This is a genomic window from Methylomonas methanica (assembly GCF_001644035.1).
Lineage (GTDB): Bacteria > Pseudomonadota > Gammaproteobacteria > Methylococcales > Methylomonadaceae > Methylomonas > Methylomonas methanica_A.
This window is the reverse complement of sequence record NZ_LUUG01000100.1, coordinates 1-57535: the sequence shown is the minus strand read 5'-3', so window position 1 is coordinate 57535 and position 57535 is coordinate 1. Positions and strand designations below refer to the sequence as shown.

The 57535-nt window shown below is 51.1% G+C and carries 56 protein-coding genes and 1 tRNA gene (1 of these 57 cut by a window edge); 41 read left to right on the top strand and 16 right to left on the bottom strand.

The window, feature by feature from the left end:
- On the top strand, positions 1–1073 hold the 3' portion of the coding sequence (gene cysS, locus A1332_RS18805) for a cysteine--tRNA ligase (protein WP_064009957.1). 301 nt of this gene lie to the left of the window's left edge; the window shows 1073 of its 1374 coding nt (coding positions 302–1374); its start codon lies beyond the left edge, outside the window; its stop codon occupies positions 1071–1073.
- 10 nt (positions 1074–1083) lie between these two features.
- Positions 1084–1713 (top strand): methenyltetrahydrofolate cyclohydrolase, encoded by a 630-nt coding sequence (gene fchA / locus A1332_RS18800; protein WP_064009956.1) that lies wholly within the window; start codon positions 1084–1086, stop codon positions 1711–1713.
- A 172-nt stretch (positions 1714–1885) separates the two neighbouring features.
- On the opposite strand, the gene nifA is transcribed toward fchA, so the two are convergent.
- Together nifA and nifL are read right to left on the bottom strand one after the other, a co-directional pair.
- Positions 1886–3412 carry a nif-specific transcriptional activator NifA gene (gene nifA / locus A1332_RS18795; RefSeq protein WP_020485085.1) on the bottom strand — a complete coding sequence of 509 codons (1527 nt, stop codon included), beginning with the start codon at positions 3410–3412 and terminating at the stop codon, positions 1886–1888.
- The gene (gene nifL / locus A1332_RS18790; RefSeq protein WP_082879780.1) at positions 3405–5042 is read right to left on the bottom strand and encodes a nitrogen fixation negative regulator NifL; all 1638 of its coding nucleotides are present in this window, start codon (positions 5040–5042) and stop codon (positions 3405–3407) included. Before nifL ends, nifA begins: the two co-directional genes overlap by 8 nt.
- A 274-nt stretch (positions 5043–5316) precedes the next feature.
- Here nifL and rsxA point away from each other — a divergent pair, with 274 nt between their 5' ends.
- The 11 genes from rsxA to A1332_RS18730 all read left to right on the top strand — a co-directional run bounded on the left by rsxA (position 5317) and on the right by A1332_RS18730 (position 14579).
- The gene (gene rsxA / locus A1332_RS18785) at positions 5317–5898 is read left to right on the top strand and encodes an electron transport complex subunit RsxA (RefSeq protein ID WP_026147191.1); all 582 of its coding nucleotides are present in this window, start codon (positions 5317–5319) and stop codon (positions 5896–5898) included.
- A gap of 10 nt (positions 5899–5908) precedes the next feature.
- Positions 5909–6442, top strand: coding sequence for an electron transport complex subunit RsxB (rsxB, locus tag A1332_RS18780; protein WP_020485088.1), 534 nt, complete (start codon positions 5909–5911; stop codon positions 6440–6442).
- A 13-nt stretch (positions 6443–6455) separates the two neighbouring features.
- Complete coding sequence (rsxC, locus tag A1332_RS18775) at positions 6456–7958, top strand: electron transport complex subunit RsxC (RefSeq protein ID WP_064009955.1); 1503 nt, start codon at positions 6456–6458, stop codon at positions 7956–7958.
- Positions 7955–9016, top strand: a complete 1062-nt coding sequence (locus A1332_RS18770) for an RnfABCDGE type electron transport complex subunit D (protein WP_064009954.1) — start codon at positions 7955–7957, stop codon at positions 9014–9016. Before rsxC ends, A1332_RS18770 begins: the two co-directional genes overlap by 4 nt.
- 8 nt (positions 9017–9024) lie before the next feature.
- Complete coding sequence (rsxG, locus tag A1332_RS18765) at positions 9025–9762, top strand: electron transport complex subunit RsxG (RefSeq protein WP_082879779.1); 738 nt, start codon at positions 9025–9027, stop codon at positions 9760–9762.
- A 368-nt stretch (positions 9763–10130) separates the two neighbouring features.
- On the top strand, positions 10131–10841 hold the full coding sequence (locus tag A1332_RS18760; protein WP_064009953.1) for an electron transport complex subunit E: 711 nt from the start codon (positions 10131–10133) through the stop codon (positions 10839–10841).
- A gap of 3 nt (positions 10842–10844) precedes the next feature.
- On the top strand, positions 10845–11108 hold the full coding sequence (locus tag A1332_RS18755) for an RnfH family protein (protein ID WP_020485093.1): 264 nt from the start codon (positions 10845–10847) through the stop codon (positions 11106–11108).
- Between the two features lie 3 nt (positions 11109–11111).
- Entirely contained in the window at positions 11112–11333 is a 222-nt protein-coding gene (locus A1332_RS18750) for a (2Fe-2S)-binding protein (RefSeq protein WP_064009952.1), read from the top strand.
- Between the two features lies 1 nt (position 11334).
- Complete coding sequence (gene bfr / locus A1332_RS18745) at positions 11335–11799, top strand: bacterioferritin (protein ID WP_064009951.1); 465 nt, start codon at positions 11335–11337, stop codon at positions 11797–11799.
- A 534-nt stretch (positions 11800–12333) separates the two neighbouring features.
- Positions 12334–13638, top strand: a complete 1305-nt coding sequence (locus A1332_RS18735) for a sigma-54 interaction domain-containing protein (RefSeq protein WP_064009949.1) — start codon at positions 12334–12336, stop codon at positions 13636–13638.
- 11 nt (positions 13639–13649) lie between these two features.
- Positions 13650–14579 carry an HDOD domain-containing protein gene (locus A1332_RS18730; RefSeq protein WP_082879778.1) on the top strand — a complete coding sequence of 310 codons (930 nt, stop codon included), beginning with the start codon at positions 13650–13652 and terminating at the stop codon, positions 14577–14579.
- A 150-nt stretch (positions 14580–14729) separates the two neighbouring features.
- Here the strand turns inward: A1332_RS18730 and A1332_RS18725 are convergent, their stop codons facing one another.
- The 5 genes from A1332_RS18725 to A1332_RS25745 form a co-directional block, all read right to left on the bottom strand.
- Entirely contained in the window at positions 14730–15521 is a 792-nt protein-coding gene (locus A1332_RS18725) for a hypothetical protein (RefSeq protein ID WP_064009948.1), read from the bottom strand.
- Between the two features lie 91 nt (positions 15522–15612).
- The gene (locus A1332_RS18720) at positions 15613–16260 is read right to left on the bottom strand and encodes a c-type cytochrome (protein ID WP_064009947.1); all 648 of its coding nucleotides are present in this window, start codon (positions 16258–16260) and stop codon (positions 15613–15615) included.
- Between the two features lie 2 nt (positions 16261–16262).
- Positions 16263–17882: a b(o/a)3-type cytochrome-c oxidase subunit 1 gene (locus A1332_RS18715; protein WP_064009946.1), complete on the bottom strand. Its 1620-nt coding sequence runs from the start codon at positions 17880–17882 to the stop codon at positions 16263–16265.
- Complete coding sequence (locus tag A1332_RS18710) at positions 17875–18399, bottom strand: cytochrome C oxidase subunit II (RefSeq protein WP_064009945.1); 525 nt, start codon at positions 18397–18399, stop codon at positions 17875–17877. Before A1332_RS18710 ends, A1332_RS18715 begins: the two co-directional genes overlap by 8 nt.
- A 9-nt stretch (positions 18400–18408) precedes the next feature.
- Positions 18409–18561, bottom strand: a complete 153-nt coding sequence (locus A1332_RS25745; protein WP_051669688.1) for a hypothetical protein — start codon at positions 18559–18561, stop codon at positions 18409–18411.
- Positions 18562–19017: 456 nt separating this feature from the next.
- Here A1332_RS25745 and A1332_RS18700 point away from each other — a divergent pair, with 456 nt between their 5' ends.
- Positions 19018–19350 (top strand): hypothetical protein, encoded by a 333-nt coding sequence (locus A1332_RS18700; protein ID WP_064009943.1) that lies wholly within the window; start codon positions 19018–19020, stop codon positions 19348–19350.
- A 287-nt stretch (positions 19351–19637) separates the two neighbouring features.
- Complete coding sequence (locus A1332_RS18695; RefSeq protein WP_064009942.1) at positions 19638–20114, top strand: copper resistance protein NlpE; 477 nt, start codon at positions 19638–19640, stop codon at positions 20112–20114.
- Between the two features lie 57 nt (positions 20115–20171).
- On the opposite strand, the gene A1332_RS18690 is transcribed toward A1332_RS18695, so the two are convergent.
- Positions 20172–21110 (bottom strand): hypothetical protein, encoded by a 939-nt coding sequence (locus A1332_RS18690; protein ID WP_064009963.1) that lies wholly within the window; start codon positions 21108–21110, stop codon positions 20172–20174.
- 497 nt (positions 21111–21607) lie between these two features.
- Between A1332_RS18690 and A1332_RS18685 the strand changes: the two genes are divergently transcribed.
- Together A1332_RS18685 and A1332_RS18680 are read left to right on the top strand one after the other, a co-directional pair.
- Entirely contained in the window at positions 21608–22192 is a 585-nt protein-coding gene (locus A1332_RS18685) for a PAS domain-containing protein (RefSeq protein WP_064009941.1), read from the top strand.
- 80 nt (positions 22193–22272) lie between these two features.
- Positions 22273–25536, top strand: a complete 3264-nt coding sequence (locus tag A1332_RS18680; protein WP_064009940.1) for a chemotaxis protein CheB — start codon at positions 22273–22275, stop codon at positions 25534–25536.
- 19 nt (positions 25537–25555) lie between these two features.
- On the opposite strand, the gene mobA is transcribed toward A1332_RS18680, so the two are convergent.
- Positions 25556–26161: a molybdenum cofactor guanylyltransferase MobA gene (mobA, locus tag A1332_RS18675; RefSeq protein WP_064009939.1), complete on the bottom strand. Its 606-nt coding sequence runs from the start codon at positions 26159–26161 to the stop codon at positions 25556–25558.
- A gap of 17 nt (positions 26162–26178) precedes the next feature.
- On the opposite strand from mobA, the gene A1332_RS18670 reads away from it, so the two are divergent.
- From A1332_RS18670 to A1332_RS18655, 4 genes are all read left to right on the top strand, one after another.
- Positions 26179–26640, top strand: a complete 462-nt coding sequence (locus A1332_RS18670) for a DUF302 domain-containing protein (protein ID WP_064009938.1) — start codon at positions 26179–26181, stop codon at positions 26638–26640.
- Between the two features lie 30 nt (positions 26641–26670).
- Entirely contained in the window at positions 26671–27066 is a 396-nt protein-coding gene (locus A1332_RS18665; RefSeq protein WP_064009937.1) for a hypothetical protein, read from the top strand.
- Positions 27067–27154: 88 nt separating this feature from the next.
- Entirely contained in the window at positions 27155–27712 is a 558-nt protein-coding gene (locus A1332_RS18660; RefSeq protein ID WP_231890358.1) for a hypothetical protein, read from the top strand.
- Positions 27713–27743: 31 nt separating this feature from the next.
- Positions 27744–29501, top strand: coding sequence for an LTA synthase family protein (locus A1332_RS18655; RefSeq protein ID WP_064009935.1), 1758 nt, complete (start codon positions 27744–27746; stop codon positions 29499–29501).
- Here A1332_RS18655 and A1332_RS18650 read toward each other — a convergent pair.
- Both A1332_RS18650 and A1332_RS18645 read right to left on the bottom strand, forming a co-directional pair.
- Positions 29437–30072, bottom strand: coding sequence for an alpha-ketoglutarate-dependent dioxygenase AlkB family protein (locus A1332_RS18650; protein ID WP_064009934.1), 636 nt, complete (start codon positions 30070–30072; stop codon positions 29437–29439). The genes A1332_RS18655 and A1332_RS18650 overlap by 65 nt on opposite strands.
- 70 nt (positions 30073–30142) lie before the next feature.
- Positions 30143–31804, bottom strand: coding sequence for a putative transporter (locus A1332_RS18645; RefSeq protein WP_064009933.1), 1662 nt, complete (start codon positions 31802–31804; stop codon positions 30143–30145).
- A gap of 135 nt (positions 31805–31939) precedes the next feature.
- Here A1332_RS18645 and A1332_RS18640 point away from each other — a divergent pair, with 135 nt between their 5' ends.
- Positions 31940–32506: a c-type cytochrome gene (locus A1332_RS18640; RefSeq protein WP_082879776.1), complete on the top strand. Its 567-nt coding sequence runs from the start codon at positions 31940–31942 to the stop codon at positions 32504–32506.
- Between the two features lie 129 nt (positions 32507–32635).
- The gene (locus A1332_RS18635) at positions 32636–35404 is read left to right on the top strand and encodes an autotransporter outer membrane beta-barrel domain-containing protein (protein WP_082879775.1); all 2769 of its coding nucleotides are present in this window, start codon (positions 32636–32638) and stop codon (positions 35402–35404) included.
- Positions 35405–35426: 22 nt separating this feature from the next.
- Here the strand turns inward: A1332_RS18635 and A1332_RS18630 are convergent, their stop codons facing one another.
- Genes A1332_RS18630 through A1332_RS18615 form a run of 4 tightly spaced genes read right to left on the bottom strand, consistent with a single transcriptional unit; the run spans position 35427 to position 38513 of the window.
- Positions 35427–35942 carry a glycine zipper family protein gene (locus tag A1332_RS18630; protein ID WP_064009931.1) on the bottom strand — a complete coding sequence of 172 codons (516 nt, stop codon included), beginning with the start codon at positions 35940–35942 and terminating at the stop codon, positions 35427–35429.
- A gap of 15 nt (positions 35943–35957) precedes the next feature.
- Positions 35958–36353, bottom strand: a complete 396-nt coding sequence (locus tag A1332_RS18625) for a hypothetical protein (RefSeq protein WP_064009930.1) — start codon at positions 36351–36353, stop codon at positions 35958–35960.
- Positions 36354–36355: 2 nt separating this feature from the next.
- Positions 36356–37828, bottom strand: a complete 1473-nt coding sequence (locus A1332_RS18620) for a sensor histidine kinase (protein WP_064009929.1) — start codon at positions 37826–37828, stop codon at positions 36356–36358.
- A 1-nt stretch (position 37829) separates the two neighbouring features.
- Positions 37830–38513, bottom strand: a complete 684-nt coding sequence (locus A1332_RS18615; RefSeq protein WP_064009928.1) for a response regulator transcription factor — start codon at positions 38511–38513, stop codon at positions 37830–37832.
- Positions 38514–38692: 179 nt separating this feature from the next.
- Between A1332_RS18615 and A1332_RS18610 the strand changes: the two genes are divergently transcribed.
- The 4 genes from A1332_RS18610 to greA all read left to right on the top strand — a co-directional run bounded on the left by A1332_RS18610 (position 38693) and on the right by greA (position 44254).
- Positions 38693–39133 (top strand): Spy/CpxP family protein refolding chaperone, encoded by a 441-nt coding sequence (locus A1332_RS18610; protein WP_064009927.1) that lies wholly within the window; start codon positions 38693–38695, stop codon positions 39131–39133.
- Positions 39134–39377: 244 nt separating this feature from the next.
- On the top strand, positions 39378–40511 hold the full coding sequence (gene carA, locus A1332_RS18605; RefSeq protein WP_064009926.1) for a glutamine-hydrolyzing carbamoyl-phosphate synthase small subunit: 1134 nt from the start codon (positions 39378–39380) through the stop codon (positions 40509–40511).
- 17 nt (positions 40512–40528) lie between these two features.
- Entirely contained in the window at positions 40529–43744 is a 3216-nt protein-coding gene (carB, locus tag A1332_RS18600; protein WP_064009925.1) for a carbamoyl-phosphate synthase large subunit, read from the top strand.
- Between the two features lie 33 nt (positions 43745–43777).
- On the top strand, positions 43778–44254 hold the full coding sequence (gene greA, locus A1332_RS18595; protein ID WP_020485125.1) for a transcription elongation factor GreA: 477 nt from the start codon (positions 43778–43780) through the stop codon (positions 44252–44254).
- A gap of 40 nt (positions 44255–44294) precedes the next feature.
- Here greA and yhbY read toward each other — a convergent pair whose 3' ends face one another.
- Positions 44295–44561 carry a ribosome assembly RNA-binding protein YhbY gene (gene yhbY, locus A1332_RS18590; RefSeq protein WP_064009924.1) on the bottom strand — a complete coding sequence of 89 codons (267 nt, stop codon included), beginning with the start codon at positions 44559–44561 and terminating at the stop codon, positions 44295–44297.
- A 50-nt stretch (positions 44562–44611) separates the two neighbouring features.
- Between yhbY and rlmE the strand changes: the two genes are divergently transcribed.
- The 14 genes from rlmE to A1332_RS25730 form a co-directional block, all read left to right on the top strand.
- The gene (gene rlmE, locus A1332_RS18585; RefSeq protein WP_064009923.1) at positions 44612–45229 is read left to right on the top strand and encodes a 23S rRNA (uridine(2552)-2'-O)-methyltransferase RlmE; all 618 of its coding nucleotides are present in this window, start codon (positions 44612–44614) and stop codon (positions 45227–45229) included.
- Between the two features lie 120 nt (positions 45230–45349).
- Complete coding sequence (gene ftsH / locus A1332_RS18580) at positions 45350–47266, top strand: ATP-dependent zinc metalloprotease FtsH (protein ID WP_020485128.1); 1917 nt, start codon at positions 45350–45352, stop codon at positions 47264–47266.
- 72 nt (positions 47267–47338) lie between these two features.
- Positions 47339–48679, top strand: a complete 1341-nt coding sequence (gene glmM / locus A1332_RS18575) for a phosphoglucosamine mutase (protein WP_064009922.1) — start codon at positions 47339–47341, stop codon at positions 48677–48679.
- Positions 48680–48733: 54 nt separating this feature from the next.
- Entirely contained in the window at positions 48734–49480 is a 747-nt protein-coding gene (gene tpiA, locus A1332_RS18570; protein ID WP_026603840.1) for a triose-phosphate isomerase, read from the top strand.
- 21 nt (positions 49481–49501) lie between these two features.
- Positions 49502–49903: a preprotein translocase subunit SecG gene (secG, locus tag A1332_RS18565; protein ID WP_020485131.1), complete on the top strand. Its 402-nt coding sequence runs from the start codon at positions 49502–49504 to the stop codon at positions 49901–49903.
- Positions 49904–49919: 16 nt separating this feature from the next.
- A tRNA-Leu gene (locus A1332_RS18560) sits at positions 49920–50004 on the top strand.
- A gap of 267 nt (positions 50005–50271) precedes the next feature.
- Positions 50272–52491: a type I restriction-modification system subunit M gene (locus A1332_RS18555; protein ID WP_064009921.1), complete on the top strand. Its 2220-nt coding sequence runs from the start codon at positions 50272–50274 to the stop codon at positions 52489–52491.
- Entirely contained in the window at positions 52491–53423 is a 933-nt protein-coding gene (locus A1332_RS25740; protein WP_064009920.1) for a restriction endonuclease subunit S, read from the top strand. Before A1332_RS18555 ends, A1332_RS25740 begins: the two co-directional genes overlap by 1 nt.
- Positions 53416–53808, top strand: a complete 393-nt coding sequence (mntA, locus tag A1332_RS18545; protein WP_064009919.1) for a type VII toxin-antitoxin system MntA family adenylyltransferase antitoxin — start codon at positions 53416–53418, stop codon at positions 53806–53808. Before A1332_RS25740 ends, mntA begins: the two co-directional genes overlap by 8 nt.
- Entirely contained in the window at positions 53801–54235 is a 435-nt protein-coding gene (gene hepT, locus A1332_RS18540; protein WP_064009918.1) for a type VII toxin-antitoxin system HepT family RNase toxin, read from the top strand. The genes mntA and hepT overlap by 8 nt, the downstream gene beginning before the upstream one ends.
- An 8-nt stretch (positions 54236–54243) precedes the next feature.
- On the top strand, positions 54244–54372 hold the full coding sequence (locus A1332_RS26370; protein WP_269454669.1) for a hypothetical protein: 129 nt from the start codon (positions 54244–54246) through the stop codon (positions 54370–54372).
- The gene (locus tag A1332_RS18535) at positions 54365–55417 is read left to right on the top strand and encodes a PDDEXK nuclease domain-containing protein (protein WP_064009917.1); all 1053 of its coding nucleotides are present in this window, start codon (positions 54365–54367) and stop codon (positions 55415–55417) included. The genes A1332_RS26370 and A1332_RS18535 overlap by 8 nt, the downstream gene beginning before the upstream one ends.
- Positions 55418–55674: 257 nt before the next feature.
- On the top strand, positions 55675–56382 hold the full coding sequence (locus A1332_RS25735; RefSeq protein ID WP_064009916.1) for a type I restriction endonuclease: 708 nt from the start codon (positions 55675–55677) through the stop codon (positions 56380–56382).
- Between the two features lie 22 nt (positions 56383–56404).
- Positions 56405–57535, top strand: a 1131-nt coding sequence (locus A1332_RS25730; RefSeq protein WP_197491511.1) for a DEAD/DEAH box helicase family protein, incomplete at its 3' end; no start/stop codon positions are given.

The window sequence follows — 57535 nt, the reverse complement described above, 5'->3', positions numbered from 1 at the left end:
AAGCCTTGTCGGTGCTGCCGCCGGATATCGAACCCAAAGCCACGCAATCCATCGCCGACATCGTTAAAATGATTTCGACACTAATCGAGCGCGAGTTTGCTTATGTGGGCAGCAATGGCGACGTGTTTTATGCGGTAAACCGCTTTGACGGATACGGCAAATTGTCCGGTAAAAATATCGATGATTTGCAGGCCGGCGAGCGGGTTAATGTCGATACCGCCAAACGCGATCCGCTGGATTTTGTGCTGTGGAAAATGGCCAAGCCCGGCGAGCCGTATTGGGATTCGCCGTGGGGGCAGGGTAGGCCGGGTTGGCATATCGAATGCTCGGCAATGTCCACTTGTTGTCTGGGTAATCATTTCGATATTCACGGCGGTGGCATGGACTTGCAATTTCCGCATCACGAAAATGAGATCGCCCAGTCGGAAGGCGCCACCGGCGAACCCTTCGTCAATTACTGGATGCACAACGGTTTCGTGCGGGTCAATGAAGAAAAAATGTCCAAATCCCTGGGCAATTTTTTCACCGTGCGCGAGGTGTTAAAGCAATATAGGCCGGAAGTCATTCGCTTCTTCATCCTCTCCAGCCATTATCGCAGTCCGCTGAATTATTCCGATGAGCAACTCGACGACGCCGGCGTGGCGTTGACGCGTCTTTACACTGCCTTGAGAGGTGTCGAGATTGTCGAGGTGACCTTTGATGCCGACTACCGTTTGCGGTTCGAGCAGGCTATGGACGACGATTTCAACACGCCGGTGGCCTTGGCGGTGTTGTTCGATCTGGCGCGAGAATTAAATAAAGCCGAAGATAAAACTGTGCTGGCGGCGACTTTGAAGCAGTTGGCGGCTACTTTGGGCTTGTTGCAAGAAAGTCCCGACAGTTTTCTGCAAGGCGGCGCAGCGGCCGATGGCCTGAGCGAAACCGAAATTGAACAGCTAATCGGTGCCAGAAAAGCGGCCAAAGCCAGCAAAGACTGGGCGCAAGCCGACCAAATTCGCGATCAATTGAAGGCGCAGGGCATTGTTTTGGAGGATGTCGCGGGCGGTAATACCATTTGGCGCCGAGAGAATTAAGGGGCTGGCGATGAGCGAGATCAAAGATAAATCAGTAGAAACATTTCTGGACGAACTGGCCAGCAAGCAAGCTACGCCCGGCGGCGGTAGCGCGGCAGCGGTGATGGGCGCGCAGGCGGCGGCCTTGACAGGCATGGTTTGTAACCTGACCATCGGCAAACCCAAATACGCCGCAGTAGAAGCGCAGATGAAGGCCTTGCTCACAGAATCCGAAGCCTTGCGGCAAACCTTGATCGGCATGATCAAGGCGGATGTCGATGTGTTCGACAAATTGATGGCTTGCTATGGCTTACCGAAAAGCACTGACGAAGAGAAAATCCTGCGCACAGCACAAATCCAGGTGGTGTTGAAAGAGGCCACCTTGGTGCCTCTGGAATGCGCTAAAGCCTGCGCAAAAGCAATAGAGTTGAGTAGGGTGGCTGCCGAACACGGTAATCTGGGCGTGATCAGCGATGCTGGCGTCGCAGTGATGGCAGGCTATGCCGGATTAAAAAGCGCCGCGCTAAATGTGCAAATCAATGCCGCGAGTTTGAAGGACAGGGAGTTTGCCGAAGTCCAGCTCGCCGAGCTGGATACCTTGTTGAAAGCCGGCGAAAAGGCCGCCGAGCAAATTTATCGGATAGTCAGCGAAAAGCTTTAAGAAAACCTCTAAAATCCTTTGTGCCTCCGGGAGAGGAATAGAGGGAGGGATGTAAATAATTTATTTTAATTCCCTCATCCCAACCTTCTCCCAGAGGGAGAAGGAGGTTTTTAAATTTTATGCCGCCTCCTTTTTTGCGTAAGGGGCAATTTTTATCGATCGCACGGCCTAGCTAAATCTGCTTAACGTTGATATTCAAAGTCTGAATCCGATAAGCAATCTGCCTAGGCGTCATATCCAGCAGTCTGGCAGCCTTCGCTTGCACCCAGCCGCTTTGCTCCAGCGCGGCGATCACACGTTCCCGCTCATCCATATTCTCGTCGTGTAAATCGATATGTTTGATCGATTGCGGGGTGCGGCTGATGCCGATTTCATTTTCCAGACCGGTGCTGGCGATTACGTCGCGGTCGATAATGCCTTCCTGGCTCATGATCGCCGCGCGTTCCAAGCGGTTTTCCAACTCGCGGACATTGCCGGGCCAATCGTGCTTCATCAAAATCCGGATTGCGCTCTCCTTGATTTCAAGTGGCCGGCCGCCTTGTTGACGGGAAATCCTGTTCAACAGAAAGCTGGCCAGTTCGGGGATGTCCTCGATACGCTCACGAAGCGGCGGCATATTAATGGGCATCACGTTCAAGCGGTAATACAAATCCTCGCGGAAATTGCCTTCCGCTACTTCCTGTTCCAGATTGCGGTTGGTGGCGGCAATAATGCGGACGTTTACTTTCAGGGTGCGGACGCCGCCGACCCGCTCGAATTCGCCTTCTTGCAGCACACGCAATAACTTGGCTTGAAAAGACGCGGAAATCTCGCCGATTTCGTCGAGAAATAGTGTGCCGTTGTCCGCCAATTCGAAACGGCCCTTACGTTGGCCGATTGCGCCGCTGAAAGCGCCTTTCTCGTGGCCGAATAATTCGGATTCCAACAATGTGTCGGGCAACGCGGCGCAGTTCAATTTAAGAAACGGGCCGTTGGCACAGGCCGAATTAAAGTGTATCGAGCTGGCGACTACTTCCTTACCGGTGCCGGATTCGCCGCGAATCAACACCGTGGTATGCCATTTGGCAACCTGGCGGATGATGTCGAACACTTTCAGCATCGGTTCGGAATGACCTATGATGTTCTCGAAACGGTAATTTTTAACCAGCGTTTGTTTTAAATAATCACGTTCGCTGGCCAGTTCGTTTTGCTTGCGTTCCATCACGCGCAACATGTTCACACTTTGGGCGATCAGGTTGGCGACCATCTCCATGAAGCGCGCGCGTTCGCCCAAAAAAGTCGAGGTACAAGGCTGCGCGGCCAAAATGCCGACCACTTCACCTTGCTCGATAGCTAGTGGGGAGCCGATAAACGGCAAATCCGGGTTGTAGACGCCTAAACGGCTGAGGAAGCGTGGTTCGTCGGCAATACGTTCCACGACGATAGTACTGCCTTCGTCGAGGATCGCGCCGACCAGCCCTTCGCCCGGTTGGTAGCGCACCGAGCGGTCTATGCCGTCGCCATAAATCTCGCAAATGCTCATGCTGTCGTCATCGACGTCGCGTAGCGTAATCATGCCGAAATGCAAGCCGTTACGCTTATGCAAAATCTCCAGAATACCCTTTAGTTTGGTACGTAAATCATGCGTGCTATTCAGCAATTGACTGACGAGAAATAGGGTATCCAGTTCGGATTCAACCAGTAATAAACGATCACTCATGGATGTTCACCATGGCTAGGTTTTTTTGACAGGGAAAGCGGACTTTAAAGCTACAGCCGTTTTTATACTGCGGGTCGATTTCTATCATGCCGTTATGCTGATTGACGATTTCCTTACTCATGACCAGTCCCATGCCGGCCTGGACGCCGGCGGTGCTTTGATTTGTCGTAAAAAACGGTTCGAACACCTTGCTCCGTTGATTGGCGGGTATGCCGGGGCCGGAATCGGCTACCGACACGCACACCCAATCATGCTCGATGGTCGTACTGATTTTGATGATGCGTTCCTGGCTGCTGGCTCTGTTCATGGCGTTGACGGCATTGTCGATCAGCTGTTTGAACAACATGCGTAACTTGTTCTCTGCGCCCAGAATATGCGGCAATACCGGATTTGGCAGCCAATCCACCACGATGCCGTTCGCCAAAAACTTGGTGCTATACAGCAACATGACTTCGTGCAACAGCTGATTCAAGTTGACAGGCACCACCGCGGACTCCGGAATTTCCGGCACACAGCGTTGTAAGGTGGCGAGCGTTTCTTCTCCCATTTTTTGCACTTGGCCCAACAGGTCGCGGATCGGGCTGTTGTTGGCATCGTTGCGTTGCGTCATGATTTGAATCGCCGCGTTGATTTGGTTCAAGGGTTGGCGAATCTGATGCATTGCCCCCAACAGGGTTTCGCGGATGCTGCGGATATGCTCCTCTTCGGCCAGCATGGTGCGCAGAGTCTGAATTTGCAGCTTTTCCTGCTGGCGGCGCAAGGGACTGATGTCGTTAATGGTCAACAATAAGTAGTCTTTGGATTGTCTGGCGAAGAAGGTGTCGGCGCAGACGTCGTTCTCGATAAACCAGTTCCCTGAACAGGAAAACCAGCGGGTACCCTTGAGCCCGGAACTTTCAATCCGCACTTCGCGATTGGTGAAACCTAGTTGCCTGTCAATGTTTTCGCCCCATAAATCGCCCATGTCTTGTTCCAGAGCCTCCAGGAAAAATAAAGCGGGTTCCTTCTTGTCCAGTTCGCTGATCAGCATTTTGTACATCTGATTGTCGAGGACGACGCGTTTGTCGTTATCCAGAACCACCATTGCTACTGGGGAGGCGTTCAATACCGATTCGATCAGTTGTTTTTGATTGTTGACCTGCTGTTCCGCGTAATGCGCCTGGGTGACGTCGCGGTGCATACCTATGTAGTGGCTGATGGCGCCGCGGTCGTCGAACATGGGCGCGATGATCAGATCAGCTAAATAGCGTTGGCCCATTTTTTGCCGATTGACTAGTTGACCGTGCCAAACCTGTTTGCGGGAAATGGTGTGCCACAAATCGTAATAGATTTGTCTAGGGGTGGACTTGTCGGACAGCTCGGATTCGTTCTTACCAAGAATTTCGGCGGCGTTGTAGCCGGTTACATCGGTGAAGGCTTGGTTGATATACAGGATGTTGGCTTTTTTATCGGTAATCGAAATGGCCACCGGCGCCTGCTCCACAGCCTTAACGAATAAGGAAAACGGCAGAGTTTTAGAGGCTTTCCCGCCTTTGAGCGGTTGCCCGAGAGCATTTAAGGCTGGCGATAGCATATCGGCCGTTTCAATCTCAATCTGGCCTTGCAGGTAGTCAGGGGTGGATTTGGTCATGGCAAATGGTTCTCGCGTGTTTTTCTAGGCTTAAGTTGGAAAACTACATGCAATTTGAGAGCCAAATGCGTTTCGGCTTAGCTGCTGTTGGAAAATCCCGGCTATTTGTATGGTTTACGACAAATTTTAGCGGACTTGTTTCAGCTCTGTGTTTTTTAGGACAGAGATGTTGGCGCTAAATCCCCCGGCTTTGCACTAAATCGGGGAGTTGTGGGGTTTTCACAGCATTGGCATAAATGATGCTGTCTTGTTACAAAACACCGGGTCTAAAACGATGAGCGAATACTTACTACTGATATTGGGTACGGCCTTGGTCAACAATGTCGTGTTGGTCAAGTTCTTGGGATTATGTCCGTTCATGGGAGTTTCCAACAAGCTGGATACCGCATTGGGCATGGGTTTGGCAACCACGTTTGTCTTGACCCTGGCCTCCGCAGCCAGCTGGGTGTTGGAGCATCGCTTATTGATTCCGTTCGATATCGGATTTTTGCGAGTGCTGGGTTTTATTCTGGTGATCGCCGCAGTGGTGCAGTTTACCGAGATGGTGATACACAAAACCAGTCCGGTCATGTACCAGGTTTTAGGGATTTTTTTACCGCTGATTACGACTAATTGCGCGGTTTTGGGTGTGGCGCTTCTTAACATCCAAGAGAAATACAATTTCGTGCAAAGCCTGCTGTTCGGCTTTGGTTCGGCAATGGGTTTTACCCTGGTGATGGTGCTCTTCGCCGGTCTACGTGAACGCTTAGCGCTCATGGCAGTACCGGCGCTTTTTTCCGGCACCCCCATCGCATTTATCACCGCCGGCATACTGTCGCTGGCGTTTATGGGATTCGCGGGGCTTTACAGCAAATAAGAGGCACATCATGTACGTTTTATCTGCCATTGTTATTTTGACATCGCTAGGATTGTTGCTGGGCGTGGCTTTGGGGATTGCCGCCAAATATCTGAAGGTGGAATCGGACCCATTAATAGAAACCATCGAGGCCTTAATGCCCGGTTCGCAATGCGGGCAGTGCGGCTTTCCCGGCTGCCGGCCAGCCGCCGAAGCGCTGGTGTCGGGTGCGGCGCCTGTAACATTGTGTCCGCCAGGCGGTACGTCTCTGGTCGAACAACTCGCCAAATTACTGGGCGTTGATGTCGATTTAAGCCAAACGCAAGATCAAGAAGCAATGGTGGCTAGGGTTAGCGAAGAAACCTGCACCGGCTGTACCCGTTGCTTCAAGGTTTGTCCGACCGACGCCATCGTCGGTGCACCAAAACAGATCCACGCGGTGGTGGCGGATGCCTGCATCGGTTGCAAAAAATGCGTGGAAGTATGTCCTACCGAATGTCTGCAAATGCACCCTGTTGAAGTGACCTTGCGCAACTGGCGCTGGCCCAAACCGCTGGCCGCTTGAGACGGAGGCACCTATGTTCGCCTTGTTCGAGAATCCCCGTTTGCGCGGCGGCATCCATGCCGAAGAGCACAAATCCGAAACGTCTCCGCTCAGCATCGTTACCGATTTTCCATTACCCAAGAAATTGTATATTCCGGTGCAGCAGCATGTCGGCAAGCCTGCCGAGCCGGTGGTGAAAGTCGGAGAGAAAGTGCTGAAGGGACAATTGCTGGCCTATAGCCAAGGCACCATTTCGGCGCCTGTGCATGCACCAACATCGGGCGTTATTGCCGATGTGAAGGATTTTCCGGCCCCGCATCCGTCCGCGTTGCCGATTCGTACCGTGGTGATTGAAAGCGACGGTAAAGAACAATGGGTCGAACTGATTGTTCCGGAAGACCCGTTTCAACTCGAACCGGAAGAGATTTGCCAACGCGTCGGGGCTGCCGGTGTGGTGGGTTTGGGTGGCGCGGTATTCCCGTCGGCGGTCAAACTCAGTTTAGGCCGTAAAAACAAGATTCATACCTTGCTGATCAACGCCGGCGAATGCGAGCCATATCTGACTTGCGACGACCGCTTGATGCAGGAGCGCGCCGAACAAATCGTTGCCGGTATTAGGCTGATGTTACGCGGCATGGATGCGCCCAAGGCCTTGGTGGGTATCGAGGATAATAAGCCCGAAGCTTTCGCCGCCATGCAGGCGGCCAGCCTGAATTTTGCCAATATCGTCGTGGCACAAGTGCCGACTCGCTACCCGATGGGCTGGGACCGGCAAATGTTACGTTATCTGACCGGCCAGGAAATTCCCGCCGATGGCCGGGCTACCGACATCGGCGTGGTGGTGCACAACGTCGCCACCGCCTTCGCTGTCTATCAAGCGATATGTCTGGGTCAGCCCTTGATTAGTCGAGTGGTTACGGTCTCCGGCGCAGCCGTTGCCAAACCCAGAAATGTGGAAGTGCCCATCGGCACCTTGATGTCTGAAGTGTTGGCATTTTGCGGTTTGGAGAAATCGAAAATGGCCCGCTTGGTGATGGGTGGACCGATGATGGGCGACGCGCTGCCTATCGCCGAAGTGCCGGTTGTCAAAGCCTGTAATGGTATTTTGGCCTTGGCCGCTGCCGATATTGATGAACCTCCGGTTCAGCCTTGCATTCGTTGCTCCAGTTGTGTGACAGCTTGTCCGGTGGGTTTGTTGCCGTTGGAAATGGCCAGCCGCATCAAAGCCAACCAGCTAGACTCGGCGGTCGATTTGGGACTAAAAGACTGTATCAGTTGCGGTAGTTGTTCGTATGTCTGCCCCTCGAATATTCCCTTGGTGCATTACTTTAAATTTGCCTCCGGCGAGTTAGTGAAGCGGCAACAGGCAGAACACAAGTCCGAACAAACCAAGCGGCTAATCGAAGATCGCAATGAACGTATGGAGCGTGCCAGACTGGAAGCCGAAGCCGAAGCTTTGCGTGCCCAGGAAGCCCGGGCCGCTCGACTGGCTGCCGCACAACAGGCGCAACAAGCGCCAGCAGAGGAAACCGTATGAGTAACAAACCGATTAGCGGACCTCACGTCGCGGCTACCCGCCGCGTCGACCAAATCATGCGCTTGGTCATTATCGCTCTTGCGCCGGCCACGGCCTGCGGTGTGTTGTTGTTCGGCTGGCCGGCTTTGTATTTATTGGCGGTGACTGTGCTGTCGGCGATGGCTTTCGAAGGCTTGTGCTTAAAAATGAAAGGCGTGGCGGCGATGCCCTATCTGCGCGACGGTTCGGCGATAGTCACCGGCTTATTGGTGGCGATGACCTTACCGCCTTGGGCACCATGGTGGATAGGCTTAGTCGGCTCGGCGCTGGCGATTGTCCTGGGCAAGCACGTCTACGGCGGCTTGGGGCAAAACCTCTTCAATCCGGCCATGCTGGCCAGAGTGGCTTTGCTGATTTCTTTTCCTATTGAGATGACCACTTGGGCCAACGTATCGCCGCTGCTGACTGGGCCCGGCGTGATCGATAGCTTGGCGATAACCTTTGGCGGCCTGGAGAATCCCGATGCGGTGACCGGGGCCACCACGCTGGGTTGGGTAAAGACCGAGTTTTCGCAAAATCGGTTGCTGCCCGGCAGTTTGATCGAATATTCCGGTCTTTTGGCTTTTCTTGGCTGGGAGCGCGGTAGTTTGGGGGAAACCTCTTCGGTCTTGTTGTTGGCCGGCGGCATCTGGTTGATGCGACAGGGGGTCATAAAATGGCATATTCCGGTCTCGTTGCTGCTGAGTATATTTGTCATGTCGGCGGTTTTTCACACCTGGGATAGTCAGCACTATATGGGACCTTGGGTGCATTTGAATTCCGGTGCGGTGATGCTGGTGGCATTTTTTATTGCTACAGACTACGTGACGTCGCCGAACACGCCTCTAGGCCAGGTAATTTTCGGCGCCGGCTGCGGTTTGCTGATTTTCGTGATCCGCTCTTGGGGCGGTTATCCGGAAGGCACCGGTTTTGCGATTTTATTGATGAACGCAGTCACACCGTTGATCGATCATTACATTCGTCCGAGAATTTATGGCCGCTACCGTAACGGCAAGCCGCTCGATATTTCCAATACCTGAGACCGGCTATGAATTCCGAACCCGTTAAATCACCTCCTAAAGTGAACCAATATGTGGAGTACGCCTTGCGTACCTTGAGTAACTTTAGGCAAAAACTGGCCGTGTGGCTGGAACCTGGAAATTTGGAGCAACTGCGGCCGCTATTACAGTATCAGGCCGGCGTTCTGGGTGGATTCGCACTGTTGGCGGCAGTTTTATTAGGTGTTGCCGATCTGGCGACGCGCGGGGTAATTGAGCTGCGCTTGCAGGAAGATCTACAGGCTAATCTGGAGCAGGTGGTTCCAGCGGAACTTTACGATAACAATTTGCTGAAAGACAGCGTGCTGATGCCTTCTGCCGACGCCAATCTTGGCGCGGAGCAAACTGAGGTCTATCTGGCTAAAAAGGCAGGGTTGGTTAACGCGGTCTGTTTTAAATTCGTCGCGCCTGACGGTTATGCCGGGCCGATCAGCTTGGTGATGGGGATCGATAGCAAAGGTGAAATCCTCGGCGTCCGAGTTATCGCGCATGTCGAGACGCCGGGTTTGGGTGACAAGATTGAAGTGACAAAATCCAAATGGGTTCTGTCCTTTAATGGCAAATCCTTGAATAACCTGACTGTCGAGCAATGGGCGGTAAAAAAGGATGGCGGGGTATTCGATCAGTTTAGCGGGGCGACGATTACGCCGCGCAAGGTCGTGCAGGCAATCAAGCGGGGATTGGAGTTTTATAAGGTGCATCAGGCGGAGTTGTTGGGGGCTGGTTGATTGGCGGTGTGCTGAGTTCCCTTGAAGGGATTTGGAATATTTGGAATTTGCGAATCATTTTTAAGGTGTTGCGGTCGCGACGGATTTAGTTGAATCGGGTTCTCGCACCCGAAGGCGAGATACTTTCTTTTGCTCCGCCAAAAGAAAGTATCCAAAGAAAAGGCGGCCCGGATGCCGCTTCGATCCTGCGCTCCGTAGCGTTTATCGAGGGTCGGCAGAAGGGGCTTCCCAGCCCCTCCGCCGACGCGCCGCTTCCTTGCGGCGCCCCTTCGGGCTGTTCTCGATAAATGCTACGGTGCTCGGCGCGGCATACGGGGTGTAAAACCTCGCTCGATACCAAGTTTGCTGAGTTTTTTGGAGAAACTATCATGAATCTTTCGATTCTGTTTTCAGAACAATATAGAAAAATCGCCCGCGACGGCCTGTGGGACAATAACGTGGTGCTGACACAGAATCTGGCCTTATGCCCGTTGCTGGCGGTAACCGGGACGGCGACCAACGGCTTGGGTATGGGCTTGGCGACTATGGTGGTGATGGTGGCATCCAATGCCGCCGTGTCGGTGAGCCGGCATCTGATTCCCTCGGAAATCCGTATCCCGATTTTCGTGTTGTTGATAGCCGCGTTGGTGACCTTGGTGGATATTTTTCTGAACGCCTGGATGCACGAATTGCATAAGGTGCTGGGCTTGTTTATCCCTTTGATTGTTACCAACTGCGTCATTCTCGGCCGGGCCGAAGCCTTTGCCTCCAAACAACCGGTGATGCCGTCGATGTGGGACGGCTTGATGATGGGTGTGGGCTTTACCGCAGCCATGGTGGTGTTGGGCGCGATGCGGGAGATTAGCTCGGCCGGCACGTTGTTCGCCAACGCGTCGGTGCTGTTGGGCGAAAGTTTCCGGTTTCTGGAAACGACCTTGATTCCGGAATACAAAGGCTTTTTGTTGATGGCCTTGCCGCCGGGCGGTTTCATCATGCTGGGTTTCATGGTGGCGCTGAAACGGTTGTTGGACCGGAAAGCGGCGGCTAAAATTACCGAACCTACCGTTATTGATACGATTGTCTTGGAAGAAGGGGCGTAAACTATGAATGTGGGTGTATGTTATGCGCAGGCGGACAGGCAAATCTGGTTGCGGTTGGAGGTGCCGGAAGGCAGTACCATTGCCGAAGCTATCGAATTGTCCGGCGTGTTGACGCAGTATCCGGAGATTGATCTGGAGAGCCAAAAGGTCGGGATTTTCGGTAAACTGGCAAAATTGGATGCGCCGGTCAAGGAAGGTGATCGCGTGGAGATTTATCGTAAAATCACCGCAGATCCCGCGCAAGTCCAGCGGAGGCGGGTGGCTTAGCCTATGTACGTTTGTGTCTGCAAAGCGGTAACCGACAGTCAACTTGATGCCGCTATAGACAGCGGTTTATGCTCGCGGAAACAGCTGGTTAAGTGTTTCGGCGTCGGTGGCGATTGCGGTAAATGTAACAAGGACATCGCGCAAATTTTGGATCGAAAAAATGCATGTCGGCTAATGCAGGCTGCCAATGATGCACAACTAATCACTAAAACCCGGGAGATTTGACATGCAAGGCGATAAAAAGGTTATCGAATTTTTAAATAAAGCACTAGAAAACGAATTAACGGCCATCAATCAATATTTTTTGCACGCCCGGATGTTCAAAAATTGGGGCTTTCAAAAGCTGAATGAAAAGGAATATCACGAATCGATTGACGAGATGAAACACGCCGATCAATTGATCGAGAGGATCTTGTTTCTGGAAGGCTTGCCTAACCTACAGAGTCTGGGCCGATTGATGATAGGCGAAAACCCCAAGGAAATGCTGGAATGCGACCTTAAATTGGAACATCTGGCCTTGCCGTTATTAAGAGATGCGATTGCTTATTGCGAAAGCATCAACGACTACGTCTCCAGAGAGTTGTTCGAGCATATTCTGGAAAATGAAGAAGAGCACGTCGATTGGTTGGAAACCCAGATGGACCTGATCGAAAAAGTCGGCATTCAAAACTATCTGCAATCGCAGATGTAAATATACGCAAGTTAAAAACTGTACGGGGCCGATTGCCAGCCCCGTTCGGATAGTAAGCCCCGGCAAGCCTGTAGTTATTCCCACGGCTATAAAGCCAGCCCCGCTAGTCAGTTGTCACTAATGGGATAGATTTGGGTTCCGGTACAGTGCTCAATATTGGGTCAATGGGTATAGTATCGTTGGTGTCTTCATGTCCTTTGTGCTTTCCTGATAATCCGTTAACTGCAATCAGTGGTCCAAGATCGCTGAGAAGTTTGTGGGGGGCTTGGACGATTGGGACGCCAATCCTCGCCCGATGGTCTTTTTGAAGTACACCCCAGTCGGTTACATCACCGTCTACAGTTATGCTCGCCCTGAGGTTAAAACATAGGGGCGGCGGGTGTCCAACTTTCATAGATGTTCCCTGATGATGAATGAGCTATCCTTAGCGGTATTACAATATCGATGCCAAGGGCTGTAGGCCTTGGTTTGGGTCGTTTTTGGTTAAAATGGCCCGTAATACGCTGACAACACCGAAAACATTGATAGGAATTTATGCCGCAAAGTGCTTTTACGCTGGAATCGTTGCTGGAAACTCATGATCTGCCGCTGATCATAATCGGCGCCGACTTACGTATCGTGGCAGTGAATCGCGCTTGGGAACATAGTTTTGGCGTCATGCGCCAGAATCTGGTCGGTCAACCGTGCTGCGTCGAAAACCGCAATTGCCGCCACCAGCGCTTGTTTCAGACTCTGGAAGCCTACGCAGGTATCTTTGCCGACAGCAGCGATGCCAGTTCCCTGCGCTCATTCAGTGCGCGCGGTTTTCCGTTGTTGGATGCCGATGCCACCTTGTATTTGGGCGAAACACTGACCGTATTAAAAAAGTCCGCGGCTAAAGGCGACGAGGCTCCGGCCATGATCGGTAAGTCGGCGGTGTTTGCTCAATATAAAACTCGGCTGCAACAGGCGGCCGATACGCAAGCACCGGTATTATTGCTTGGCGAAACCGGCACCGGTAAGGAATTGGCCGCCGAATTCGTGCATAGCCATTCCAGGCAGGCGGATGGCGATTTTGTGATTGTCGATTGTACGATTCTTGGCGAAGAGTTATTTGAAAGTGAATTGTTCGGGCATGAAAAGGGCGCTTTTACCGGTGCGACATCCGCGAAAAAAGGCTTGTTCGAATTAGCCAATAATGGCACCTTGTTCTTCGATGAGATTGGCGACCTACCGCTATCGCAACAGCCTAAGTTATTGCGAGCCCTGGAAAGCGGTCAATTTCGGCGGGTAGGCGGCACGGCGATGCAAAAAGCCAATGTCAGAGTGGTGTGTGCTACACATAGAAATTTAGCCGACATGGTCAAAGCCGGTCGGTTTCGCGAAGATTTGTTCTACCGGTTGTCGGTGTTTCCGGTCGAAGTGCCGCCACTGCGGCAGCGTAGACAGGATTTGCCCTTATTGATCGATCATTTTTTAGCACAGTTGAACACGGACGCCGATAGCGGCTATGCGATTACGCAATCGGCCTTAATCAAGCTTATCCAATATGCCTGGCCCGGCAATATCCGTGAACTGAGAAACTGTCTGCAACTGGCGGCCGGCTTGTGTAAGGATAAGAGCATTCAAGAAGCCGACATTCATTTCATGCAGCGCCAAGCGGGTGTTGAGCCGGCCGCTGCCAGTGAGGCAAGTGGCGATGCGCATCCCTTACCGATTAACAGTATGGCGCAGTTCGAGGCGGAGTTTATCAATAGTTTGATCAGCAAGTATCAAGGGAATCGCAAATTGATAGCGGCGGAAATGAATATCAGCGAACGAACGCTGTACCGTAAGCTTAACCGACTCAATCTGAATTAAGTGGCGGAGCAATGATGGAATCCAACCTGATAAACTGGACGCTCGACAATATTGGCAGCCGGCAACGCAATGGTTTAACCCCGCCGCGCGACATGCGCGAGACCATCGCCCAGATTAAAGCCTTGCCGCCTTTGCCCGGCAGCGCGCTGCGCATATTGAATCTGATCGCCGATCCTGGTGCGGATGCCCGTAAATTAGCCGACATCATCGAACTTGATCCCTTGCTGACCGCGCAAATTACCCGCTGGGCCAGTTCAGCTCTATACGGTTATCGAGGCCAGATCACGACTGTACATGATGCGATTACCCGTGTGTTGGGGTTTGATTTTGTATTGGATTTGGCTTTGGGGTTGGCGGTGCTGGCACCGTTGAAATCGCCCAAGGAAGGGCAGATCGGTACGCGGATGTTTTGGACCCATGCCTTGGCCAGCACCCGCTTGATGGCGCAGTTGGCCGCCGTTATGCCGGCCGCCGCGAGGCCGGAGCCGCAAGCCTTGTTTTTATCCGGCTTGATGCACAATATCGGATTCCCGTTATTGGGGCATCGTTTTCCTGAGGAATTTAGCTATCTGAGCGGCTTGATCAACGCCAATCCCAGTCTGGCGATTTTTAATCTGGAAACCTTTGCCTTCGGCCTCAATCATGCCGAAATCGGCGCCTGGCTAATGAATGTGTGGTCCATGCCGCGCATGATCACCGATATTGTCTACCACCATCACAACCCATGTTATCGCGGTGAAAACCATCAACTGAATTTGTTGACGTTTTATAGCGATTGTCTGTTGGGACGCTTAGGAATAGGTGATGCGGTGAATCAGATTTGTCCGGAAGACGTGCCGGAATTACTGGGTTTGGATGAGGCTGTTTGTCTGGAAATACTCGACAGCCAGAATGACGATTTAGTGAAAATTCTGGCGACTGCGGAACAACTTACCGATTGAATTACTGCCATTAGTACCGAACCCATCGTGAATTGGGCGCCGTCAGATTATTCAGCGCCACTACGCGCGTGCCGTCTGCTGAAGCAGATGAAAACTTATAGGCGCTGATTAATTACAAATTATCCGGCGCCTATCCAGTCGACTGAGTGTTTAGTCACGCAAAATTGCATTGCGGCGGTCCGATTGTTTCAGAATTCCGCCCAATACCCACATCTGATACATGGATACAGTCCACATGAAAGCGAAGGATACGCCCAGGCCGGCGCCGGCAAACAGCACCAACAAGGCAAAGTGGGGATTGAGTTTAGTTAACCACCACGAGGCGATGTCTATCAGTAGAAACAAATAAGGCATCACAATAGCCGGGTATTTATATTTGCACGGCACACCGGTACTGAAGCTGAAAATGATGCCGACAAACATAAAAATGAAGCTGATACCGAACAAATGGATGTGCGACAGCCGTGTCAGCGATTGAAAGGTTGCGCCTTCATTGGATTCCGTCAGCTTTTTTAAGTTTTCGAACTTGGTGAAATCAGGCAGCGAACCGGCGTTGGCGCCATGGCAGCCGGTGCAAAATTGCTCGACGATGGGTTTAATTTCCTTGTTGTAAACCGCTTCGTCGCCCCCATCCCTGACCCATTGAATGATTTTGAAACGCTCTTGTTCCGGCGCGTTGTATTTCATCGAACCGTTTAGTTTGGATTCCAATACCGAACCGGAGCGGTCGCCATAGTAGCTGTAAACAATATCGTCCATCGACAAACCGAATTTGCCGTCGGCCATGCCGTGGGTAAACAAAATCTGGATTAATGCCATCAAATAACCGGCGGCTATCGTGGTCAGATAGCCGGTGAACAGCAGTTTGATCGAGAGGCCGAAACTGATCAGATTAGCGCCTTTGTAGGCATATTTAACGGGTGTTTCGTTGCGATCAGACATAGGTGCAATTCCGGGTTGTTGGGGATGTTATCGCTTCGAGCAAGGCTTTAAGCGGGAGGCAAAAGCCTTGCCTCCCAAGCCAAGCATATTACTATTTTTTGATGTTTTGGTAGTAATAACCCAGTTCGCTGATTTCTTCGTCGGTTAAGGACTGCGAGATGATGCGCATCCGGCTGTAAATGTCGTTGTGACGTGTACCGTCCTTAAACGCATGCAGTGTGGCCGAGATGTAATCCGCATTTTGGCCGCACAGGGCTGGAATGTCGACTACTTGGCCCTTACCGTCGCCGCCGTGACACACTTCGCAAGGCGGTAACACCCGTTCGCTACTGCCGCCTTTAACCAGAGTTTCGGCTTTTTCATAGACCATCACAGTCTTTGATTGGAACGCTGGCGTTTGCGAGCCGAACCATACCGCCAAATCGGCAGCGTCTTGTTTACTCAGGGTTTTAGCCAAACCGGACATCATCGCGTTATCTCGACTACCGTCGGCGTAATCCTGCAATTGCTTGTACAAATACGTCGGCAATTGCCCGGCCAGCGACGGGAAAGCCGCCGAGGTACTGATGCCTTTTTCGCCGTGACAGGCGTTGCAAGTCTTGGCAAGTTCTTCGCCTTTTTGCGGGTTGCCGGCTTTCACGAAATTTAACTGATCGGCGGTCCAGGCGACTTGCGAGGAAGGCTGTGCAAACGCCGCGCTTGGCAGCAATAAAACTGCGCTTATAATGAGTTTTTTCATGATCAGACCCCCCATCTGCCTGAACCAAAGGTTTCCATCAAGAAAAATTGCAGGATCGGATAGCCGAAGGCAATCAGCATGAACACGCCGATGACGATGTTCCATAAGGTGAAGCTGTTCAGATAGCCGGGCAAGTCTTTGACCGCGTGTATCGGTTCCGCATATTCCACCTCGCCTTGATAGCTTTCGCTACCGAGATGAGTTTTATACAGGTTGTAAATCAGCATGCCGGCGGAAACCACCAGAATCAAACCACCGAAAATCATGGTCACTTCGTAGGGTTCCCAGGAAATGGTTAACAGATTGTTGTAGTTAACGCTGTCTATGCGGCGTGGTTGACCCAGCAAGCCCAGGATATGCCATGGGGTGGTCATGATGACCATGCCGATAAACCAACTCCACAGTTGGGCAATGGCCATTGATGGGCAAAACAGCGGTTTGCCGGCCAAAATCGGCCAGAAATAATAGGCGATACCGAAGTACATGATGATGGTGGTGCCGCCGAAGATCAGATGGAAGTGCCCGGAAATCCAAGCGGTGTTATGCACCATCGCGTTCATCGCATAGCTGGCGTTGACCAAGCCGCCGAAGCCGCCGAAGATCAACATCAACAACCCCAGAATAATCGCCAGTACCATCGGGTTGTTCCAGGGCAGGGCGGCAATCCAGCCGAACAAGCCCTTACCGCCGTTGAGTCGGCCGGCGATTTCCAGCGAGGCTATGACGGTAAAGCCGGTGATGAACGTCGGTAGCGTAACCACAAAAGTGCCGACCGCATGCAGGATTTTCCAGCCATGCGCTTGTTCCGGATCCATATACAAGTGATGGAAGCCGATAGGCAAACTAAATACCACCAACAAAATGAACGCCGCTCTGGCCATCTCGTCGCTGAACACGAAGCCGCCGGCTTGCTTGGGCACCAGCGTGTAAAACGCAGTGTAGGTAGGAATCAGCCAGAAATAGACGATGGGATGCAAGGTCCAGGCAAACAAGGTACGCGCCAGCCCTGCATCGATAGTATCGATCCAGCCCAAGGCCCAGGGAATCAACTGAAACAACACTTCCACGGCAACGCCGGCACTGGTCCATAACCACAGGATCGCATTGGCGGTGGTGGCGAACATCGCCAGCGGCACGGGTTGCCCCGGATTGGCCTTTTTCCATTGCATGTACATCACAATCATCGACACGCACCAGAACCACGAGCCCACGACCAGCAAGGTCGCGCCGATATAAAATATCGGATGGGCCATCAGCGGCGGATAAAAGGTGAACAGCACTGACGCTTGACCAAGTAGTAGCGGTAAGGCTGCCAGTACCACGCCGGTCAGCGCGACGCCGAAGCCGGTCCAGGCAAAAGTCTTATTCCAGACGGGCAATCTCAATGTGGTGTTGGCCACATAATAGCCAAAGCCCATGATGAAAAATGTGGTGAGCACAAACCCCATTAACACGCCGTGGGTGCTGACCGACGCATAATACACTTCCCGCGATTCTAAAAAGCCGAAGAAGCCGCTACGCTCGATGACCTGATACAAGCCCATCACCGCGGCCAGCCCAAAAGCGCCGAACGCCACCCAGAAGTGAGTAAGCGCCAATTTTTTTTCCGCTGCGTTATCCATGATTCGCTCCCCCTTGAGTATTGAGCGCATCCCACTGCGCTTTGCTGACCACCTTGATATTGCTCCACATATGCGCATGGCCCATGCCGCAATATTCGTTACACAGCAGCGGATAGTCGCCGGCATGATGCAACACGGTGCTCACTTGCGCGACATAGCCCGGCACGATCATCGTGCTCATATTACTCATTGGCATATGTACGCCGTGGATCACGTCCAGGCTTACCCAGCGGAAGGTAATCGCGGTTTCCGCCGGCAAGGTCAGGTCTTTCGGATAAAAGCCGTAACGGCCAGCCACCATGCGCACGGTGACGCTACCATTGGGATTGCGTTCCACCCCAAGTTTATCTTCGGCGAATTCAGCGGATAAATGCAGTTTAGCGGAGTCTATGGTTTCGACGTTGCTCGGCGCGTGAATGCCGTGAAAAAACGCCGACCCCAAAATGACGGTCACAAATAAGCCGGCTATCCCCAAGGAGATACCGGCCCAGTTTTTTTCCAGTTTATCGATATGCATATAGCCTCCTTAACCAATATGGCCGCGAGGCAAAAATATACCGTAGTACATTAATAGCCACGCCACGACCATGCCGCCGCCGACTATCAACATCAGCGCCCAAGTGCCGACCGGTGAGCTTTGCAAAATTTTTTGACGTTCTTCTTCAGAGAGATTGTTCATATCCTTCCTTCTTGTATGCGTTTTGATAGGAATTATGTTGGCAACCAACCGCATGAACAGCACCGGCTTCGTCATTCTTACTGATGACTTTACCATCTGATTGCTGGGGTAATCATACCCTTAGCGCCGGGCTAATCGAAAGCGATAAATCAATGTTATTAATTGTTTGCGGGAGGATTAGCCGAAAGCTCGTCGAGAACACACTCTGCATTTAACGGGATGAGGAATATGTTGGGGGCAGAGGTTTTGTTGATGTACCTAGTAAAACTGCGCGGCTGGAAATCTCTGATGTGGGTGTCAAAATGCCAAAAAACTGGTGTTGACGGAATCGGCATGTCACTATTTGGTGCAAATAGATAGTTCGACCCTATAAAAATTACCAGGACCCGCAGGCATGACAAACCAAAAAAGTGCCTGCAAGAGTCTGTGCCGAATCACTAACCAGCGATAGCCACAATGAATCAGCCCATCGATGAATTTCAAGAAACTCCGCCCCGCCATGTGAAATATCGATTACTCGGGTTTTCGAATGCTGCGTTATTGCTGGCGGCTTGTAACTTTGTGATCTGGTTATTTATTTTATTTCCCATCTATGCCGCTACGGATGGCGTGTCCAACAGCGACGGCTTACGCTTCTTAATTGTGGCCTTTATCGTGATGGATCTGGTTGGCTTAGGATTAGCTTCCGTGGCGATGTTCAAGTCGAAACTCCGAAAAACCATGGCTAACTACGGATTCGTACTTAATGTTGCGATGATAGGTTTAAATCTTTCGGTATTTCCGTTTTAAGGCGTTGGCAATCCGGCTAAATGCGTTCGGCGATATGAAATCAGTCAATCCTTTGCAGCTATGCCACAATAGGCAGTTGGAATCATGTGTGTTTGTAAGCGAGGCTTGATAGAGCAAGAGTGTGCGCTTCGGCCCATTAATAGAAACCGGTAAAGTGTGCTCTTTGGTTGTTAACATGCCGATTTTCCCTTAGCGGTTTTTCGCGAATGAACTGTGGCGCACAAAGGATTTCCAGCGTGGTACTTACTCAATAATTATTATTAGCGACGGTTTGTCCAGGAGCAAATATGCGAACAGTTAAATTTAAAAAAAATGTGGTCATTTTTCTAGTGGCGGCCGCTTTTTCGGCTTTTAATCCAGCGCTTGCCGAAACGGTGGGGGCGGACCATAAGGATGCTCATCAAGAACACAAGAGCCTGGATTGGCCGGGGATTTATACGGGCCTAACCCCTTGTGCCGACTGCATCGGCGTGAAGACCACGCTGGCTTTGAACAAAAATGGCAGTTATCTGCTGATGACCCAATTTCTGGGGAAATCGGAACGGGAGTTTACTGAAAAGGGCAAGTTTGCCCCGGGCGACAAAGCCAATACTCTGGTTTTGACGCCAAAGAACGGCTCAACTTCGCAGCAATATCTGGTTGAAAAAGATGCGTTGATTCAGTTGGATAGCAGCGGCAACCGGGTTACCGGCAAACTTGCCGATCGCTATATGTTGCGTAGAACCAGCGTCACCGATACGCCGCCCGAACATTCCGGGCATTGATTTAACCCTTAAACCGGGTGGCTGCATGTGCTAGCGGCCACCCGGACATTAGAACTGTTATATCGATTTCTGCTGGTTTTTGCGCCGAAAATAGACAATGGCCAAAAGTACAGTCAAGGCCAACGCGCCCAACATGAAGCGCGGTTCTACAACTTTCACCGAATGATTTTCGTCTTTGAATTTGAATTTGGCGAGTACGCCCAAGGCTGGGTCGGTAATGTCAATGGCAATCGACTTGGCGGCAAGATTTAAAAATTGCACTTCGCTGCCATCGAATGGCTTGTTATTGCGGGTATCGTTGCTGACCATGCCTGGATACAGGGGTGTTTCAGCAAGTTGAGAGATACTTAGCTGCTTGACGATTTCTTGCTCGAGCTCGCGAGTGGTTTTACCGTCGGTTTTGATATGAATCGGTTTTTGGTCGTCTATCTTAATCTCGATTTCCCCTTGCGAGGCGGTGAGGGCTTTTTTTGAACTAAAACCGTCCAGATATTCCACATCCGCACTGAACACCAGATCAAGAGCCACTTGCACGCCGTCGGCGTTGAAGTTTTTATCGGCAAGATCGAAACGTAAGCCCTGGTTGCTGTAATCTCTGACCGTTACCGTCGTCAACGAATAACCGTTTTTGTTGGCGATGATCAATTCAGCTTGTTCCGGTGGTTGAGTAATGGTGATGCCGCGCCAATTCGGATCGAGCTGAATCATGCCGTCCTTCATCGATGTGAGCAGTTTTTTCGTGACCGCGTAAGGCTGAGTTGCATCATCAAATTTATGTGCATTTAAAAAGCTCAAGCCCGTAGAGCGATACAGCTCACCATCGTCGATACGCCATTCCGCCGTGTATGAAAACAGCGAATCGCTGGTTCTTCTGGGCATGCTGGTATGAATGCGCAATTTATCCTGCTCTGCCGGCGTAGTAAGTGCAAAGGCTGATTGGACAAAAACACCCGACGAACATAATGTCAGAATGATGGCGAGATTGGATCGTTTCATCGTGGTTCCAAGCAAAAAAAAATTTACGTTAGCATAATGCGGCGTAAATGACACAACCTTTGATTGGTCGGACGTTAACGCTGCTAATTTGCCGTGTTTGCCAGTGCTGATAATTTGCGGAAAACTAAGCTGTGCTTGCCTGTATTTGCTCTGAAAAGGAGGCAATTTATTTGGTCGGACACCTGGTTTTTCGGGAGCCGAAAGCATTTCACCGCTTGAAATAAGTTTTCAAGGAAAAAATAGGGTTATTGATGCCTGCAAATTCCAGGTATCAAGTGTTCAAGTATATGAACTGTATTACAATCCGAATACGCTGGGTGGCCCGGTTACTGCGTACTGAATCCGCCCTGTGTTAAATCAATAAGTTGCCAGCAGGGTATCGGTAAAATCCGAAGAGGGTAGAAGTGGACGAATCGATAGGGAGTAGAAATAGTGGGAACTAGAATTTTTCCGCTAAATTGTTCAAAAAATTAATAGATTAATAAGGAAATGCCGTTATGACATTAGATTCTCATGCTGCTAAATTAAAAGAAATGGCGGAGAAAATTATAGATTTTACGCCTCAAGAAATCAGTAGTATTACGCCGGAAGAAATTCAACGTTTATTTTATGATTTACAAGTTTATCAAATTGAGTTGCAAATGCAGAATGAAGAGCTGCAAAAAGCGCAATTTGAATTGTCCCGTTTAAATAATAAATTAAATTTTACCTACCATTGTGTTCCGGTTGGTATTATAACCCTAGATTATCAAGGCTTCATAGAACAAGCGAATCATACCTTTGCAGATATGTTGGGCTATAAAGCCAGTAAATTGCAGAAGACGCATTTTTCCAAGCTGATTTTCGAAGAAGACAAGAATATATTTATTCACCGTTTTGACGCTTTTTTCAAAGCGCCAGCCAATAAAAGCTTACAGTTGCGTTTGCAAGGGGATAAGAACTTGCCTCTCCCTGCTTTAATTAAAGGCAATGCGGATGACGGTAGCGATACGGCGAGCGAATCGTTCGATTTGAAATCGCGTAAATTAATTGTCACTATCACAAATATTAGCGACGTGATAACAGACACAAATAAGACTTGAGTATTCTGTTACAGCGTTGCAGGTAAAGTTGTCCACAGGCTTTATTAATTTAAACGATTGATATTAAATGACATGGTTTTATGGATAATGAAAACACTGTAAAAGTGCCGCCGCAGTATGTTGTCGGGATCGGCGCTTCGGCCGGAGGCTTGGAAGCGATTGAGGCATTTTTTAAGAATATGCCTGCCAACAGCGGCTTGTCGTTTGTGGTGATTCAGCATTTGTCGCCACAGTATAAAAGTTTGATGGCGGAGCTATTATCCAAACACACCGCCATGCCGGTAAAGCGTATTGAAGACGGCATGAAAATCGAGCGAGACACTGTCTATTTGATTCCGCCCCGAAAAAACGTCACGGTGTTTCATAATCAGTTGTTGCTGGCCGAGCAAGATCCCAGCAAAGGCATCAATCTGCCGATCGATATATTTTTGCGTTCCTTGAGCGAGGACGCCAGAGAACTGGCGGTAGGCATTATATTGTCGGGTACCGGCAGTGATGGCACGCGTGGTATTCGCTCCATCAAGGAATTTGGCGGCATGGTGATGGTGCAGGATGAAAACTCCGCCAAATTCGACGGCATGCCCAAGAATGCTTTTGCTACGGGTTTGGCGGATTTTAGTTTGCCGCCGGAGAAGATGCCCGATCAGTTGCTGGCTTTTGTTAAGCATCCTTATGCCACCTTACAGGAAAAGAATATCGTCTCGTCCGACGATAGCGACATCACGCGGATTTTTTCGATTCTTAGGGAAAAGTGCAAAATCGATTTTACCTTTTATAAACCCAATACGGTGGTCAGACGCATTGAGCGGCGCATCTCCATCAATCATTTAAAAGATATATCCGAGTATTTAAACTTATTGCAAACAAATCCTCACGAAGTTTTGGTTTTATTTCAGGAGTTGTTGATAGGTGTCACCAGTTTTTTCCGTGACGAGCATGTGTTTGACGAGATTCGTGAGCATTGGCTGAAAAAAGTCGTCAAGTTATTACAAGAAGATGAATTACGAGTTTGGGTGACTGCGTGTTCGACCGGCGAGGAAGCCTATTCCTTGGCCATGTTGTTGTCGGAATACCGGGAGTATTCCGGACATTATTTTCGCGTGAAGATTTTTGCAACCGATGTTGATCTAACGGCCATCGAGAAAGCCAGTAATGGTAAATATCCTGAAAGTATTATTGCGGATATTCCACCCAAGCTCTTGTCAAAATATTTTATTCGCAGGGAAGATTATTTCCAGGTTAGTCAAAAAATTCGGGAAATGGTGGTGTTTGCCCAGCATAACCTGATTAAAGATCCGCCTTTTACCAATATTCATATACTAAGCTGTAGGAATGTGTTGATTTACTTGCAGCCGGTATTGCAGAAAAAAATATTGGAGTTATTCAACTTTTCTCTCGTAAAGGAGGGTTTGCTGGTTTTGGGTACCAGTGAAACGATAGGCGATATGGGTGAGTTTTTTGATGTGGCTAGCGCCAAATCAAAACTATATCGCTCCAAAGGAAAGTATAAATCACTGGGGTTTACCGCGTCCCCCAGTGCTTTAATGACTTACTCGCCGTATCCAAGCTCTGTGCGCTCATCGAATGCGCTTAGTGGTCAGGAAGAAAGGGTATTGGATCGGTTCATTAGGGCAATATCCAACGATGTATTGCCGTTTACGATGATAATCAATGAGAATATGGAAATATCCCATATTTTCGGCGATTCCAAGGATTATTTGAGTTATCCCAGCGGCAAACTGGTGAGCAATGTCAGTAAAATTGTTAAAAAAGATTTATCCATACCTATTTCCACAGGTATTCAAAAAGCCTTAAAAGCTAATAACGAAATTGTGTTGTCCAATATTCGGGTCAGAGAGCAGGACAGTTTGCGGACGTTTAGGCTGCAATTTAAACCCCTGCCGGGTAAGAAGGGCCAAGAAATCTTAGTGGCGGCGATGATCACGGAGACGGTCGATCCTTCTTGTTTCAGCGAGACGGAAACCTTGGTCTACGATGTCAATTTAGATGCCAAACAACGCATCATCGATCTGGAGCAAGAATTACAGTTTACCCGCGAAAACCTGCAAGCAACTGTGGAAGAATTGGAAACCTCCAACGAGGAGCTCCAGGCGACCAACGAAGAATTGTTGGCGAGTAACGAAGAATTACAGAGCACCAACGAGGAGTTGCAATCGGTTAACGAAGAGCTTTACACCGTCAATGCCGAACACCAGGGCAAGATAGTCGAACTGACCTTATTGAATAACGATCTGGATAACTTATTCAATAGTACGAATATCGCTACCTTGTTTTTAGACGAGAATCTGGATATTAGGCGTTTTACTCCCAAACTACAGTCTATATTCCATATCTTGGAAACCGATCTCGGGCGGCCGTTTTACCATCTAACCCATACCATTAAAAATCTCGATGTGATTGCAGTGGTTAAAAGTGTCAATGATAGGCACAACTGTTTTGATCAGGAAATTCAGCTGGAAAATGGTACCTGGTATTTATTGCGGGTGATTCCTTATGTGGTTTCCGCCAAAGTCAACGCCGGTGTCATTCTGACATTTGTGGACATCAATCAGCTGAAAAGTGCGCAACTGGAATTGCATAAGCGTGAGGAGCAAGAAACGCTCAGGCTGGCCAAGTTTGTACAGTTTTCCAATGATGCGATTACCTTGCTCGAACCGGACGGTACCATTGTGACTTGGAATCGTGCTGCCGAGAAACTCTATGGCTGGTCGGCGCATGATGCGCTGGGGATGAATTTTTACAATCTAATTCCGGAAGAGGAAAAACATTTTGCCAAGCAGGGTCTGAACAACCTGAAAGTGGGTAACACCTTGCCGTCTTTTCAGGCCAGACGGCTCACCAAATCCGGAAAGGTGGTGCACGTGTCGGCCTCGGCCTGCATGTTCCAAGCGGAGAACTCGGCTAGAGAGTTAATCGCTTTGACTGAGCGCGACTACGTTCACCAGCATCAAGTCGAAAAACAGGAATGTTTAAATTGTTTGCAAAAACTGGCGACGATAGTGATGGACACCGATGAAGCGATCATCCTGTTTGAGGTGTCCGGTAAAATTACAGCTTGGAATAAGGGCGCCGAAACCTTATACGGTTGGGATAGCTTGGATGCCGCCAGTATGACCTTTACAGAGATTGTTTCGGATGATGAACGGGCCATTACTCAGCAACTGGTTCAGGAATTGATAGTCGGTGGCGGCGTGAAAAGTATCAAAACCAAACGTGTTACCAAAGATCAGAAAATCATCCCGGTACGCATGCATGCGACGGTATTGGGTAATCGTTCGGGAGAAGCGTTGCTAATCGTCAGCAGTGAAAAAGCGGTGCACTGAGCACTATATCAACTTGCGATCAAGGCAAGATTTCGGCTAACGATTGCTCCACAGTAAGCAATTCCGCCGGCGTATTTATGTTGACGAAGATGTGCGGCGAGTCGCTGTAGTCGACTTGGAGCAACGAATGCCGATGAAACCAGGTTTGCAACTTGCGTTCGCCACTACGTAGGTAATCCTGTAAGTCAGTTTGCAAGCGGGTTTTCAGCGCGGCAAAAACCGGGTGTAGGCGCTCGCCGTCAAACGCCACGGCGATGTCCGCGTCCTGGCTTATTAATGCGTCGACTAAGCGTTGCAGATGAATGCTTGCAACCAGCGGCGAGTCGCAGGGCGCTACCAGTAATATCCTGTGTTGTGCGGTTTGCATCGCCGCCAAAATTCCGGCCAGCGGGCCGTCGAAGATTGGTTCGGCATCGCTGATGACCGGGTAATGGAATTGCCGATAGCGGTCTTGATGGCGATTGGCGCTGATCAACAAATCATCGACCAGCGGCGCCATGGCGGCCAGCGCATAGCTAATCAAGGGCCGGTTATTGCACAACATCAAGCCCTTGTCTTGCTCCTGCATGCGCCGGGCCATGCCGCCGGCCAGCACCACGCCGCTAACTTTGTTTTGCCCGCTCATGATGGTAAGCTTTCTCGATGTTTAAAAGAGCCGTCATTTTCGCAAGCCTGCCGTTGATTGCAAGTTGTGCCGCGCAGTCTCTGCTGCATACCGAAGAAGTGACGTATTATCAAGTTGAGACCAGCAAACCGTACGACGAAGTATTGGCGGAACTGGAAGTAGCGATTGCCGAACACAACTTTCGCATCACCGGCCATAGCCGGGTGGGGAAGGTGATTCGCGACAGAGGAGCCACGAATTTTCCGGAATACGATACGGTACAGTTTTGCAATCTGACGTTGGCGAAGGTGGTGCTGGAAATCACCCCGCATGCTATAGGCTATATGCCCTGCAATGTGGTGACCTATCAATTCGACGGTAAAACCATCGTCAGAACGCATCTGCTGCCTGAAGATACCGGCAATCCGGCCCTGAATAAATTCGCCAAGGAAATGAACCCGCAACTGCGACAGATTGTCGACTTCGCCGCCGAACAATAAATATCCCTACAACGATAAAAACCGAGCATCATGAAAAAATCATTCTTCGCTACTCTCGCTGTTTTAACGCTGCTAAGCGGCTGCTCCACTACCCAAGAAAACTCTAAACCCGAAGCCGCCGCAAGCGAGCCGGCGGTATTGGTCAATGATTATCCTACCCGTGACCGCGTCGATTATGTATTGGAATGCGTTGCCAAGCACGGCGGACTAACCTATATCAGCCAATACGCCTGCGGCTGCAAAATCGATAAAATCGCCGAAAAACTCAGTTTCGAAGAATACGAATCGGCCAAAACCTTTACCCAGATGCAAAAAACCCCTGGCGAAGCCGGTGCGGCGTTTCGCGATCCTAAACAATCCAAGGATTTGCGCACCAAGTTGAAAGATGCTGACGCCGAAGCCGAGAAAGCCTGTTTCGTTAAATAATCCCTGTTGACCATGATGGCGCCGGCCGGGTTGTCATCATGGTTCATGTCTTTACCGTCAAATTGTCGCTATATGAGCAGTTTGGCGGTTGCTGTCGGACTCACTTAATCTTACCGTTATGCCCAACGCCCAGTTTTTTCTTTCCTACCCCAAATTTAAGCTGGCTATACTGGCTTTGTTGACGCTGAATATCGGCATTTATGCAGCGGTCGATACGATGACCACTGCGGTTGATGCGCTGGTGTGGGTGATATTGTTGGTGATGTTCGAGCTGGAAACCGTCAAGGCCGCGCCGTTTAACGAGACGACCTTGCACGCGGTGCGGAACGTGTTGATTGTGGTGATTGCCTTGGTGTTCGGCAGCTACGTCCGCGATAACGAATGGCTGGATGTGGTTAACTCTCTGCTCTGGTTTGCGTTGATTGTATTACTCGAATTGGAAGTGCGCTGGCGGTCTTTGGTAGTACGGCATCGGCAGGTGTTTTGGTTGATGACTGTGGCCGTGTTTGTGGGTTTAATCGGTATGGTTGTGGCTTGGCTGATGCAGTCAGCATGGCTGGATGCTTACGATGCGCTGCTGTGGATCGCTGCATTCGGCGTGATTGAAGTCGATATTTTTCATTTCCTGAAGTTGACGCGCGATTAATCCCAACGCCATTGTCAGCGGTTTCCCAAGCATGAAAAAGATTGTTTGGTTGCTTATTTTTGTGGCGCCGTTGCTGCTGAAAGGCTGGTATGTCGATAATTTTATTTATCACTATACCGGTACCCGTTTGCTGGGATTTACTCAGGTTTTATTTAACGATGCCGTGATTTATGGCGGTATTTTAATATTGCTGTATTTATCGCTGCTGCCGACTATGATGCGTTGGTTGGCGGCATTATTACGCTTGGCGGCTTTGCTGTTGTTTGCAGTTTATATTATCGATTATGCCATTATCGTTAATTTCAATACCCATCTGGCTTTGGGCGACGCTATAAAATATGCGGATTATTCGTACAAATATATTCAGCAAATTTACGGTTTAAGCGATTTTGGTGTGCTTGCGCTTACCGTATTAATCTTGGTTTTGCTTTTATATTTTTCGTGGGTAAGGTTTAAATCCGTAAATCCTTATGTCAAAAAGTGGCCAATCTTCTTGATTCTCGGCCTGCCGTTGGCGGCCGCGTTTGCCGATAATGAAAAATACGCCCATGCCTGGATCTATAAAAATGTCATTGATTATAATTTAACCATATTGTCGGAGGCTGCGCCGTATAGCACTGCTTATGTCGATGCGTTTAGTTTTCATGAACATATAAACTGCCAAACGCAACCGGCTCAAACCAAGAATATTATTATTCTGATGGTGGAATCGCTGTCCGCTTATCAAAGCCGGTATTTCTCCGGTATCCACGATTGGACGCCCAATCTGGATGCAATTGCCCGCCAATATCAGGCCTTCAAGGATTTTTACGCCAACGGTTTTATCACCGAAGACGGCGAAGTCGCGCTACTGACTGGCTTGCAGCCGCTCTATCCGCCATCCAGTTATACCGACGATGGAGGTACGTCATTTTATAGTTTTTATAATATAAAAGACTCCCTGCCCAATATCCTTAAAAAGCACGGTTATAAAGCCGAGTTTTTAACCACTGCCGATTTGGAGTTCGGTAACACCGGAGTCTGGGCGAAAAGTATAGGCTTTGATTATGTCGAAGGTCATGATCAACCGGAATACGATAAGTGGGAACGGTTTCATTTTGAGGCCGCGCCGGATGAGGCGCTATATTTAAGAGCTTTGGCTAGGGTCGAAAAAAATAAAAAAAATAATTTTTTACTGTTTATTAAAACCGTTAGCAGTCATCATCCCTATATTAATCCGGAGACTAAAGAAAAATCCGAATCGGCGGCAATTACATATACCGATAAACAACTAGGCTGGTTTTATCGAGAACTACAAAATAACGGCTTTTTTAATAAGGGTATCTTGATTATCGTCGGCGACCATCATTCGATGACGCCTTTAAGAAAAGCAGAAGTCGAGTTATACGGTCAGTACAAAGCTTCGGCAAAAGTGCCCTTAGTGATTGCCGATGGCGACCGGCCGGCGAGCGTGGAAACTAATCAATATCAACAAATCGATGTGTTTAACAGTTTGCACGGCTTGGTCGCCGGCAAGCAATGTTATTCGGATTGGAACGGGGTATTGTTCGGCGAAGCGAAAACCTCGCCCAAATATATTATTCATCGGCGCGGCGACAATCGGGATATGGTTAGTATTTTTGGCGAGAACGAAGAGTTTCTGGTGAAGCTGGATGGCGATAAGACCAGGGTAACCAGCAAACTACCGGCGGAGCAGATTGTCAGACAGCTGTTGGTCGATAAGATTAACGCGCTGCGGATAGCGCGGGCGAAGTGGGCGTTGACACAATCCGCCGAAAAGTCAGATTGATACGCGCTTGCTTGGCTAGGCGAGTTTTGGGCAGTTCGTGGCGCCAGTGGTGTTGCAACTCGCCGGCCATGATCAACAAGTCGCCGTGACTCAGCTCAATATCCAGCGTCGTGCGGCTGTGGGCATGGCGAAAGCGCAGCAAGCGCGTTTCGCCGAAACTCAGCGATGCTATCTGCGGATTCTGGCCTAACTCTTTTTCATTGTCGGCATGACAACCCATCGAATCGTGGCCGTCGCGATATAAATTGGCTAAAACACTATTGAACGCTTGTCGGCAAACGGTTTCGACGTCGGTGCGTAGGGTTTGCAGTTCGCGGGTCCAGGGCAATGGTTGGTGATCGATCCCGGAATAACGGTAGTCGGCGCCTGGGTCGCCGTACCAGGCCATCAAGCGCGGCACCGGCACCCAGCGCCCGAAGATATGAATTTGCTCGGTTTGCCAGGCCAGGTTATGCAGGAGGTTGTTAAAGTAATTGTCTGCGATGGTTTGTGGGTAGAAAGCTTGCAGCAAATACAGCTCTCCATCGCGGGGAGCCAGATTCTGGTAGTTGACGATTAAGGTCGATGTCATCGCAGCAGGAGTTTGGGCTGGCTCGGCGATTTTAGCTGCTGAACCAGTCCATCAGACAAATGAGTCGGTTTTAATTTACCAACAAAATAATCAACTGCGCGGCAATGATCCGTAAAATCATGACCAAGGGGTACACGGTCGCATAAGCCATCGACACAGCCGCGGACGGGCTAAGATTATTGGCAAACGCCAAAGCCGGCGGATCAGTCATGCTGCCGGCCAGTAGGCCGCAAAGCGTCAGGAAGTTGAGTTTATAGACTATCCTGCCAACGGCGGCGATGATCAGTAGGGGCAGCAATGTTATCATCGCCGCGCAGGCCATCCAGTAAAAACCGTCGCCTTTCACCAGCGTCTCGACGAATTGATCGCCGGAATGCAAACCGACGCAGGCCAGGAACAGCACAATGCCGATGTCTTTTAAAATGATGTTGGAGCTTTTCGGCAGATGCCAGGTCATCGTGCCCCAATTGCCCACTCTGCTCAGCATAATGGCTACCAGTAGCGGCCCGCCGGCCATGCCCAGTTTGACCGCCGAGGGAATACCGGGCAAATACATCGGCACACTGCCTAATAACACCCCCAGCGAAATGCCGATAAAGATTGGCATGATTTGCGGGTGAGCCAGTTCTTCGAGCGAGTTACCCAGGGCTTTTTCGATACTGTTCAGCGCTTCCTCGCTGCCGACGACATTCAATTCATCGCCGAAATGCACATGCACGTTGCTGGTGGGGGAGAACTCAACATCGGGACGATGAATCCGGGAAATGGTCACGCCGTAAAGCATGCACAGATTGCCGACGGTTTGATTGATCGCTGATTTATTGGTGACTACCAGTCGTCGGCTTTGCAAATTAGTGGCAATTTGTTTCAGATCGATATCCGATTCCGGACCGATCAGAATTTTCAGCTGTTCCAAGGGTTCGCGTTCGCCGACCAGACGGATGGTATCGCCAATCGCCAGGCGGCTTTCCTGACCGGCCACATCTACTGCGCCGTTGTGCAGAATCCGCGTCATCACCACGTTCATGCCTTCGAAAAACGGAATTTGCCGCAGCGTCAAACCGTTCAGATTAGGGTTTTCCACTCGCAAATCTTTCCATATCGGCACATGGGTGTCTTGCTGTTGTTGGTCGGCAAAGTTTTTGGCTTCGTCGGCTATATCGACTTTAAACAAGCGTTTGTTCAACAGCATGGCCAGAATGATGCCGGCGATACCGAATGGGTAAGCCACTGCATACCCCAGGCCCGGCATTTTCAATGTTTCGCTATCGATGCCGGCAATCCCGCTCAATACTTGTTGGGCGGCGGCCAGCGACGGGGTATTGGTAGTGGCACCGGAAAATAGGCCCACCGCTACGGGCATGGGGATAGCGCCGAAAATGCTGATCAATACTGTGATCAATGCACCTAAAAGCACAATCGCGGCGGCCATGCCATTCAGACGCAATCCGTAACGGAAGAACGAACTGACGAAGCTGGGACCGACCTGTAAACCAATCGCGTAAACGAACAGTACCAAGCCGAATTCGCGCAAAAAATGCATGACTTCCGGATTGATCGTCAGCTGGAAATGTCCGAACAGCAATCCGGAAAACAATACGCCGGCGATACCCAGTTGAATGCCGGCCAGCGATACTCTGCCCAAAACCAGGCCGCTGGCGACTACCAAACTAATAATTAGTAATGTGTGTGGAACGGAATCTTGATTAAAAAGCGATAGCAACCACGACATGGCCTATTCCTTTGGTTCGAGTGGGTTGGAGGGATTTTAGGTTTGCTTAGTCAATGCTGCCTGACTATGATGCAGAAGCCTGATAGCGCATTATGTCGTCAGGATTGTACAACAAGCCAAACAAGGGTGATCTCGATGAATAATAAATATCATAAAATGAAATATATCGTCATGCTGGGGCTGTTCGCCGCCGGCGCCAACGCGGCGGATATCGAGGCAGGCAAAGCCAAAGCCGCCGCGTGTCAAGGTTGTCACGGTGTGGCCGGCGTCAGCAGCAGCCCCTTATGGCCCAGTCTGGCAGGGCAAAGCGCGGTGTATATCGAGAGCCAGCTGAATAAATTCCGCAACGGGCAACGCGAAAATCAGGTAATGAAACCGCTTGCTTCAGGCTTGAACGACACCGACATTCAAAATATTTCCGCGTATTACGCCAGTTTGCACGGCAAATCGGCCGGCAGCAGCGATGCCAATTTGGTCAAGCTGGGCAAAGACAAAGCAGCAATGTGTCTGGGTTGCCACGGCAATAATGCGCAGGGCATGGGCATGGTGCCGAAACTGGCCGGTCAGCACCCGCAATATTTAGCCAAACAACTGACCGATTTCAAAAAAGGCGCGCGTAAGGCCCCGCAAATGAATGCGCTGGCACAATCGCTCAGCGATGACGACATCAAGGCTGTGGCGGCTTATTTGGGGTCTTTGTAGATTATTGTCATGTTCCGCATCGTTTAGAGTACCGGAGCGATGCGGTTGCTTTGTTGAATGTTTCGGCTAATCTAATGCGCAGATTTGTCCGAATCCCACAATCCAAGCGCGTAGCAAATTAACAGTGTGATGAAATTAAATGGTCCAATGCGGATTGGGTTTTTGCTGGCTTGCGCCTCGGAGTCTTCGCTAGCAGATTCGTTGTCGTCCGACGTAACGTGGTCGGTGATTGGGCGCAACATCACCATTACTCAACCGTCCTTTGCCGGCGTGAGCAGCGGCAGTTTTGCCGGTAATTCGGCAACAGTAGGTTCGGGTTCCAGCGTCAATTTGGCTGGTAGTTACAGCATCCAGGAAGGCGATACCAGTTATTGTCCAGGTTGCGTCATCCAGCTTTATACTGCGTGGATTGCCCCGGCTCAAGCCGGTTCCGCCGGCTTTTTCTCGGGAGTAATCTATCCCGGTTTTGGTAGCCAAAGCGGATCGTTCTCCAGCCAACTCACTGCACCCAAAACGCCGGGTACGTATTTTATTGGCCTCGGGTCAACGTTGGATTTTGTTTACCAGCCAAACGTCGCTGGCGGGTTTGGGAACGATCAGAATGGCATTCCCGGTTTCGCGCCATTCCAGGTCAGTGTTACACCCTTAGCGCTAAGTCCCATTGCCTCCAGCGACAGCTTCAGCACGTTGCCGGGTTACTATTACAGCACCGGCGGCAATTTCAGCAACCACGGCACATTAATCAATAACAGCGCTACGCTCAGTCATAGCTCAGGGGTTTTCTCCAACTTTGGTGCCATCAACAATCAAGGCGTACTTGAGAATGCTGGACAGATGGTCAATAGCGGCAGCATCAACAATGTAATCGGCAATACGCTGACAAACGTCGGCGAATTGGTTAATCAGGGCAGTTTCGGCAATGCCGGACAACTGAGTAACCAAGGTACTTTTAACAATCACGGCGTGCTGAACAATACCGGGATCATCAGCAATACCGGCCAATTCAATCTGGCGCAAACCGGACTCATTACCGGCGCCGGCGATTTCTACAATAGCGCACAAGGACGCGTCGATATCTCCGGTACCAATCCGCATCGGTTTGACGGCAATGTCAGTAACGACGGTGTTTTCAGAACTGTAAATACGTCGGTGGCGTTTACCGGCAATTTCACGAATAACGGCCGCTATGAGAGTGATCCATCGACCAATCAATTCAATAATCTTTCCATAGGTTCCAGCGGCTATTTGGTGGGCGGTGCCGGCGATGTTTTCATCGTGACCGGCGACTTCAATAATGCCAGTACCCAAAATACGCTGTGGAATACCGCGAATGCCGATCTGGTTTTCAGCGGCCCCAGCGCGACACAACATACGATGAGTTTGATGGGCAGCGATCAAGGCCAGACCACGGCCGGTTCAGTGAATAACTTTGCTTGGGGTTCGGTGACGGTGGCGAGCGGCAACGGCTTGCAGTTAGTCGATGGTAATAGCACGCCCGGTGCCGCGCTATATGCCAGTCGACTGGTGTTGACGGATGGTGTGAGCCAATTAAGCAGCATCAGCAGCGATTACAATATCTACATCGATCCGACTTTGCCGGAAAATCAGTATCTGCTGGGGGCGATACGCAGTTTCGGTGGCGGTCGAGGCCAATTGGCGCCCTGGAGCTTGCAGCCTTTTGCCGCAGAGACTACTACGGCGCCGGAGTTAACCTTCAATCAACAGACCTTTGCGCCTGCCCTAAACGAAGCTTGCGCTACTCCAAGCGGTATTTTGGCTACCCGGTGCCTGCAACTACAGGCGCTCAGTCCTGAGCAGCAAACCAGTGCCGTTGCGGCATTGACTCCCGATCAAGTGCCGAGCCAGATGGCCGGGCCGGTGAAATTGGGCGCGACGCGCATGGATGGTCCGCTCACCCGATTGGCGAGCTTACGCGCTGGCGGCGGCAGTGCGCCTTTGTCGGTTAATTTTAACGGTATCCAATTATCCGCCAACACCTCGGGCTCTCAGGGGCTAGGCGGCGCAGCCGGCGATGACGAGTTGTTCCGCGATTCGCCGTTGGGCCTGTTTTTACAAACCCGGTTTAATTTTGCCACTCTGCAAGGTGACGCCTGGGATCGCGGGTTTGATTCGCAAGCGCGCACCGTGACGGGCGGTGCTGATTATCGGCTTAGCGATAAATTGGTCGTTGGCGCGGCGTTTAACTACACGCACGCTTCCACGCAGTACGCCGATTCAGCCGGTAATATGAGTAGCGACACCTATCTGGGTGCGATTTACGGTAGCTATTATCTGCCCGAGGATATTTATCTGGATTGGGTGGGAAATTATGGCGGCAATGACTATGCCTTCAATCGCCAATATGCTTATTCCGGATTCGCCGGCCAATCCACATCTAAAACCACCGGCAATCAATACGGTTTTGCATTAAGCGGCGGCAAAGACTTCAATTGGGACGAATGGGCCGTCGGGCCTTATCTGCGTTTGGAGTATTTAGGCATGAACATCGCCCAATATCAGGAGCAAAGCGGCAACGGCTTCGACATCATCACCGGCGAGCAAATCAATCATTCCTTCGTCAGCAATCTCGGTACCCAAATCAGTTATGCGCTCAGCACGCCGTGGGGCGTGATCACGCCGGCGGCGCGCGTGGAATGGGAGCATCAATACCTTAACGACAACCGGCTGATCCATATGCGTTTGGCTCAGGCCGAGTCGGGGCAGGGCAATTTTACGATTCAGACCGGTGAGCCCGACCGCGATTATCTCAACCTCGGCGGTTCGGTCAGCGCTACTTTAGCTAATGGCGGCTCCGGGTTCGTGCGTTACGAAACCCGCTTAGGCCAAGCCAATATTTCCGACCATATCGTGGAAGCGGGCTTGCGGATGACTTTCTAGTTCCGCAAGCCCTTCCTGATTGTTACTGATACGGTGGTGGCGGTGGCAAGCCGGGTGGTGGCGGCGGAATACTGGGTTGTGAGGTTTTGGGTGCCGGCGACTGGTAAGAAAACTGCCCGGATACGGGTACTCGGTGGCCCTTGGCATACATACATTGCACATAGGCGTTGTCGTAACCTTGTTGAGTGGCATAGCCGGAGCGTCTTGATTCGCCGCTGCCGACGATAGTCCCGGCTACCAAACCCGTGCCCGCGCCGATAGCCGCTCCGCCGCCCCCGCCTAGCGCGGCACCGGCAGCTGCACCGACTGCGGTGCCGACCGCCGCACTGCCTATTTGGCTATCGGCGCTGGCCTGATTTGGCGTGGCACCGACTTGTCCGGCCGCGTATTGCTGGCATTGATAATCGTCCTGGCGGAATTGCTCAAACGACAGACCGGTGCCTGGTAGCGCCATCACGCTGGGGCCGGAGGGCATATGGGCGCAGCCGCTCAAGGCCAGCGCTGCGCAGATTCCCGCCATTTGGTTTTTAGTGTTCATGTTTGCGGTCTCCTGCTAATTCTGCGGCGTGGGCTCGACTTGTTGCCAGCCATTTACACACTCTTTTACGTAAGGATAGTAGCCGGCCGGATCGTTACAGTAATACCAATAGCCTTCGGCTAAGGGACTGTTCTGGGGTTGACTGCGCTCGCGCTCGATATAGACCGGGGGTTGCACCGGTACGGTGATAATTTCCCGCGGGTAATACGGATATGCCGGGTAGTATGGATAAGCCGGGTAAAACGGTCTGGGATAAAGTGGAGCCCCAAAGTAGAAGCTAAAACCCGGACGGAAATGTCCGCCAAAATGTCGACCGCCGTGATGGTGAAACGGGTCAGCGTTCGCGCTTAGTGCCCATGCCGACAGTAAAGCTATCAGCGGGGCCGTAATCCACTTTTTGAGTTTAAACATACTTACCTCTCGTTTGCTTGCGGCGTTGGAAACGGGATCTCAATCAGCACACTTAAACCGCCTTGCGGCCGATTGCTGGCGCTGATGCTGCCGCCATGCGCCTCAACGGCTCGATGCGCGATGGTGAGCCCAAGGCCGGTGCTGTGCGGTTTTTGCGGTTGACCGCTGCGGAAAAACGGCTGAAAAATTGCCGTCAAATCCTGATCCGCTACCCCAGGGCCGTCATCGTCCACCCGAATTCTTAAGCGACGATTATCGCTACCGAAATCGGCGGCAATTAATACCGTGCCGGCGGTTTTGCAATGTTGCACGGCATTACGCAGCACGTTTTCGATAGCGCGATGCAATAGTTCGCTTTGGCATTCGACTACCGCATCGATGTTGCCGTGATAGCTCAGTTCGACACGTTTTGGTTCTGCCTCGAAACGCACGTCGGCGACAATGTCGGCCAACAGATCAGCGAGATTGATTCGGTCGATTTTTCCCGGCGCCACGCCCGCTTCCAACTTCGATAGCATCAATAGTTCGCCGACTAGGTCGCTGATACGTTGCGATTCCCGTTCGATACGTTCCAGCATGGCCGGCAATTTTTCCGGTTGTTGTTGGGCTAGACCGATAGCCGCCTGGATACGCGCCAACGGCGAGCGAAGTTCGTGGGACACATCGTGCAGCAAATGTTGCTGGGCATTAATGAGCGAGCAGATCTTCTGGGCCATGTGGTCAAAGTCGCGACCTAGGTCCGCCAATTCGTCGCCACGTCTACCCATTGCCTTACCGATACGGGTATTCAGTCGGCCTTGGGCGACGGCGTTGAAAGCATCGCGTAAGCTGCGGATTGGTGTGGCGAAATACCAGGCCAAGAGTCCGCTGAACAGCAGACTGGCCACGCCCCCGGAGACTATCGGTAAAATCGGCGAGGGCGGTTCGTTACGCGGGCGGCGAATGCGGTCATCGGGAGGCGGTGGGGGCCGGTCTCCGGGGATAGGGCCGTCAAAGCCCATTGGCGGCAGTCCAGCGCTGCCGCCCGGAAATGAGGGCCTGAATAAGTCGCCAAAACCGTGCTCGGGCAAGGGTACGAAAAGCAGATAACGATGGCCGTCGTCGGCCGCAACCATTTGGATGGCATCCGGGTAGGCATTTTTTCGGTTTAAGGCTCTGGCCTGTTGCAATACCTCTGCCGCTAACGGCCTGCCCAACAATTCCCGGTCTGTATCGTCTACCGCGTATATCGGTGGGAAACGGGTGTTTTGCAAGGTCTGAATAAAGTCGTGCAAGCCCTTGACGCCGCCATGCGGCAACGTGCTGGCGGCCAGCTTGACCAGCGAGGCGCGTCTGATATCGACAACATCGGCCTGCTTGGCCGTTTGGTTTTGCTGCGCGGTGTGTCTGAGCCAAACGGCGGTACCCACGCCGATGCCTGCTGTTAATAATGCCAACCAGAACGCGAAGAAAAACTTCCAAAACAGTCGGCCCATCTTATTCCTTAATCAGCTGGTAGCCCTGGCCGCGCACGGTCTGGATATAAGAGCGGCCATCCGGCTGATTGCCGAGTTTTTGGCGGATGCTGCTCATATGCACATCAATGCTGCGGTCGAAACGTGCCAGTGGCCGCCCCAGGGCTTTTTCGGAGAGTTCGTTTTTGCTGACCACCCGGCCGACCTGACTGGCCAAGGTTTCCAGCAAATTGAACTCGGTACTGGTTAGATCCAGGTCTTGTTCAAACCACGCGGCTTTGCGCTTTTCCGGCCACAGTTTCAATGGGCCGGTCACAAACGGTCCTGGCAATACATTGGCGGCAGGGTGGGTTCGCCGCAAAATTGCGCGGATTCTCGCCACAAGCTCCCGGGGCGTGCAGGGCTTGGGGACGTAGTCGTCGGCGCCGGATTCCAAACCGATAATCCGGTCTACCTCGTCGCCCTTGGCGGTAAACATCAGTACCGGAACCCGGCTTTCCAGCCGAATGCGCGCCAATATCTCGGTGCCTTTGATGTCCGGCAGCATGATATCCAAAATCACCAGTTGATAGTCGCCGGACAGGGCATATTGCAGTCCGGATGTGCCGGTATGGCTGACGTCCACCGCAAAACCGTCCTGCGCCAGATATTCCTGGAATAGACCGGCCAGTTCCACGTCGTCATCGATAATTAACACTTTGTGCATGGTTGTCGCTCGTTGGCTGTGTGGTCATCATCATAGCCCTGGCTACCGCCGACAACCAGCTGGGTTTACCTGATTTTACACGGCACTAACAGCACTTAACCTCTGATTTGAAATACTGACTACGACGAAATCGAACTGGTTTTGTCCTTAGGTTCATCATTATTTTTGAGGTATTTTTTATGAAAAAATTAGTATTGTTACTCGGCTTGTTACCCTTAACCGCGATGGCTCAGCCACCGCATGGCGAACACCACGGCGGCGGCAAACCGCCGATGCATATGTTCGGCGAAGCGGACGGTGAGCAACATTTGCCGCGGTATTTGAAAAAACTTGATCTCAGCGAGAAGCAGGAAGCCGATATCAAGAATTTAATGAAAACCCGATTCGGCGACGGGCACGCCCGGTTTAAAGAAGAGCATGCATTGAGAGCCGAATTGCACGCTTTGAGCTTTTCCGCAGATTACGATGAGGAAAAGACCAAAGCCTTGCTTGAGAAATCTACTGTGATGCATCAGCAGATGGCCTTGGAGAAATCAAAGCTCGATCATGAAGTATTTATGTTGTTAACGGCCGAACAACAACAAAAACTGAAAGCCGAAATCGGCAAATTCGAACATTGAATGAACCTGTTGTCCTTACATAGTCCGGTGCAGTGGTTGCTGGTATCCGGGCAGCCTGGTTAAGGCGAAATCAGCAATAAATACAGAGTCTTTGTGAAAGAGCACAATCTCGGCAACGCATCAAGTTAGAAAATTGTTAATGACCAAACAGCCATAATTTCGTAAAATCACTTAAGTTTTTATCTATCAGGAACGGGATGAGTCGCAAGACTTATCCCGTTTTCTACATCTAAGGTGGCCAATCTTGAACAAACCTGCATTACTGGTACTAGAAGACGGGACGGTGTTTCACGGCATTTCGATCGGTGCCGACGGCTGTTCCGTGGGAGAAGTGGTTTTTAACACGGCATTGACCGGCTATCAGGAAATACTCAGCGACCCGTCATACGCACGGCAAATCGTCACATTGACCTATCCGCACATCGGCAATGTCGGCACCAACGCTGAAGACGACGAATCTACAAAAGTATTTGCCAGCGGCCTGGTGATACGCGATTTGCCTTTGCTGGCGAGTAGCTGGCGTATCGAGAAAACCCTGCCGGAATATCTGCGCGAGCACAAAGTGGTAGCGATTGCCGACATCGATACTCGCAAATTAACCCGCTTGCTACGCGACAAAGGCGCGCAACGCGGCTGCATCATGGCCGGCGAATCCGTCGATTTAGATGCCGCAAAACAGGCCATCGAAGGTTTTCCCGGTCTGCAAGGCATGGATCTGGCTAAAGAAGTGACGACGGCTACCAGCTACGAATGGACCGAAAATGTCTGGAAACTGGGCGAAGGCCATACTCAAGCGCCTAATCTGACTAAACATGTGGTTGCTTACGATTTTGGTGTCAAACGCAATATTCTGCGTTTGCTTGCTAATCGCGGCTGCCGGGTGACGGTCGTGCCGGCCACTATGCCAGCCGAAACAGTGTTGGCAATGAATCCTGACGGCGTGTTTCTCTCCAACGGCCCCGGCGATCCTGAGCCTTGCACGTATGCGATTGAGGCGATCAAAACCATTCTTGAACAAAAAGTGCCCGTGTTCGGCATTTGTTTGGGGCATCAGTTATTGGCTTTAGCCAGCGGTGCGAAAACCGAGAAAATGAAGTTCGGCCACCACGGCGCCAACCATCCGGTGCAGGAGCTGGCGACCGGCCGGGTGATGATCAGCAGTCAAAACCACGGTTTCGCCGCCAGCGCCGATTCCTTGCCGGCCAATTTAAAGGCAACCTATGTGTCGCTGTTCGACGGTAGTTTGCAAGGTATTGCCCGCACTGACGTGCCGGCTTTCAGCTTTCAGGGCCACCCCGAAGCCAGCCCCGGTCCGCACGATGTCGAGTCCTTGTTCGACGATTTCATCGATTTGATGAACCAGCCTCGTTCCGCTTAAGTTTTATACAGAGTGATATGCCAAAAAGAACCGACATAAAATCGATTTTATTACTGGGCGCCGGGCCGATTGTCATCGGTCAGGCCTGCGAGTTTGATTATTCCGGCACCCAGGCTTGCAAAGCCTTGCGTGAAGAGGGTTACCGGGTAATTCTGGTCAACTCCAATCCGGCGACGATCATGACCGACCCGGACATGGCCGATGCGATATACATCGAGCCTATCGACTGGCAAACCGTCGAAAAAATCATCGAAAAAGAACGTCCCGACGCCGTTCTCCCGACCATGGGCGGTCAGACCGCGCTGAACTGTGCGCTGGCGCTGGACAAGCACGGCGTATTGGAAAAATACGGCGTGGAAATGATAGGCGCGACCAAGGAAGCCATCAATATGGCCGAGGATCGCGCGCTGTTCAATGAAGCTATGGCGCGCATCGGCCTGGAAGTGTCCAGAGCCAAAATCGCTCATAACATGGAAGAAGCGTTTGCCGCGCAAGAAGAAGTCGGCTACCCCACGGTAGTCCGTCCGTCCTTCACGATGGGCGGCAGCGGCGGCGGTATTGCCTATAACCGCGAAGAGTTCATCGAGATTTGCGAGCGTGGCCTGTATTTGTCGCCGACCAGCGAATTGTTGATCGAAGAATCGATTTTGGGCTGGAAAGAGTTTGAAATGGAAGTGGTGCGCGACTCGAAAGATAACTGCATCATCATCTGTTCCATCGAAAACTTCGATCCGATGGGGGTGCATACCGGTGATTCTATTACCGTGGCCCCGGCGCAAACCCTGACCGATAAGGAATATCAAATCCTGCGTAACGCCTCCTTGGCCGTATTGCGGGAAATTGGCGTCGATACCGGCGGTTCCAATGTGCAGTTTGCCATCAATCCCGACACCGGCAGGCTGATCGTTATCGAAATGAACCCTAGGGTATCGCGCTCGTCGGCATTGGCTTCCAAAGCCACCGGCTTTCCGATTGCCAAGGTAGCGGCCAAATTAGCGGTGGGCTACACGCTGGATGAATTGCGTAATGAGATCACCGGTGGTGCTACGCCAGCGTCATTCGAGCCGTCCATCGACTATGTGGTTACCAAGGTGCCGCGTTTTGCCTTCGAAAAATTCCCGCAAGCCAATGACCGTCTGACGACGCAGATGAAGTCGGTCGGTGAAGTGATGGCGATTGGCCGTACTTTTCAGGAGTCTTTACAAAAAGCTCTGCGCGGCTTGGAAGTGGGTGTGGATGGTTTGGATGAAATCGCCGATCTAAGCGATGCCAACAGCGAGGATATTATTCTTAGGGAGTTGCGCTATCCCGGTCCTGAACGTTTATGGTATCTGGCCGATGCTTTTCGTAGCGGCTTGAGCTTTGCCGACATTCATCAGGCCTGTAAGATCGATCCATGGTTCCTGGCGCAGGTCGAGGATTTGATTAATACCGAAAAAACCTTGGCCACCAAAACCCTGGCAACGCTGGAGCCGGGAGAATTATTGCGCCTGAAGCGCAAAGGTTTCTCCGATAGACGCCTTGCGAAACTGCTGGAAACCAAGGAATCTGAAGTGCGTAGCGTGCGCCACAAAAAAGGCGTGCGGCCCGTTTACAAGCGTATTGATTCGTGCGCGGCTGAGTTTGCCTCCGATACCGCTTATCTGTATTCGACTTACGAACAGGAGTGCGAAGCCAATCCGTCCAATAAAGAAAAAATCATCATTCTCGGCGGCGGTCCGAATCGTATCGGCCAGGGTATCGAGTTTGATTATTGCTGCGTGCATGCCGCCTTGGCTCTGCGTGAAGACGGTTACGAAACCATCATGGTCAACTGTAACCCGGAGACCGTATCCACCGACTTCGATACCTCGGATCGTTTGTATTTCGAGCCGCTGACGCTGGAAGACGTGTTGGAGATCATCGAGCTGGAAAAACCCAAGGGCGTGATCGTGCAGTACGGCGGGCAAACGCCGTTGAAACTGGCGCGCGCGTTGGAAGCAGCCGGTGCGCCTATTATTGGTACTTCGCCGGACTCAATCGATTTGGCTGAAGACCGCGAACGTTTCCAAAAATTGCTGGAGCGTTTGAATCTGTTGCAGCCGCCCAATGCTACTGCGCGTTCGGTCGAGCAAGCGGTTAATTCCGCTCGTGAGCTGGGTTATCCGCTGGTTGTGCGTCCGTCCTACGTGTTGGGCGGCCGGGCGATGGAAATCGTGTTCAACGAGGAAGGCCTGCGCCGTTACATGAAAGAAGCTGTCAGCGTATCCAACGATTCGCCGGTGCTGCTGGACCGTTTCCTGGACGATGCGGTCGAGATGGACGTCGATGCGATTTACGATGGCGAGACGGTGCTGATCGGCGGCTTGATGGAGCATATCGAGCAAGCCGGCGTGCATTCCGGTGACTCCGCGTGTTCCTTGCCGCCCTATGATTTGCCCGCGCATATGCAGGATCAATTACGTGCGCAAGTGGCGAAAATGGCCGAAGCGCTGGGTGTGCGCGGTTTGATGAACACTCAGTTTGCGATTCAAGGTGAAACCATTTATGTGCTGGAAGTCAATCCGCGCGCCTCGCGCACCGCACCGTTCGTGTCCAAGGCTACCGGTTATCCGCTGGCGAAAATCGCCGCGCGGGTTATGGTCGGTAAATCCTTGAAAGAACAGGGCATCACCGAAGAGCGTATTCCCGAGTATTTCTCGGTGAAAGAAGCGGTGTTCCCATTCATTAAGTTCCCTGGCGTCGATCCGTTGTTGGGGCCGGAAATGAAATCGACCGGTGAGGTCATGGGCGTCGGTAAGACGTTCGGCGAAGCGTTTGCTAAATCTCAGCGCGCGTCGGGTGTAGATTTGAGCCACAGCGGCAAAGTTTTGATTAGTATCCGCGACGCCGACAAACCTAAGTTGCCGGAATTGGCCAAAATGCTGATTGCGAAAGACTATGAAATCGTCGCTACGCGCGGTACGGCCAGGGTTTTGAAAGAAGCCGGCATTCCGTGCAAGGAAATCTTCAAGGTAAACGAAGGTCGGCCCAACACCGTGGATATGATTAAAAACGGCGAGGTGCAGTTAATCGTCAATACCACCGAAGGCGTTAAAGCCGTGGCCGATTCTTTCACGATGCGTCGCGAAGCCTTGCAGCGCAAAGTAACCTATTACACGACGATGGCGGGTGCGCGTGCGGCATGTTATGCCTTGGGTGAACTCGATGCGGGTGATGTGAATTGCCTGCAAGACTTGCATAAAACATTTTAACGGATGAATTTGAATTCAAGAGGGGAGCAGTAAATGCAAAAATTTCCACTAACAGTGGTGGGTGCCAACAAATTGCGCGCCGAACTGGAAGAACTGAAAACCGTGGTTAGACCACGTATCATTCAGGCCATCTCTGAAGCGCGTGCGCACGGCGATTTAAAAGAAAATGCCGAGTACCACGCGGCGCGCGAACAGCAAAGTTTCGCTGAGGGTCGGATCGCTGAAATCGAAGGTAAGCTCTCCAATGCCAATATCATCGATGTTACCAAAACGGAGGCTAACGGCAAAGTGGTGTTCGGGGCGACGGTGGAAATCGAAGATCTCGATTCCGGTAAGACTGTAACGTATCAGATCGTCGGCGAAGATGAAGCCAATATCAAGGAAGGCCGCATTTCGGTGGGGTCGCCGATTGCCAGGGCATTAATCGGCAAGGAAGTGGAAGATGTAGTGACGGTAAAGGCGCCGGGCGGCAATATCGAATACGAGATTCTCTCGGTTCAATATATCTAGGCTGTTTTGTTGATGGGGAGGCGCTTCCTCCCCATTGGCTTTATTTTTTTGGGTTCAAACGATAAATAACGGCTACTTGGCCAATGGATTGCACCAGTTCGGCCTTGGTTTGGGCGCAGATTTGTTCTCTAATAGTGGCACGCTCGTCTCTTTCCGCACGAATTTTGACTTTGATGAGCTCGTGAGCGTCCAGCGCCACATTAATTTCTTTGATAACCGCGTCGGTCAAGCCGGCCTGGCCGATAATCACCACGGGATTTAGCGGGTGAGCTTGAGCTTTCAGCTTTTTCTTTTGAATAGGGTTCACTCTATTTCCTTGAACTTTAAAAACCTAGCAATTTTACACGAATAGAAAATATGGCACGCAGCAAAAGTAGCCAGCAATGGATGCAGGAACATTTCCAAGACGAGTATGTCAAGAAAGCACAGGCAATGGGTTATCGCTCTCGCGCCGTATTCAAACTGATAGAAATCCAAGAAAAAGACAAAATCATAAAACCTGGTATTAATATAGTAGACCTAGGCGCCGCACCGGGCGGATGGTCGGAATATGTCAGCAAAATCGTCGGTAAAAAAAATAAGGTGATTGCGCTGGATTTGTTGGCTATCGATCCTATTGACGGCGTGGATTTTATTCAAGGCGACTTCCGGGAAGACGATGTGCTTGAGCAACTCTATAAAGTGCTTGATGGCGAACCGGTTCACTTGTTATTGTCGGACATGGCCCCCAATATGAGTGGTAGCCGGGAAATGGATCAGCCACGGGCCATTTACCTGGGCGAACTGGCTTTGGATGCCGCGCAACACATATTGGCTAAGGGTGGTACGTTTTTGATCAAGATGTTTCAGGGCGCCGGATTTGATGAATACTATAATCAAGTGCGTCAGCAGTTCAGTAGTGTGGTGATTAGAAAGCCGAAAGCTTCGCGGGCCAGAAGTAACGAAGTGTATATTTTGGCGAAAGGTTTTAAATAAATATGCGATAGTCGCCGTTCATAGGGCTATGATGGCGGTGGGATGCGAGTAGTCCTGATACAATTACTCGGTTTTTAAATTTTGAGGCCAATCCAGGCCGGAGCGCGTAACTTGAGCGATATGATTAAAAATTTAATTTTGTGGGTGGTCATCGCCGTAGTGTTGATGGCTGTATTCAACAGTTTCGGGTCGCGGGCGATTCGTAGCGACGCGACTTTTTCGTATTCGCAATTGATCGACGCTGTCAAAGCTGGACAAGTTCAGCAGGTTGCGATCTCCGATAATACTGTCAAAGGCAAAATGGTCTCAGGCGATAAGTTTAAAACTTATATGCCTAACGATCCGCATTTGATCGACGATCTGTTGGCTAACGGTGTGGAAATATCCGTTCAGCCTCCCGAAGAACCTTCCATGCTGATGCAAATATTCGTGTCATTCGGCCCGATTTTGTTGCTGATTGCCGTTTGGGTATTCTTCATGCGGCAGATGCAAGGCGGCGGTGTGGGTGGTCGTGGCGGCGCGATGGGTTTTGGTAAAAGCAAAGCGCGAATGTTGGATCAGGATCAAAACAAGGTGACTTTCGCCGATGTGGCGGGCTGTGATGAGGCTAAGGAAGAAGTCGAAGAAATGGTTGACTTCCTTAAAGACCCGGCGAAATACCAAAAGCTCGGCGGCAAGGTGCCGCGTGGCGCTTTGATGGTTGGGCCTCCAGGTACCGGTAAAACTTTGTTGGCCAGAGCGATTGCCGGCGAAGCCAAAGTGCCGTTCTTCACTATTTCCGGTTCGGACTTTGTGGAAATGTTCGTCGGTGTCGGTGCCTCAAGGGTACGTGACATGTTCGAACAAGCCAAAAAACATGCACCTTGCATCATCTTTATCGATGAGATCGATGCGGTCGGTCGTTCACGTGGCGCCGGATTAGGCGGCGGTAACGACGAGCGCGAACAAACCTTGAACCAGTTATTGGTTGAGATGGACGGCTTCGAAGGCCACGAAGGTATTATCGTTATCGCGGCAACCAACCGTTCCGACGTGCTAGATAAAGCGTTATTGCGTCCAGGTCGTTTCGACCGTCAAGTGGTAGTTGGATTGCCCGACGTCAGAGGTCGTGAGCAGATTCTTAACGTGCATCTGAAAAAAGTGCCGGCGGCGGACGATGTCAAAATCAAGTACATCGCCCAAGGTACGCCAGGTTTCTCCGGTGCCGATTTAGCTAACTTGGTTAATGAGGCTGCCTTGTTCGCAGCGCGTTATAACAAGCGTTTGGTCAGCATGGTGGACTTGGAAAAAGCCAAGGACAAACTGATCATGGGTGCCGAAAGACGCTCCATGGTGATGGACGAGAAAGAAAAGAAAATGACCGCCTACCACGAAGCCGGTCATGCCATCGTTGGTCGCTTGGTGCCAGAACACGATCCTGTTTACAAAGTCAGCATCATGCCGCGCGGGCGTGCGCTGGGTGTGACAATGTTCTTGCCGGAACGCGATCAATACAGCGCCAGCAAACGTAAACTGGATAGCATGATTTCCAGTCTATACGGCGGCCGGATTGCTGAAGAACTGATTTTTGGCTGGGAACAAGTGTCTACCGGTGCTTCCAATGACATCGAACGTGCTACCGAGTTGGCCAGAAACATGGTGACCAAATGGGGCTTGTCGCAACGTCTTGGACCATTGGCGTATAGCGAAGAAGAAGGCGAAATTTTCTTGGGCCGCTCCGTAACCCAACATAAATCTGTGGCGGAAGAGACTTCGCACACCATTGACGAAGAAATCCGGTCTATTATTGATAGAAATTACGAAAGAGCGGAAACGATTCTGAAAGAAAACGAAGACATTCTGCATGCAATGGCTGATGCCTTGATGAAGTACGAAACCATCGATAAATATCAAATCGATGATTTGATGGAAAGAAAGCCGGTAAGAGAGCCAAAAGGTTGGGACGACACCCCGTCTTCCAGCGGCGGTATCAAAAGTGATCATTGGGATCAGAAAGATACCGACCCATCGATCGGAGGCGCGGCCGAGCAGGGCTGATGCCTTAACGGCAAAAGCGAGAGAGGCTCCGGCCTCTCTTTTTTTTGGGATTTAGTTAAGAGAGTTTTGAGTATGGCAAAAAAATATTTCGGTACCGACGGTATTCGCGGCAAAGTCGGAGAATACCCCATCACTGCCGACTTTATGCTAAAGCTGGGCTGGGCGACAGGCAGAGTGTTTGCCAAGGAAGGCAGTGGCTTTGTATTGTTGGGCAAAGACACGCGGATTTCCGGCTACATGTTCGAGTCAGCGCTTGAAGCGGGTTTGTCTGCGGCCGGTGTGGATACGCGCTTGTTGGGACCTATGCCTACCCCAGGCATCGCATACTTGACTCGAACCTTACGAGCCAAAGCCGGTATCGTAATCAGTGCTTCTCACAATCCGTATTACGACAACGGTATCAAGTTTTTTTCCGTGGACGGCGCCAAATTGCCGGACGACGTTGAGCACCAGATCGAACAGTATCTGGATACGCCAATGACTACGGTCGAATCGGCAAAATTAGGTAAAGCGAAAAGGGTGAGCGATGCCGCCGGCCGCTACATCGAATTTTGTAAAGCAACCGTGCCACCGCAATTGGACTTTAAAGGCATGCGGATCGTCATCGATTGCGCCAACGGCGCGACTTACCATATAGCGCCGCATGTATTCAGTGAAGTCGGGGCCGAGGTGGTTACGATTGGTGCTGAACCGGATGGTTTGAATATCAACGACGAATGCGGGGCGACCAAGCCGGAAAATCTGGCCGCTAAAGTACTCGAATTTCGCGCCGATCTGGGCATAGCGCTGGATGGCGATGGCGACCGGATTATCATGGTCGATCACAAAGGCGAGATAGTCGATGGTGACGAGTTGATTTACATCATCGCTAAATCCCGCCTGGAAGAAGGCAAGCTGTTCGGCCCCGTGATCGGCACCCTGATGTCGAATCTGGGCATGGAGCATGCGTTGAAAGCCGTCGGTGTGCCACTGCTGCGCGCTAAAGTGGGCGACCGTTATGTGATGGAAATGCTCACTGAGCATAAAGGCATGCTCGGTGGTGAAGGTTCCGGGCACATCATCTGTCTGGATAAAACCACCACCGGCGACGGTATTGTTTCCGCCTTGCAAGTACTCGCGGAAATGCAACGTACCGGCAAAAGTCTGAACGAACTTAAATCCGGTATGAGCAAATACCCGCAAGTATTGGTGAATGTCAAAACCGATAAAAAAGTCAAAATAGAAGAGATCGATAGCATCAAAAAAGCCGTGGAAGCAGTAGAGAAAAAACTGGGAGACCGGGGCAGGGTCTTGCTGAGATCCTCCGGCACCGAGCCTTTGATCAGAGTGATGGTGGAAGGCGTTGACGAAGACGAGGTGGTGAGGTTTGCAAACCAACTTGCTGCTGATGTCAAGAAAGCGATTCCGGCTTGAACTAAAAGGTTTAAATCGATATTATATGCGGTCTTATTTAGCTCGGAGGATGTAATGCGACGGTCTTTGATTATGGGTAACTGGAAAATGAACGGCTCGCTGGAAGATGGGCAAAAACTTGCTCAAGCTTTAGCTGATGGTCTTGGTAATGTTCAGCAAGAAGTCGCGGTTTGCGTTCCATTCGTCTATTTGTCAGATATTCGTAGCGTATTGGCTGCATCCCCTATCGCACTTGGCGCGCAAAACGTTGCCGACCAAGCGTCCGGTGCTTATACCGGCGAAGTATCAGCGGCAATGCTGAGCGAAGTCGGCTGCAAATATGCATTGGTTGGTCACTCCGAGCGTCGCAGTTATTACGGCGATACCAACGAATCGGTTGCCAAACGTTTTTGCCAAGCCCTAAGCAAAGGCGTAGTGCCTGTGCTGTGTGTTGGTGAAACTCTGGAAGAGCGCGAACAAGACAGAACCTTCCAAGTGGTAGACGAGCAATTGGACGCAGTGATTGCCGCCGCAGGCATCGAAGCGTTCGAAACCGCCGTCATCGCCTACGAACCTGTTTGGGCTATCGGCACCGGTAAAGTGGCGACCGATGAGCAAGCGCAAGAAGTGCACAAGTACATTCGTCAACGGATTGCCGATAGAAATCCGGTAATCGCGGAAAAAGTACAAATTTTATACGGCGGTAGCGTCAAGCCAGATAACGCAAAAGGCTTGTTTGCGATGCCCGACATTGATGGTGGTTTGGTGGGTGGCGCATCCCTGGATGCAAAAGGCTTCCTGCAAATTTGCCATTCGGTTTAGTTTCATCCGATTAAGGTCTTTATGTTGTACCAAATTATAATAATTATTCATATCTTCCTGGGTATAGGCATCGTTGGCTTAGTCCTGATGCAACAAGGAAAAGGCGCCGATGCCGGCGCGACTTTCGGCGGTGGCGCATCCGGTTCGGTATTCGGCGCCCAAGGTTCTGCCTCATTTTTGTCCAGAACCACTGCTATTTTCGCCACCTTGTTTTTTATTACCAGCTTAGGCTTGGCAGTCTTAAGCGGCTATCAAGGTAAAAAAACCGACGTCATATTGGATTCGACGCCTGCTGCTGAACCAGTGAAGTCTGATGTGCCGCTAACACAAGGCATGCCCGCAGACGGCAGCTTACCGATTCAGGACCTTACCTTACCTGAAGCGCCGGCTATCAAAGAAGTCGAAAAACCAGCGGCAAAGTAAGTTCGCAACAAATAAAGCCGACGTGGTGAAATTGGTAGACACGCCATCTTGAGGGGGTGGTGACGCAAGTCGTGGCGGTTCAAGTCCGCCCGTCGGTACCATTTGAAGATGCACGGAAGTGCAAAGAAGTGCAAAAACCCGCAAGTTATCTGGCTTGGCGGGTTTTTTATTGTCCAGCGATATGCAGCGGGACACCCTCTATATGTGCTGTTTTTTGCTACTCTGCTCAAGCCTGCCTGTAGAGAAGTTGCTGAGTGGACGGTAGGCGTACGCTGGAGACTAAGCCAAGATATTGATTTTCGGCAAGTGCCTCGACGTAAGAAAAATAAGCACAATGTGCGAACGGACTGAATAACAACGGGAAAATCATGGATAACAACCAGCACCAAAACCTAGTCGGCTTCATCTGGAATATCGCCAACAAGCTGCGCGGCCCTTATCGTCCGCCGCAGTACCGCCGCGTGATGCTGCCTTTGATTGTGTTGCGTCGCTTTGATTTGGTGTTAGCGGAAAACAAGCAACAGGTGCTGGATGAAAAAAAGCGGCTTGAGGAAAAAGGCATCACCGGTCCAGCGCTGGAAAAGGCGCTTTCGCGGATTGCCGCGAATGACCGTAAGCAGGAGTTGTTTAACACCAGCGGTTTTACTTTTGAAAAACTGCTGGGCGATGCGCCTAACATCGCCGGTAACTTGATTGCTTATATCCAGGGCTTTTCGCCTCGTGCCCGCGACATCTTCGACAAGTTCGAATTTGAGACCGAGATCGCCAAGCTCGACGAAGCCAACCGCCTGTTCCTGATCATTAAAGAATTCTGCTCGGCGGAAATCAATCTATCACCCAAAGCCATCAGCAATCTGCAAATGGGCTATTTGTTTGAAGAGCTGGTGCGCAAGTTCAACGAACAAGCCAACGAAGAGGCAGGGGATCATTTTACCCCGCGTGAAGTCATTCGTCTGATGGTGCAGTTGTTGTTCACGGGCGAGGAAGGCATCTACCAGAAAGGCATTTACCGCAGCGTTTACGATCCCACCGCCGGTACGGGGGGCATGTTGTCGGAGTCGGAAAAATTCATCTGCGGTGACGGCTTTACCACGGGGCTTAATCCGGACGCCAACATCGAACTATTCGGCCAGGAATATAACCCTGAGTCTTACGCCATTTGCTGTGCCGATCTGCTGATCAAGGACGAGCCGATCAACAACCTGATCTACGGCGACACGCTTGGCATCAAAGACGCCAAAAATAAAACCAATGGCTTCGTGCCGCACGACGGCCACCAGGGCAAAAAATTCCACTATATGCTGGCCAATCCGCCGTTCGGCGTGGAGTGGAAGCCGGAAGAAGACTTCGTGCGCGAAGAGTATGAAGACCAAGGCTTTTCAGGTCGTTTTGGCGCGGGCCTGCCACGCATCAACGACGGTTCGCTGCTGTTTTTGCAGCACATGATTTCCAAAATGCACAACCCGCCAAAAACCGGTGGCGATGGCTCCAAAATCGCCATCGTGTTTAACGGCTCACCGCTTTTCACCGGCGACGCCGGTTCGGGCGAATCCAATATCCGCCGCTGGATCATCGAACAAGATATGCTCGATGCCGTCGTCGCCCTGCCGGACCAGATGTTCTACAACACCGGCATTTATACCTACGTCTGGATCGTCACCAACAAAAAGCCCGCCCACCGCCAGGGCAAGGTGCAGTTGATTGACGGTACCCGGCATTTCAAAAAAATGGACAAGAGCTTGGGCAATAAGCGCAACGAGCTGTCAGACGACCACATCAAGGCTCTGGTGCGCCTGTATGCCGAACACGAGCAGGATGCGGAATGTGAGGTCATTGTGGACGGCAAACCCCAGCACCGGGTGTGCAGCAAACTGTTTAATAACCAAGACTTCGGCTTTCTCAAAATCACCGTCGAACGCCCACTACGCCTAAATTTCCAAGTCAGCCCCGAGCGCATTGCCAGACTGGATGAGCAAAGCGCCTTCGTCAACCTTGCCAGCAGTAAAAAGCGCAAGGACGATACTGCCTATCGCGCCGAAGTCGCTGCCGGACAAGAAATGCAAGCCGTGATCAAAGCCGCTCTGCACGAGGTGGAAAGTGAAACACTTTATTTCAACCGCGCCGAATTTGAATCCCTGCTCGCCGACACCTTGCAAGATGCCGGCGTCAAGCTTGGCGCACCGCTCAAAAAAGCTATTTTGGCGGCGCTGTCGGAGCGTGATCCTAATGCAGACATTTGCCTGGATGCCAAAGGTAATCCCGAACCCGATCCCGAGCTTCGTGATACTGAAATCGTAGCGTTGCCAGATGACATCAGCTTGCCGCTGCCGCTTAAATACGATAACGAAACCGGCCACGACCAGCTGCTAACGTTGGTCAAAGACCACTGCGAAGATTACCTCAAGGCCGAAGTCCTGCCGCATGTGCCGGATGCCTGGATAGCTCACGACAAAACCAAAGTTGGCTATGAAATTCCGCTGACCCGACACTTCTATGTCTACCAGCCGCCGCGTCCGCTGGAGGAAATTGCTGGCGAAATTAGTCAGCTGGAAAAAGACATTATGGCCATGCTGGCTGAGGTGGTGTGATGACTAAATTTACGTCATATCCAAAATATAAACTTTCAGGATTGGATTGTTTTGGCGAAATTCCTGAGGATTGGAAAGTTATTCCGATAAAGTTTTCGTTGGATATGCCGATCACGGATGGACCGCATAGCACACCAACATTTTATCCAGAAGGTGTTCCATTTTTGTCGGCAGAGTCGGTAAAAAATGACCGTTTGGACTTCGATAGGAAAAGGGGCTACATATCCGTTGAAGACCATGAAATATTCTCCAAAAAGTACAAGCCGAAATTTGGTGATGTCTATATGGTTAAATCGGGTGCGACAACTGGAGCTGTTGCGCGTGTTCATACTCATGATGAATTTAATATTTGGTCACCACTTGCTGTGCTTAGACCTCATGCGGAAAAAGCATCGTCTGATTTCATTTTCTTTGTTTTGAAATCTAAGCCATTTTTTTATTCTGTAGAGCAAAGCTGGAGTTATGGAACTCAGCAAAATATTGGTATGGGTGTTATTTCAAACATTCGCATGGCTTTACCTCCACTCGAAGAGCAGCAAGCCATCGCGCGCGTTGGTGCTTATTGCGGAAATGTGCATTTCATTAAAGAACCGTCGTGGGTTACAGATAACGCGCTCAGAGTAAAAATCATCTCTGATGAAGTCTCGGCAGAGTTTTTGATTTTGGCACTGGAAGCCATAGGTCTGAATGATTATGCAAACAAGAATGCACAGCCTTTGATTACAGGGGAAATGGTTAAAAGCAAGAGAATCGCACTTCCTTCTTCCGTTGAACAAGTCGCGATTTGTCGGTACACAGGTATAGTTGAAGATCAGATTGAAAAACAAACAATAAAGACTAAGTCTGCAATCGACAAACTTAGGGAATACCGCTCCGCCCTAATCACCAACGCCGTCACCGGCAAAATCGACGTAAGGGAATGGCATGAATAAAGCAACTCTCTTAAACCTTGTGCAAACACAGCTTGGCGGCTTGCTGGCGTTGTATGCTTTTGGCAGCCGTATCCGGGGCACCGCAACGGCAAGCAGCGATCTGGATTTGGCGGTTTTGGTGGCAGGTTACGCCGACCCGGTTTTACTGTTTGATCTGGCCGGAAAGCTGGCGGATATAACCGGCTGCGCGGTTGATCTGGTCGATTTGCGGGCGGCTTCTACGGTTATGCAATACCAGATCATCACGACGGGCGAACGCTGGTGGCAAAAAGATGCGCAAGCTGCGTTGTTTGAGGCGGCGGTGTTGAGTGAAAAAACTGCGCTGGATACGGCGCGGGCGGCGTTAATCGAGGACATCCAACACAGGGGCAGTATTTATGGCTGATGATGTTTTACTGAATAAAGCGGCAACGATTGAGCGTTGCGTCAGGCGGGCGCGCGAAGAATATGCCGCCGACCCGGATACTTTTGCCCAAAACCACAGTAGGCAAGACGCCGCCATTCTCAATATTCAACGAGCCTGTGAAGCCGCGCTGGATATGGGCCAGCATTTGATTCGACGCGAAAAACTAGGCATCCCGCAAAGTGCCCGCGATGTATTTAACCTGCTTGCAAAAGGCGGTTGGATCGAAGTTGCATTGGCTGAAAACCTTAAACGCATGGTGGGTTTCCGTAATATTGCCGTGCATGACTATCAGGCATTACAGTTGCCCATCACGGTGGCTATTATTGACAAGCATCTGGACGAATTTCTGCAATACAGCCAAGCGTTATTGCTGCGGGATGCAAGTCAGTCCAAGCCACAAGGATAAGCCGCATCATGCCCAAGAAAGTCAACGATCCAAACAGCATCGGGCTTGGGTTTGTCCTCCAAGTCACCGGAACAATCGGCAAAGGTGGTTTCCAAATTCCACCGCCATTCGAGCAACAGGAGCCAGCCCATGTCTGACATCGTGCCTTTGCCCGCCGACTATCCAGCTTGGCTGACTGAGCTGAAAACCCGCATTCACAACGCCCAACAACGCGCCGCGCTGGCAGTCAATCGTGAGTTGGTGTTGCTGTACTGGCAAATTGGTCAAGATATTCTGACGCGTCAAACGCAGCAAGGCTGGGGGGCTAAAGTCATCGAGCGCTTGGCGCGGGATTTGCGAGAGGCGTTTCCCGAAATCAAAGGGTTTTCCACGCGCAACCTCAAATACATGCGCTACTTTGCCGAGCATTGCCCGAACCAGCAAATTGGGCAGCAGCCTGCTGCCCAATTGCCATGGTTTCATATTGTGACACTGCTGACCCGCGTTCAAAACCCGAATGAGCGCGAGTGGTATGCCCTGCAAACAGTACAACAGGGCTGGTCGCGCAGTGCGTTGGATAGTCACATCAAAAATCAGTTGTTCTCTCGTCAAGGGCAAGCTGTGACCAACTTCAAAGTGCAATTACCAGCGCCGCAATCGGCTTTGGCGCAGGAGACGCTGAAGGACCCGTATTTGTTCGACTTTTTGGGCTTGGGCGATGAAGCTCACGAACGTGAGATCGAAAACGGGTTAATCCGCCACATCACTCACTTTTTGCTGGAGTTGGGTACTGGCTTTGCGTTTGTGGGGCGGCAGCACCGCTTGGAGGTAGCGGGCGATGAGTTTTTCATCGACTTGCTGTTTTATCACATTCGGCTGAAATGTTATGTGGTAGTGGAGCTGAAGGCGGTGGCGTTTAAGCCGGAGCATGCCGGTCAGTTGAACTTTTACCTTTCGGCGGTGGATGCGCAGATTAAAGCCGAAGACGACAATCCCACCATAGGCTTATTGCTGTGCAAGACGCAAAATCGGCTGGTGGCGGAATATGCGCTGTCGGGCATTAATAAGCCGATTGGCGTTGCCGAGTACGAACTGGTGCGTAGCCTGCCGGAAAAACTGAGCAGCAGTCTGCCAACCATTGAAGAGATTGAGCAGGAGCTGACTGATTTGCCCGAGGACGGCAGCACAGGTTCGGATGACTGACTTAAGCTCATTGTCCAACAATGTGTTGGACGATTTGCTAGAGGAAGCCGTGCATTAAGACACGACTTTCAAACTGACATTGTAATCAATTGTGCAAGCGGTACTTGCACAATTGCCGTGTATAGAGCATCCAAACCATAACTGGCAGGCTCCGACATTCATTAGGTAAGGGAAATGCGTTTTCTTTACATAAGGAAATCGATAAGGTAAGGCAAACGTTAACTTTTGATGGATCATTCACTATACCGAGACTACCCATGCATAAGGAAATCAACTTCGAAAACGACATTGAGCAGGTACTGATTAGCAGCGGTGGCTACGCGAAAGGCGATCCGAAAAGTTATGACCCGGACATCGCGCTGTTTCCGGCTGAGACAATCGCCTTTGTGCAAAAGACCCAAGCTAAAATCTGGGCTCGCTTGACCCAGCTTGATTCGAGTAAGGCCGAGGCGCTGTTGCTGGACAGCTTGGTTAAAGAGTTAGCGGCCAAGGGCTCTTTGGCGGTGCTGCGAGAAGGCTTTAAGTGTGTAGGTAAAACGGTGCGGATCGCCTATTTTGCGCCCAATACCGGACTAGACCCTTTGGCTGCTAACAATTACGCCGACAATCGCCTGACCATCACTCGCCAGGTCAAAACCAAGAGTGGCGCCATTCCTGATGTGGTGTTGGCGGTCAACGGCTTGCCGGTGGTGACCTTGGAGTTGAAGAATCCGATGTCGGCGACTCACTGGAATGTCGAAAACGCCAAGTTTCAATATCGCTATGAACGCGATCCCAAGGAGTTGTTGTTTGCGTTTAAGCAACGTTGTTTGGTGCATTTTGCCGTCGATACCGAGTTGGCGTATATGACCACCAAGCTGGAAGGCAAGGATACCTTCTTTCTGCCGTTCAATCTGGGGCATAACCACGGCGCCGGCAATCCGCCCGCAGAGGGTGATGTGCGCACCAGCTATCTAATGGCATAAAGCGCTGACTCGGGACAGCTTGATGGAGATTCTCGCCCGCTTCATCCATTTGGATGTGGAAGAAAAGACTGTGGTGACCGAGAAAGGTATCAAAAGGCATCGCAAGGAAACCATGATTTTTCCGCGCTATCACCAGTTGGATGCCGTGCGGGCACTGACCGATCACGCCCAAAGCCAGGGTTCCGGGCACAATTATCTGATTCAGCACTCGGCGGGCTCCGGCAAATCCAACTCGATTGCCTGGTTGGCACATCGTTTATCCAGTTTACATAACGCTAACGACGAGAAGATTTTCCATACGGTGGTGGTGATTACCGACAGGCTGGTGTTGGATCAGCAGTTGCAGGACACCATTTTCCAGTTTGAGCACAAACTGGGGGTGGTACAGAAAATCGATGAAGATACCCAGCAGTTGGCTAAGGCCTTGGCCGGTGGTGTGCCCATCATCATTTCCACTATTCAGAAATTCCCGTTTATCGCCCAAGCCATACGCACGCTGGAAGCGAACGGCAAAGCGATTGCCATTTCAACCGCCGGCAAGCGTTTTGCAGTGATTGTGGATGAAGCCCACAGTTCGCAAAGCGGTGAAACAGCCATGGAGCTGCGCAAGATTTTGAATCGGGACGGGATCGAGTCCGCAATTGCCGAGCAGTTGCTGGAGTTGGATGATGACGCGCTAAGCGAGGACGCCAAAAAGGCAATGCTGCGAGAACAGCTGAAGCGTACCAAACAACCCAATTTGAGTTATTTTGCGTTCACTGCCACACCCAAGTTTAAAACCTTGGCGGTATTTGACGAACCTGGCCCCACTGGCGCGGCGCCTTTCCACCATTACAGCATGCGGCAAGCCATCGAAGAAGGCTTCATCCATGATGTGTTGGAAAACTACACCTGCTACAAACGCTATTACCAGCTGATTCAAAAGGTAGAACAAGATCCTGAAGTGCCGCGCCGCAAGGCCGCAAAGGCGCTAGCGCGTTTTGTCGCGTTTCATGATTATGAGATTGCGCAAAAAGTTGAAGTCATCGTCGAGCATTTTCGCACCCATACCCGCCATAAAATCGGTGGTCGGGCCAAAGCGATGGTGGTGACTGGCTCGCGGGAACATGCTGTGCGGTATAAGCTGGGGTTTGAGAGAAATAGTCAAATCTGG

Excerpts from the sequence above, each read along its gene's own strand:
- A1332_RS18770 (WP_064009954.1), top strand. The coding sequence starts at position 7,955 with ATGAGTAACAAACCGATTAGCGGACCTCACGTCGCGGCTACCCGCCGC.
- nifA (WP_020485085.1), bottom strand. The coding sequence starts at position 3,412 with ATGAGTGATCGTTTATTACTGGTTGAATCCGAACTGGATACCCTATTT.
- nifL (WP_082879780.1), bottom strand. The coding sequence starts at position 5,042 with ATGACCAAATCCACCCCTGACTACCTGCAAGGCCAGATTGAGATTGAA.
- rlmE (WP_064009923.1), top strand. The coding sequence starts at position 44,612 with ATGGCACGCAGCAAAAGTAGCCAGCAATGGATGCAGGAACATTTCCAA.
- carB (WP_064009925.1), top strand. The coding sequence starts at position 40,529 with ATGCCAAAAAGAACCGACATAAAATCGATTTTATTACTGGGCGCCGGG.
- A1332_RS18655 (WP_064009935.1), top strand. The coding sequence starts at position 27,744 with ATGAAAAAGATTGTTTGGTTGCTTATTTTTGTGGCGCCGTTGCTGCTG.
- secG (WP_020485131.1), top strand. The coding sequence starts at position 49,502 with ATGTTGTACCAAATTATAATAATTATTCATATCTTCCTGGGTATAGGC.
- A1332_RS18700 (WP_064009943.1), top strand. The coding sequence starts at position 19,018 with ATGAATCAGCCCATCGATGAATTTCAAGAAACTCCGCCCCGCCATGTG.
- A1332_RS18645 (WP_064009933.1), bottom strand. The coding sequence starts at position 31,804 with ATGTCGTGGTTGCTATCGCTTTTTAATCAAGATTCCGTTCCACACACA.
- tpiA (WP_026603840.1), top strand. The coding sequence starts at position 48,734 with ATGCGACGGTCTTTGATTATGGGTAACTGGAAAATGAACGGCTCGCTG.
- A1332_RS18755 (WP_020485093.1), top strand. The coding sequence starts at position 10,845 with ATGAATGTGGGTGTATGTTATGCGCAGGCGGACAGGCAAATCTGGTTG.
- bfr (WP_064009951.1), top strand. The coding sequence starts at position 11,335 with ATGCAAGGCGATAAAAAGGTTATCGAATTTTTAAATAAAGCACTAGAA.
- fchA (WP_064009956.1), top strand. The coding sequence starts at position 1,084 with ATGAGCGAGATCAAAGATAAATCAGTAGAAACATTTCTGGACGAACTG.
- A1332_RS18640 (WP_082879776.1), top strand. The coding sequence starts at position 31,940 with ATGAATAATAAATATCATAAAATGAAATATATCGTCATGCTGGGGCTG.
- A1332_RS26370 (WP_269454669.1), top strand. The coding sequence starts at position 54,244 with ATGCCCAAGAAAGTCAACGATCCAAACAGCATCGGGCTTGGGTTTGTC.
- hepT (WP_064009918.1), top strand. The coding sequence starts at position 53,801 with ATGGCTGATGATGTTTTACTGAATAAAGCGGCAACGATTGAGCGTTGC.
- A1332_RS18735 (WP_064009949.1), top strand. The coding sequence starts at position 12,334 with ATGCCGCAAAGTGCTTTTACGCTGGAATCGTTGCTGGAAACTCATGAT.
- A1332_RS18650 (WP_064009934.1), bottom strand. The coding sequence starts at position 30,072 with ATGACATCGACCTTAATCGTCAACTACCAGAATCTGGCTCCCCGCGAT.
- A1332_RS25745 (WP_051669688.1), bottom strand. The coding sequence starts at position 18,561 with ATGAACAATCTCTCTGAAGAAGAACGTCAAAAAATTTTGCAAAGCTCA.
- rsxA (WP_026147191.1), top strand. The coding sequence starts at position 5,317 with ATGAGCGAATACTTACTACTGATATTGGGTACGGCCTTGGTCAACAAT.
- A1332_RS25735 (WP_064009916.1), top strand. The coding sequence starts at position 55,675 with ATGCATAAGGAAATCAACTTCGAAAACGACATTGAGCAGGTACTGATT.
- A1332_RS18730 (WP_082879778.1), top strand. The coding sequence starts at position 13,650 with ATGATGGAATCCAACCTGATAAACTGGACGCTCGACAATATTGGCAGC.
- greA (WP_020485125.1), top strand. The coding sequence starts at position 43,778 with ATGCAAAAATTTCCACTAACAGTGGTGGGTGCCAACAAATTGCGCGCC.
- ftsH (WP_020485128.1), top strand. The coding sequence starts at position 45,350 with ATGATTAAAAATTTAATTTTGTGGGTGGTCATCGCCGTAGTGTTGATG.
- A1332_RS18715 (WP_064009946.1), bottom strand. The coding sequence starts at position 17,882 with ATGGATAACGCAGCGGAAAAAAAATTGGCGCTTACTCACTTCTGGGTG.
- A1332_RS18630 (WP_064009931.1), bottom strand. The coding sequence starts at position 35,942 with ATGAACACTAAAAACCAAATGGCGGGAATCTGCGCAGCGCTGGCCTTG.
- A1332_RS18720 (WP_064009947.1), bottom strand. The coding sequence starts at position 16,260 with ATGAAAAAACTCATTATAAGCGCAGTTTTATTGCTGCCAAGCGCGGCG.
- A1332_RS18625 (WP_064009930.1), bottom strand. The coding sequence starts at position 36,353 with ATGTTTAAACTCAAAAAGTGGATTACGGCCCCGCTGATAGCTTTACTG.
- A1332_RS18535 (WP_064009917.1), top strand. The coding sequence starts at position 54,365 with ATGTCTGACATCGTGCCTTTGCCCGCCGACTATCCAGCTTGGCTGACT.
- A1332_RS18725 (WP_064009948.1), bottom strand. The coding sequence starts at position 15,521 with ATGTCTGATCGCAACGAAACACCCGTTAAATATGCCTACAAAGGCGCT.
- A1332_RS18635 (WP_082879775.1), top strand. The coding sequence starts at position 32,636 with ATGAAATTAAATGGTCCAATGCGGATTGGGTTTTTGCTGGCTTGCGCC.
- A1332_RS18610 (WP_064009927.1), top strand. The coding sequence starts at position 38,693 with ATGAAAAAATTAGTATTGTTACTCGGCTTGTTACCCTTAACCGCGATG.
- A1332_RS18710 (WP_064009945.1), bottom strand. The coding sequence starts at position 18,399 with ATGCATATCGATAAACTGGAAAAAAACTGGGCCGGTATCTCCTTGGGG.
- A1332_RS18760 (WP_064009953.1), top strand. The coding sequence starts at position 10,131 with ATGAATCTTTCGATTCTGTTTTCAGAACAATATAGAAAAATCGCCCGC.
- A1332_RS18555 (WP_064009921.1), top strand. The coding sequence starts at position 50,272 with ATGGATAACAACCAGCACCAAAACCTAGTCGGCTTCATCTGGAATATC.
- rsxC (WP_064009955.1), top strand. The coding sequence starts at position 6,456 with ATGTTCGCCTTGTTCGAGAATCCCCGTTTGCGCGGCGGCATCCATGCC.
- A1332_RS18615 (WP_064009928.1), bottom strand. The coding sequence starts at position 38,513 with ATGCACAAAGTGTTAATTATCGATGACGACGTGGAACTGGCCGGTCTA.
- A1332_RS18620 (WP_064009929.1), bottom strand. The coding sequence starts at position 37,828 with ATGGGCCGACTGTTTTGGAAGTTTTTCTTCGCGTTCTGGTTGGCATTA.
- mobA (WP_064009939.1), bottom strand. The coding sequence starts at position 26,161 with ATGAGCGGGCAAAACAAAGTTAGCGGCGTGGTGCTGGCCGGCGGCATG.
- rsxG (WP_082879779.1), top strand. The coding sequence starts at position 9,025 with ATGAATTCCGAACCCGTTAAATCACCTCCTAAAGTGAACCAATATGTG.
- A1332_RS18665 (WP_064009937.1), top strand. The coding sequence starts at position 26,671 with ATGAAAAAATCATTCTTCGCTACTCTCGCTGTTTTAACGCTGCTAAGC.
- A1332_RS18680 (WP_064009940.1), top strand. The coding sequence starts at position 22,273 with ATGGATAATGAAAACACTGTAAAAGTGCCGCCGCAGTATGTTGTCGGG.
- A1332_RS18685 (WP_064009941.1), top strand. The coding sequence starts at position 21,608 with ATGACATTAGATTCTCATGCTGCTAAATTAAAAGAAATGGCGGAGAAA.
- A1332_RS25740 (WP_064009920.1), top strand. The coding sequence starts at position 52,491 with ATGACTAAATTTACGTCATATCCAAAATATAAACTTTCAGGATTGGAT.
- A1332_RS18695 (WP_064009942.1), top strand. The coding sequence starts at position 19,638 with ATGCGAACAGTTAAATTTAAAAAAAATGTGGTCATTTTTCTAGTGGCG.
- A1332_RS18690 (WP_064009963.1), bottom strand. The coding sequence starts at position 21,110 with ATGAAACGATCCAATCTCGCCATCATTCTGACATTATGTTCGTCGGGT.
- mntA (WP_064009919.1), top strand. The coding sequence starts at position 53,416 with ATGAATAAAGCAACTCTCTTAAACCTTGTGCAAACACAGCTTGGCGGC.
- A1332_RS18670 (WP_064009938.1), top strand. The coding sequence starts at position 26,179 with ATGTTTAAAAGAGCCGTCATTTTCGCAAGCCTGCCGTTGATTGCAAGT.
- rsxB (WP_020485088.1), top strand. The coding sequence starts at position 5,909 with ATGTACGTTTTATCTGCCATTGTTATTTTGACATCGCTAGGATTGTTG.
- A1332_RS18750 (WP_064009952.1), top strand. The coding sequence starts at position 11,112 with ATGTACGTTTGTGTCTGCAAAGCGGTAACCGACAGTCAACTTGATGCC.
- glmM (WP_064009922.1), top strand. The coding sequence starts at position 47,339 with ATGGCAAAAAAATATTTCGGTACCGACGGTATTCGCGGCAAAGTCGGA.